The organism is Marihabitans asiaticum (assembly GCF_007828725.1).
In the GTDB taxonomy this organism is placed as follows: Bacteria; Actinomycetota; Actinomycetes; order Actinomycetales; family Dermatophilaceae; genus Marihabitans; species Marihabitans asiaticum.
In genome coordinates this window covers 679,413-733,824 of record NZ_VIUW01000002.1, presented here as the reverse complement: position 1 = coordinate 733,824, position 54,412 = coordinate 679,413, and the positions used below count along the sequence as shown (strand labels likewise).

Below are 54,412 nucleotides of genomic sequence, written 5' to 3'. Positions count from 1 at the left end.
CGGGGCCGACGTGCTGCTGCTGGACGAGCTGCTGCCCGACAGGCCCATGCGCGAGGCGGTGCTGGGGCCGACGACGCCGTCGACGGCGAGCCCGTTGCGGCGCTGGAAGGCCATGACCTTCGAGCGAGTGCCCGGCCCGAAGACGCCGTCGACGCTCGCGCCGACCTTGCGCTGGATGTTCCGCACGACGGCGCCACGGTGACCGATCCGCACCGTCCCGCTGAAGCTGGACGAGCGGCTGCTGGTCGAGCCGCTGCTGGAGGAGCCGCGACCGGAGAGGCCCATGCGCGAGGCGGTCTTGGGACCGACGACGCCGTCGACGGCGAGCCCGTTGCGGCGCTGGAAGGCCATGACCTTCGAGCGGGTGTTGGGCCCGAAGACGCCGTCGACGCTCGCGCCGACCTTGCGCTGGATGTTCTTGACGACGCTGCCGCGGTGACCGATCCGGACGATGCCGGAGAAGACCGCCGGAGCGGCGGGGGCGAGCGCGGTCGCGGTGGCCGGGGCGGCGACGGCCGCCGTCGCCGGGGCGGCGTGGGCGGTCGAGGAGATGAGGGGGAAGGCCAGGCCGACGGCCGCGGTCGCACCGAGGGTGGCGGTGCGGCGGGCGGACGTGGACTGCTGGTGGGCACGGTGGCGCCCGGCATAGAAGGTCATCGATGTCTCCAGCGCCTGCGAGGTGAGCTGTCGGGTTGGGGTGGAGCACCCCGCCCGCCGCTCAAGAGCGGCCGGCTTCACCCCAAGACCAGGCGAGCTGGTCACGAACGTGGGTTCCCCGCTCCTGCCGCAGTGATACAGGGGCGTCGTCGAGGCGGCAGGACTCGGCTCCCCGGCGACGGCCACGATGATTCGTGACAGTCGCACCATAACGAGATCACGGACAGGTCACAAGCCGCTGACCTGGACCTGTGTGCCTCCTTAGTCCGGGGCCGAGGAGTCTTGAGGGGAAACGCTCGGGCCTCGTGGTGGCTCAGGTCACCTCTCATCAGCCATGATGGGCGGACCCGCGGGGCTGCGGAAACGTCGACCGACTCGGCCCCCTTCGTCAGGAGGCGATCACATGACCGACGGAACCTCGACCCGGGCCTGGCCGGCACCGGACCCGGCCACCCGGCGCAGGGTCCCGTCCAGCTCCACTCCCCTGGATCCGAGCAAGGTCGCGTCCCTGCTCGAGCAGGAGTGGGAGCGGTTCACCAAGGACACCCCCGAGTCCGGGGAGCACAACGCCCGCGCCAGCAAGTCCCTCCCGCTCGGTGTCACCTCGTCGTTCCAGCACTGGGACCCGTACCCGATCTCGATCGAGCGGGCCCGCGGCGCCTACCTCTACGACGTCGACGGCCGGCGCGTCCTCGACATGTCGATGGGCTTCGGGGCGATGCTCGTCGGCCACCTCAACCCCACCGTCGTCGAGCGCGTCCAGCACGCCCTCGAGGAGGTCGGCACCCTCTTCGTCACCCCGTCACCCACGGCCACCCGGGTCGCCGAGCGCTACCAGGAGCGGTTCGGGCTGGACATGCTGCGCTTCACCCAGTCGGGCACCGAGTCCACGATGTATGCGATCCGCACCGCTCGCGCCTACACCCGGCGCAAGGCGATCATCAAGATCGAGGGCGGCTACCACGGCGGCTACGACGGCCTGTGCGTCTCGGTCAAGCCCGACCTGGCCGACATCGGTCCCGCCGAGGCACCGGTCCCGCAGGTCCCCTTCGATGTCGAGGCGGGCACGGTGCACGTCGTCCCCTACAACGACCTGCCGTACCTGGAGCAGATGCTTGCCGAGCACGGCGACGAGGTCGCCGCGGTCGTCATGGAGCCGGTCGTGGAGAACCTCGCGATCGTCCTGCCCGACGAGGGCTACCTCGCCGGGGTGCGGGCGGCCTGCGACAAGGCCGGCTCGCTGCTGATCTTCGACGAGGTCAAGACCGGCCTGACCGCCGGCCACGGCGGCGCCGCCCAGCGCATGGGCGTCAAGCCGGACCTCATCACCCTGGCGAAGTCGATCGGTGGCGGCCTCCCGCTCGCGGCCTTCGGCGGCACCGCCGAGGTCATGCAGTGCGTCGTCGACGGACGGATGGACCACTTCGGCACGTACAACGGCAATCCGCTGGTCATGGCGGCGGCCGAGGCGGTCGACGAGCTGTGCACCGAGGAGGCCCTGGCCGGGGCCGAGGCGATCAACACCGCCTCGCTGGACAAGATCGACGGGATCATCGACCGCTTCGAGCTGCCCGCGCACACCGTCGGCATGGGCGTCAAGGGGTGCACGACCTGGGCGACCGCTCCGGTGCGCACCTACCGCGACTACAAGGCCACCGACTTCGCCGCCGCCGAGCTGTCCTGGCTCTGGGGAGTCAACCGGGGCGTTCTCACCCCTCCCGGCCTGGACGAGCAGTGGCTGGTCTCCCTGGCGCACACCCAGGAGGACATGGACTCCCTCGTCGGCCACTTCGAGGAGCTGGCGCAGGCGTTGCGCTCGTAAGGACCGAGGTGAGGGCGAAGGGGGGGGCGGGCTCGGCCCCCCTTCGCCCCCGGTCCCTGACGGACCTCCCGGACCAGCACGCCGCGCGCTGCGTGCGACAATATTTCTACACCGGTAGAAGTTGCGCCTGAGCAATCACAGCTCTCCAGGAGGTCAAGTCGTGACCACGCAGATCGCTGACGGAGGTCCGCTGGCCCTCGAGCCGGCCGACCTTCTCCCCCTTCGCCCGTGGCGGATCGCCGTGCAGGATCCGCAGCACCACTCCTTCAGCCGACCCGAGGGCGAGGGGTGGCAGCCGATCACCGCGCGAGACCACCTGAGCCACCTCGTCGACACCGCGAAGGGGCTCATCGCCTCCGGTGTCGCGGCCGGCGACCGGGTGGCCCTGCTCAGCGACACCCGCTACGAGTGGCTCCTCCTGGACGAGTCGATCTGGTCGGCCGGTGCCGCCACGGTGCCGATCTACCCGTCCTCGTCGGCGTTGCAGGTGGAGTGGATCCTGCAGGACTCCGGCGCCAGGGTCGTCATCGTCGAGACCCCGGCGCAGGCCGAGCTGGTGGCGGGGCTCGACCTCGAGGTCGACGTGCTCGTCCTCGACGACGGGGCGGTCGCCGAGCTGCGCGGGCGCGGCCGCGACCTCGACCCCGCCGATGTCGAGAGCCGCCGGGACGAGGTCGACCTCGACACGCTCGCCTCGATCGTCTACACCTCCGGCACGACCGGGCGGCCCAAGGGCGTCGTGGTCACCCACCGGCACCTCGCAGCCGAGGTGCGCGCGCTGCTCGACCACCCGATCGGGGAGGCGGCCGGACCGGGCAAGCGGTTGCTGATGTTCCTCCCGATGGCGCACGTCCTCGCTCGGGCGGTGACCTACACGGCTGCCCAGGGCGGGGCCACGGTCGGGTTCTGGTCCGACTTCGGGTCGATCACCGATCGGCTCGGGTCGTTCTCGCCGCACCTGGTGCTCGGGGTGCCCCGCGTCTTCGAGAAGGTCCACGACGGCATCCGCAAGAAGGCGGTGCACGACGGCGGGCCGGTGATCGGCGAGGTCTTCCGCCGCGGCGAGCGGGTGGCGATCGCCTGGAGCGAGGCGAAGGGGGGTGACGGGCTCGGTGACGCGACGGAGCCGTCGCTGCGGCTGCGGGCCGAGCACGCCCTCTTCGACCGGTTGCTCTTCGCCCGGGTCCGCGCTGCCCTGGGCGGTGAGTGTCTCTACGCGATCAGTGGTGGTGGGGCGCTCGGCGAGCGGCTGGCGCACTTCTTCCGCGGGGTCGGGGTCCCGGTGTACGAGGGCTACGGCCTGACCGAGACCTGCGCGGCGATCACGGTCAACGGCCCGGGTTGCCAGCGGGTCGGCACCGTCGGGCGTCCGATCGCCGGTGCGCAGGTGCGGATCGCCGAGGGCGGGGAGGTCGAGCTGCGCGGCGAGGTCGTGCTCGACGAGTACTGGGGCAACCCGGAGGCGACCGAGCAGGCCCTGGCCGACGGCTGGTTCCGCACCGGCGACCTGGGGTCGCTCGACGATGACGGCTACCTGCGGATCACCGGGCGAGCCAAGGAGATCATCGTCACCGCCGGCGGTAAGAACGTCGTCCCCGGACCGCTCGAGGACGCCCTGCGCTCCCACGCGCTCATCGCCAACGCGATGGTCGTCGGCGAGGGGCAGCCGTACATCGGGGCGCTGCTCACCCTCGACGAGCCGGCGGTGCGGCACTGGGCCCAGGCGAAGGGGTTGGTGCCGGAGGCCGGCGGTGAGCTGGGGGAGCGTGAGCTGGCCGAGCTGTGCCGCGGCGAGGAGCTGCGAGCCGAGGTCCAGCAGGCGGTGGACGAGGCCAACGCCCAGGTGTCGCGGGCAGAGGGGATCCGCCGCTACCGGCTGCTGACCGAGGACTTCACCGAGGAGCGCGACGAGCTCACCGCGACGCACAAGCTGCGGCGGCACTCGATCGAGCGCACCCGGGCCGACGCGATCGAGCGGCTGTACCGGTCGCGCTGACCTGCTCGGGGTCAGCGTGTGCCGGTCACCCGACCTGCGCCGCTGAGCACGGCCTCACGGGCGGGGGTGAGCCGCCGGCTCGTCGCGCCGCGCATGATCGCGGCCGCGCCGATGCGCATCGCCTGGGTCGGGGCGAGCCGGCGCAGCTGCCAGCGGAGCAGCTCCTCGTCCCGAAGCGCCTCGGCGAGGGTGACCGCGTCGATGATCGCCTCGCAGGCGCCCCGGCCCAGGTTGGGCAGCATCGCGTGCCCGGCGTCGCCGATGACGACGTAGCGGCCGCGGACGTACCGGCGCAGCGGGGGAGCCGACCACAGGCGGGTGGCGACGACCCCGCGCGGAGCCTTCTCGGCCACCTCGCCGAGCCGCTCACGCAGGTGGGGGGCGGCGGTGGCAGGCAGCGCGGTGAGCGCGTCGCGCGCGACCTCGGTGGCGTCGAGCGGCTCGGGACCGATGGCGCTGGGGTGACCGGAGAACCAGTACGTCCCCCCGGCCGCCGGGACGATGCCGAAGAGGAAGCCCGGCCCCCAGTACTCGCCGTCCTGACCCTTCGGCGGCTCGCCTGGTGCCATGCCCCGCAGGGTGACGAAGGGCGAGGACCTCCGCCTGGCGGTACCTCCCGCGACGAGCGGTCGGACCCGGCTGCGCACGCCGTCGGCGCCGATGACGACGTCCTCGGTGAGGGTGGTCGGGTCGCCCACCTCGGCGCGGACGTGCTGCACCTGGCTCGGGACGTGCTCGCGGATCACGGCGAGCAGTCGTCCCCGCGGCACCAGCGTCATCCCCGGCGAGGGCAGGGTGAGCATCGTCGTCCCGGTGATGTCCCGCAGCGCACCGGTGGGATGCGGGTGGCCGGCCGATTCCACCCCTTCGCGCGCCCCGATCCGCTCCAGCGCGCGCAGCGCTGCGGGCCACACGGCGAAGGCTCCGCCGTAGACCGCCCGCTCTGGTGCCGCCTCGTACACCGTGACGGCGAATCGCTCGGGGTCGAGCGCGGCGGCGAGGGTCATGCCGGCGACCCCACCTCCGACGATCGCGACGGTGCGGGGTGGGCACTCAGCCATGCCCCCATCATCCTCCGCGGCCGTCATGCTTGGCAGAGTGGGGGCATGATCCTCATCAACGTGAAGTTCCCGGTGAAGCCCGAGCACGCCGACGACTGGCCGCAGATCGCGCGCGAGTTCACCGAGGCCACCCGTGCCGAGCCGGGCAACAAGTGGTTCCAGTGGTCGCGCAGCGTCGAGGACCCGACCGAGTACGTGCTCATCGAGGCCTTCGAGGACGACGCCGCGGAGGCGCACGTCAGCTCGGAGCACTTCGCGCGGATGCAGCGGGAGTTCCCGCAGTACCTCGCCGCGACCCCGCAGATCGTCTCGCAGCAGGTCGACGGCGACGGATGGGGGCCGATGGGCGAGCTCGAGGTCGACTGATCTCAGCCGTCGTCGGCCAGGTGCCGCTCGACGCGCTCGACCTTCGTGGTGAGCATGCCGGTGTGGCCCTCACGGATGTCGGCCTTGATGACGAGCGAGACCCGGGGGCTGCGGGCCTGGACCGCCTCGGTGGCCTGTCGGACCACCTCGAAGCACTCGGCCCACTCGCCCTCGATGGTGGTGAACATCGACTCCAGCCGGTAGGGCAGGCCTGACGCCCGGACGACCCGGATCGCCTCGGCGACGGCCTCGCTGACCGAGCCGTCGGGGTCGTCTGTGGTGGCCGGGGCGACGGAGAACGCGAGCAGCATGCCCTCACCGTAACCACCGCAGATCCCCGGGGAACCTCAGACGAACGGTCGCCCGGACTCGGCCCACCCCTTCGCAGATCCCCGGGGAACCTCAGACGAACGGTCGCCTCGACTCGGCCCACCCCTTCGCAGATCCCCGGGGAACCTCAGACGAACGGTCTCCCGGACTCGGCCGACCCCTTCGCAGATCCCCGGGGAACCTCAGACGAACGGTCGCCTCGGGAGAAGCCGCCGCTGCCAGACCGGTGGGCAGGACTACCGTGGGCGTCAAGGCGAGGGAAGGAGAGGGCATGCGGATCGAGGGCAAGGTCTTCGTGGTCACCGGGGGTGGCAACGGCATCGGCCGCGAGGTGGTCGCGGCACTCCTCGCGAAGGGGGGACGGGTCGCCGCGGTCGACATCAACGGCCTGGCGGAGACGGCCCGCCTGACGGCGGTCGGCGACCGCCTGAGCACGCACCGCTGCGACATCACCGACATCGAGGCCGTGCGCGCTCTGGCTGGGGCGGTCGAGGCGTCACACGGGCACGTCGACGGGCTGCTCAACGTCGCCGGCATCATCCAGCCGTTCGTCCCGCTGGCCGAGCTTGAGCGCTCGACTATGGAGCAGGTCATGGCGGTGAACTTCTGGGGCGTGGTCAACACGTGCACCACCTTCTTGCCGCTGCTGAGCGCGCGGCCCGAGGCGAGCGTCGTGAACGTCTCGAGCATGGGCGGCTTCACGCCGGTGCCGGGGCAGACCGTCTACGGCGCGAGCAAGGCCGCGGTCAAGCTGCTCACCGAGGGGCTGTACGCCGAGATGCGCGGTACGAACGTCGCGGTCACCGTGGTCTTCCCCGGCGGCGTCGCCACCGACATCACGACCAACTCCGGCGTCGACCTGCCCGGTCGCCCTGCGGGCCCGGAGGCTGAAGCGCCTCCGACGTCGATGACCACGGCCGCCGACGCCGCCGCGCAGATCATCGCAGCGGTCGAGGACGGCACCTACCGGGTCGTCATCGGCAAGGACGCTAGGGCGCTGGATGTCATGTCCCGCCTCACGCCGCGCCGGGCCACCGACCTCGTCGCGAAGAAGATGGCCTCGTTGCTCGATCGGTGATCTCATGGCGATCATGGAGCAGCGCCGTCGCTACTGGGAGGACACCTACCTCACCGAGGTCGACACCGAGGTGGTCGCCGCCAGGGAGGATCCCGGGCCCGCGCTGGCGGTGCGGGACGGGATCGTCCACCCGAAGGGGGGAGGTCAGCCCGACGACGTCGTGCGCGTCGACGGTCGGCTGGCCACGGTCAGCAAGGACGAGGCGGGCATCGTCTGGCTTGCACCGGAGGACGACGAGGCCCGCGCCGAGGTCGGTGGGTCGGTGCACGTCGCGATCGACCTGCAGGTGCGGCGTCAGCACGCAGCGCTGCACTCGGCCGGTCACCTGCTCGACGCCTGCGTGCTGCCGCTCGGCTTCACCAACATCGGGCTAAGCCATACTCCTGGTCAGGCCTTCCTGCTCTACGACGTCGACGGCGGGACCCTGCCGACCGACGAGGAGAGCAAGGCCGCGCTCGTCGAGGAGGTCCTCGACCGGGCCCGCCGCCTTGTGGCGGCTGACCTCCCCTACTCGGCCGAGGTGGATGGCGAAGGGGTTCGGCGGGTAACCATCGAGGGAGTCCAGACCGACCCCTGCGGCGGGACGCACGTGCGCAGCACCGCCGACCTGGCCGGGCTGGCCATCACCCGGGTGCGCACCAAGAAGGGCCAGCTCAAGCTCAGCTACACCGCGGAGCACGCCTGACCTTCGGCTGACGTCCGGGTCCGGGTTGACCGTTCGTCTGAGGTTCCCCGGGGATCTGCGAAGGGGTGGGTCGAGTTGGGGTTGACCGTTCGTCTGAGGTTCCCCGGGGATCTGCGAAGTCGCCGCGCCGACCCTCGCGCCCCCGGCCCGCCGCTGACCGACTCCCGGATGATCACGGATTTGCTCACCGCGGGGCCTGTCGGCTGGCGCACGAAGCGCGAGCGCTCGATAGTGGCAGGTGTAGTAGCGAGCGGCGTTCAGGGGGCACGTGATGGCGCAGAAGGGGTCGGGTCGTAGGGGCGGTGGTCTGAGAGCGACCGCTGCCGCCGCGCTGGTAGCGCTCGCCTGCGGTGCAGCGGGCGGGTGGGTGATCCTCGGCGGGCTCGACCAGGACGAGCCCGTGACCTCCGAGCGGCGATCCCAGGACGGCGCGGGCGAGGACGGCGGCGCCCCGGCGACCTCACCGAGCATCGAGGAACGCGAGAGCGACGCCATTGCGACCGCCCGGCTCGCGGCTGCCCAGTACGACTACGCCGGTGCGATCGAGCAGCTCGAGCAGCTGCGCTCGCCGAAGGCCCATCGGACCCTGGCTCGGGTCCGGGCCAAGAGCGCGAAGGCGCGGGCGTGGAAGGACAACGCGCAGATCTCGCACCTTTTCTACCACTCGCTCGTCATCGACCCCGAGCGTGCCTTCACCGGTCCGATGGCGCAGGGGTACCGCGACTACATGGTGACCAAGACCGAGCTGGAGGCCCAGCTGGAGCAGATGCACGAGCGGGGCTACGTGCTCGTCCACCCGCAGCAGGTCGCCGCCGAGGACGCCGACGGCACGATGGCCTACACCACGATCACGCTGCCGCCGGGCAAGAAGCCGTTCGTGCTGTCCATCGACGACGTGAGCTACTACGAGTACATGGACGGAGCCGGCTTCGCCACCGATCTGTTCGTCGACAAGGACGGCCGGGTGCGCAACCACTACACCGACGCGAAGGGGAAGACCCACGTCGGCGCGTACGACGTCTCGACCGTCGTCGACGACTTCGTGGAGGAGAACCCCGACTTCAGCTATCAGGGCGCCAAGGGCACGATCGCCCTCACCGGCTACAACGGCGTGCTCGGCTACCGCAGCTCGGTGCGGGAGTACGGCGACACCCCCGAGACCCGCGCCGCGATCAAGGAGGCGAGGACGACCGCGACCGCCATGAAGAAGGCCGGGTGGAAGTTCGCCTCGCACACGTGGGGGCACCTGAACGCCACCGAGCGCCCCGTCGGAGTGCTGCAGGCCGACAACGAGCGCTGGCAGCAGGAGATCGCACCGATCACCGGCAAGACCGACATGCTCATCTTCGCCTTCGGGGCCGACATCGGCGGCGCGTCACCGTACTCGCCGGGCAACCCGAAGTTCGACTACTTCCGCCGCAACGGATTCCGGTACTTCTTCCCTATCGACACCTCGACGCCGCACTGGACCCAGCTCGAGCCGAGCTTCTACCGCCAGGCCCGGATCAACATCGACGGCATCACGCTCAAGCGGTCCAGGGAGTCCGAGACGGTGCTCCACGAGTTCTTCGACCCGGTCAGCACGATCGACCCCGCGCGCTGACCCTGGGGTCAGGTCCCGCAGAAGGTGACGTAGCCGCTGGTGAACCCCGGGTCGGCCGGCTCGGCGTAGCGCTCGCCCCCAGGCACGGGGGCGAAGGGGGAGCGCAACCGCTCCAGGAGGTCGGCGAAGGGGGTGAGCTCGCCTGCGTGGGCGGCGGCGAGGGCTTCTTCGACGAGGTGGTTGCGGGGGATGTAGAGCGGGTTGACCCGGTCCATCCGCTGCGCTGCCGCCTGCGGGTCGCCCACCCGCGCCGACCACCGACCGCTCCAGTCGGTCAGTGTCTGGTCGCCGGCGAGCCGGTCCAAGACGGGGGTCTCCTCGCCCCGGAGCCGGGCCGCGAGGTCCCGGAAGAGGCCAGGAAGGTCCAGGCCACCTCCCTTCGCGATCTCGAGGAGGTCCTCCGCGAGGGCGCGGTCATCCTCCCGCTCACCGATCAGCCCGAGCTTGGCGCGGAACCGATCCAGCCACGCCCGCTCGTAGGCGGGGGCAAAGGCTTCGACCCGCGCCTGGGCGTCGGCGACCACCGCATCGGTGCTCGCGCCGTCCTCACCGACCGCGAGCGGGAGGAGGGTCTCGGCGAGGCGGGTCAGGTTCCACTGCGCCATCGCCGGCTGCGCGGAGTACCGGTAGCGCCCGGTGTGGTCGATGCTGCTGAAGTGGGTCTCGGGGGCGTAGGCGTCGAGGAAGGCGCACGGGCCGTAGTCGATGGTCTCGCCGGAGAGGGTCATGTTGTCGCTGTTCATCACCCCGTGGATGAAGCCGACCGACATCCATGACGCCACGAGCTCGGCCTGCCGCTGGACGATCGCAGACAGCAACGCCATCGGGTCGCGCTCAGGCAGGCTGGGGTAGTGACGGGCGCGGACGTACTCGACGACCGCCTCCAGGTGCTCGCGGCCGCCACGGGTCGCGACGAGCACGAGACTCCCAACCCGCAGGTGCGAGGACGCGACCCGGGTAAGCACCGCTCCGGGTAGCGGACGCTCGCGCAGCACGGCTTCGCCCGTGCCGACCGCTGCCAGCGCGCGAGTGGTCGGGATGCCCACGGCGTGCATGAACTCCCCGACGAGGTACTCGCGCAGCACCGGCCCGACGACCGCCCGGCCGTCGCCGCCCCGGGAGAACGGCGTGCGCCCTGACCCCTTGAGCGCGATGTCGCGACGGTGTCCGTGCTCGTCGACCACCTCCCCGAGCAGGTGCGCCCGGCCGTCACCGAGGAACGGGCTGAGCTGACCGAACTGGTGGCCGGCGTAGGCCTGGGCGATCGGCTCCGAGCCGGGGGCGATCTGGTTGCCCGCGAGCACCGCGACGCCGTCGGGGGCGCGCAGCGCCTGCGGGTCCAGCCCGAGGTCGAGGGCGAGCGGTTCGTTGAGGGCGAGGAGGGTGGGGTCAGCCACCGGCACCGGGTCGACCCGCACACCGAGCCAGGGCAGGTCGCGGGCGAATGTGTTGTCGAATCCCCACTCCATGACTCTCACCCTCGCACGGTGACCCTGTGACCGCGGTCGTCAGCGCGTCTGTCGAGGCATGGACAGTGCGGCGAGGGCGAGCGCCCCGACCGCGAAGAGGGCCAGGATGGCGACGTTGCGCAGCACGTCACCGGTCGGGTCGCCCTGCGACCCGACCGCCTGCAGCCCCTTGACCGCGTAGGTCATCGGCAGCACGTCGGAGACCCGCTGCAGCAGCTCGGGCATGCTCTCCCGGGGCGCCAGCAGGCCGCACAGGAAGATCTGCGGTCCGATGAAGAGCGGCATGAACTGCACCGCTTGGAACTCGGTGCGGGCGAAGGCGCTGGCCAGCAGCCCGGTGGCGACTCCGACGACCGAGCCGACGACGGCCACGAGCAGCACCCACGGCAGCGGCCCGGCGGTCTCCACGCCCAGACCCCAGTGCGCGACCGAGACGAGAACGAGCCCTTGCACGAGGGCGGCCACGGCGAAGGCGGTGGCATAGCCGACGACGAGATCGGCACGGTGCAGCGGGGTCGTGAGCAGCCGCTCCAGGGTCCCGCTCGTGCGTTCACGCAGCATCGCCACGCTCGTCACGAGGAACATGACGAGCATCGGCAGGATGCCGAGCATGATCAGCGCGATGGGGGAGAAGCGCTGCTCGTCGTTGAAGACGAAGTAGAGCAGGGTGAGCAGCAGCGCCGGTACGGCCACGATGAGCGCGACCGTGCGGTGGTCGGCACGCAGCTGGGCGAGGATCCGGCCGGTCGTCGCGAGGTAGATCCGCGGGCTCACCGCTCTCCCCCTTCGCGGATAAGGGTAAGGAAGGCGTCCTCGGCGTTGGTCGTCCCGGCCCGCTCGAGCAGCTCGGCGGGGGTGAGGTGGGCGAGCAGGTCCCCCTCACGCATGAGCAGCACGCTGTCGCACCGGGCGGCCTCGTCCATGACGTGGCTGGAGACGAGCAGGGTGACGCCCTGCTCGGCGAGGGAGCGCAGGTGGGTCCAGATGTCCTCCCGGGTCACCGGGTCCAGGCCGACGGTGGGCTCGTCGAGGACAAGCAGGCGTGGTAACCCGACGAGAGCGCAGGCCAGGGATGCGCGGCTGGCCTGGCCGCCGCTGAGCCGGTCGACCGGACGGTCGGCCAGATCGGCCAGCCCAACGGTCGCGATCGCCTCGTCGGCATCGGCGCGGCTGCTGCCCTGCAGCGCAGCGAAGTAGGCGGCGTTGGCCCGCACCGACAGGTCGCCGTAGACGCTGACCGCCTGGGTGACGTAGCCGATCTCGTGACGGACCGCGGGGTCGCTCGGCGAGCGGCCGAGCACCGTCAGCTCACCGGAGTCGATCCGCTGCACCCCGACGATCGATCGCATGAGAGTCGTCTTGCCGCACCCTGAGGGGCCCATCAGCCCGATGACCGACCCGGCCGCGACCTCAAGGTCCAGGCCGTGGAGGACCTCGCGCCCACCCCGGCTGACTCGCACCCCCTTCGCGCGGATCGCGGGCTCGCCGGTCCGCTCAGACATGTCCGCTCAGCTGGGCCATGCGGGACTCCAGCGCGGCGATCCGCTCCTTGGTCATCCCACCGTCGGTGCTCATCGGCAGGACGTCGACGGAGAGCCGGGCACCGCCGGCGAGCGAGCGCAGCTCTTCGATCTTCGCGGCGAAGGGGGATCCGCTGCCGGGTGAGTAGTAGCGCACCGCCTCCTCGACCTCGTCCTCGTAGAGGTCGGCCTTGGTCACGACGACGACCAGCCAGATCGGCTTGCCGCGGCGGACCGCCATCGCGGCGACCCGGTGCGCGGTGATCGACCAGTCCTCGAGCTCGGCGACGAGCAGCTCCTCGCGGGTGGCGCTCGCCCCACCGGTCGTGCCCGCGGGCCGCCGCGGGGTGGCGTGGCCGTAGGCGACGACGTGCAGCACCCCGTCGACCGGGTCGTCATGGAAGACCTCGTCGAGCGCCCCGAGCCGGGTAGCGGCGTTGTCGCCGGGCACGACCCGGAAGCGGAAACCCCTCCCCTTCGCGCTCTTGCGGGTGCGCCGCTCCATGGTCGCCGAGCCGACATCCTCGGTGCCGAGGGTCGCGCTGCGGCGGGCGAGCTTGTCAGCGAGGCGGGTCTTGCCGACCCCGGTCATGCCGGTCACCGCGACGGCGGGGAAGCGGCGGTGGAAGAGGTGGCTCAGGCGGTCGGGAGCGTGACCGAGCGCGCCGAGGGCTCCGCCGGCGATGCTCGTGCCGATCGCGGCCTTCGCCGGGCCGGTCAGCGCGCCGGAGAGGCCGGGGCGGATGCTGCGGCTGCTCATGGGTCACTCATCTCTGGTCGGGGGGCGGTGCACGGGGTTCAACCTCATCACAGGCGCCCGTTCTTCCCGCGGATGCACCGAGGGTGGACTCGTACGGTAGGTCCGTCCATCCCCCTTCGTCTTCCCGTGGAGGCAGCAGCGATGAGCTTCGAGCGCGCCCGCGACCACCTCGCCGGTCTCGGCCTGGAGGGTCGGATCCTCACCTTCGACGTGCCCTCGGCGACGGTGGATCAGGCCGCCGCGGCCGTGGGGGTGGCGCCGGAGCGGATCGCGAAGTCGTTGACCTTCCTCGTCCACGGCGCGCCGGTGCTCGTCGTGGTCGCCGGCGACGCGCGGGTGGACAACCCGGCGTTCAAGGCGACCTTCGGCGCCAAGGCATCGATGCTGGGGATCGACCAGGCCCCCGAGCTGATCGGCTACCCGGTGGGCGGGGTGTGCCCCTTCGCCGTGGCCGCCGGGGTGCGGGTCTGCCTCGATAAGTCGCTGCGCCGCTTCGAGACGGTGTACCCGGCGTGCGGCGACGCGGCGAGCGCGGTCGAGCTGACCCTGCCCGAGCTGGAGCGGGCGAGCGGGTCCACCGACTGGGTGAGCGTCACCCGGCTGCCCGGCAGCTGACCACGACGGCGAAGGGGGAGCGCCTGCCCCTATCGTGCGCCGGTGGACGCCTTCCTCACCGGCCTCGGCACCGGCCTGGCCCTCATCGTCGCGATCGGCGCGCAGAATGCCTTCGTCCTGCGCCAGGGCATCCGCCGCGAGCACATCGGCGTCGTCGTGCTCATCTGCGCCGTGAGCGATGCCCTCCTCATCGCCGCCGGGACCGCGGGCATCGGGTCGGTCGTCGAGCACGTCCCGTGGGTGCTCGAGGTGCTGCGCTGGGGTGGGGTGGCCTACCTGCTGTGGTTCGCGCTCGGCAGCTTCCGCTCGGCGGCGAAGCCCGAGGGGTTGCACGCCGGTGATGCACCGGCCGCGCGGACCCTGGGGTCGGTGGCGGTCACCACGCTGTCGCTGACCTACCTCAACCCGCACGTCTACCTCGACACCGTGCTCATGCTCGGTAACGTCGCGAACCAGCACGGCGACCAGCGGTGGGTCGTCGCCGGCGGGGCGATGCTCGGCTCGCTGCTGTGGTTCGTCGGTCTCGGGCTGGGGGCCCGGGCGCTGGCCCGTCCACTGGACCGCCCCTCGACCTGGCGGGTTCTCGACGTGCTCATCGGCGTCGTGATGGTGGCGATCGCGGTCAAGCTCGCGCTCGGCTGAGGCCTCCGGCGGTCAGCTCGCGCAGCAGCGGCGCGAGGGTGTCGTCGTCGCCGGCGTGCTCCGGGTCGACCCAGCGCGCCGAGTCGATCTCGGCGGCGGGAGTGACCTCCGGTCGGCGTGACCCGGCGAGGTGCGGGTGCCGGTAGACCGTCGCGAGCAGCGGTCGGCCAGCTTCGTTGGCGGCGGTGGTGCGCCGGACCGCTACGAGCTCGAGCCGCTGCGGGTCCAGGTCCAGCCCGAGCTCCTCACGGACCTCGCGGAGCGCGCAGGCCGCCGGGTCCTCGCCGGGCTCGGGCTTGCCGCCGGGGTTCATGTACCGGGTCGTTCCGCGCTTGCGCACGGTGAGCAGGTGGCCGCCGGCGTCGGGCAGCATCACCGCGCTGACGACGATCGCGTCGCCGTGGTCGCGTGGGTGGTCGCTCGCGAGCTCGGCGTAGCGGAGGGAGTCGGTCCACTCGCCCTTGCTCCACCAGTCCTGCCGGCTCACCCCTTCGCCGGTCATGCCGAGCCGCTCGCACACCCGCGCCGAGGCGGTGTTGCGCGCGTCCATCTGCGCGCTGACCCGGTGCATCCCGTACCGCTGGAAGCCCAGGTCCAGTACCGCCCGCGCCGCCTCCGTCGCGAAGCCCCGGCCCGAGGCGGCCGGGTCGAAGACCCAGCCGATCTCCCCCTTCGCCCCCGTCTCGTCGGTGGCCCACAGCGCGACGTCGCCGATCACCCGCCCCTCGTGCTCGACGACGAGAGAGAGGGCCCGCTCGGGCCCGTCGACGCCGGTGCGGGTCAGCCGGCGGGTCACCCGCTCGCGGGCGATGTCCTCGGTCCACGGCCCGTGCAGCAGGTACCGCGCCACCTCCGGTCTGCGGTAGAAGCCGAGGAGCGGGCCGGCGTCGTCGCTGCGGTGCGGGCGCAGGGAGAGTCGCTCGGTGCGCAGGGGGAGGAAGCTCACCGAGACAGGATGCCCCAGCCGCCTCGCCCCCCTTCGCCCGCTACCACGCAGTACTGGTCGTGATCACAGCCAGGACTGCGTGGTAGGTGGCGACTTCGAGGCGAAGGGGGTGCCGCCTGCCGCCTTGGGGAGGTCGGCGGGCTGCCAGGATCGAGCCATGAGCGACGAGCGCGACAACCAGGTCGACCCGCACGACGAGCCGTACGAGGAGAACGAGGCGGTGACCTCCCCGGAGACTCAGCCGGAGTACGTCGACCACATCAGCGAGTACACCGAGGAGGTCGAGGAGGCCCCGGACGGCTCCGGTCGGGTCGTCACCGATGCCGACCGAGGCGAAGGGGAGACCTTCGACCCGCGCGGCGGTGAGGCCGACGCGCCGGCGCCCGACCTCGAGGCCGACGGCGGTGGGGACTCCACCGCCGCCGGCCGCGCCGAGTAGCGTCGCTCAGCGAGCGGCGTTCGCGACGATCGCGTCGTGCAGCCACTGCGCGAGGCCGGGCTGACGCTCGTCGTAGTGCGCGGTGAAGCGCGGGTCGGCGAGGTACATCTGGGCCAGCCCGACCTGGAACTCGTGGCTGCAGTCGTAGAAGACCTCGATGCTCTCCCGGTGCCGCTCGGCGATCTCTCGCCCGTGCGGTGAGTCCGGGTCCACCCCTTCGCGCACCGCGGCGGCGGCCGCCTGCTCCAGCGCCTCGGTCTCGTCCTTGATCTCCTGCCACCGTCCCGGCGTGAAGTGCGCCGTGCGCTGCCGGGACTGCTCCCACTGCGGGGTGTGCCCCCAGCGCTCCTGCGCCTCGGTCTGATACTCCTCGCCGAAGCCGTCGCCGAAGATCGCCCTCAGGTCCTCCGTCGTCGCGGGTCGCTGCGTCATCTCTGCCTCCAGTGCGTGCTCGATCGCGTCGACGAGGCCGGTCATCTGTGCCAACCTCGCCCTGACCTCGTCACGTTGCCGCCGCAGCTGCTCGATCCGCGCGGCGCCGTCGGCCACCAGCAGCTCGCCCACCTGCTCCAGGCCGAAGCCCAGCCGCCGGTAGAGGACGATCGAGCTGAGACGCTGCAGGTCCTCCGCCGTGTAGAGGCGGTAGCCCGCAGCGCTGCGCCCGGAGGGGACGAGCAGCCCCAGCTCGTCGTAGTGGTGCAGCGTGCGCACCGTCACCCCGAGCTCATCGGCGACCTGCCCGACCGTCAGCGCCCCGTCCATGAGAGCAGTCTGCGCGCCTCGTGACGTGGTCATGACTCAACGGTGCCGCCTCACGTCGCGTGAGGGTCAAGCACAGATGCCGAGGATCCGGACAAGGTGCCCGGGACATTTCCTCGGTGGCTGGTAGGAACCTAGGGAAATTCGGATCTGGGGGTGGGGGCGATCGTGGGGTGGCGGGGGGCGTAGATGAGGATCGGGTCGGTGCCCGGCACCTCGACCTCGGCCCCCACCCCGAAGCCCAGGTCCGCCGGCTCGGCCGGCACCACCGCGCCCCGCTCGCGCAGCTCCGCCAGCGCCGCCGTGATGTCCTGCACCATGAGGCTGATCTGGTGGTGCCGCGGCGCGGTGAACTCCTCGCCGCCGAACTCCCCCTTCGTCGGGTGGACGCCGAGCTCGCTGGGCCCGGTGTCGAAGATCAGCCAGCCCGCCGGGTCGCCCTCGCCGGCCTGCGGGTCGTCCGAGGAGGAGGGGTCGGTGACATGCGGCAGCTGCAGCACGTCCTTGAAGAAGGCTCGGGTCGCGGCGGCGTCATCGCTGTAGATGAGGGTGTGCACTGCGGTGATCACAGCCACGAACCTAGCGCCATCGACCCCACGCCGTGCGACAGTGGCGCGCGTGGGTGAGGTGCACGAGGTCCAGATCCAGGCGCGTCTGCGTGACATCAACACCGGCGGGCACGTCGACAACGTCGAGGCGATGCGGGTCCTCGACGAGGCGCGGATCCGCTTCTTCGGCCTCGGCCGCCGGGCAGACCAGCTCGGCATCCCGCGTGAGCCTGGCCTGCTCGACGACCTGCCCGACCACGTGGGCAACCTCGTCGGCGCCCAGCGCGTCGACTACCTGGCCGAGATGCGCTTCGCGCCCATCCAGCCGTTCCGGGTGCGGATGTGGGTCGGCCACGTCGGCACCTCCTCCTTCACCGTCGAGTCCGAGATCCACACAACCGCGCAGGGCGAAGGGGGAGAGCCCGCCGTCGTCGCGGAGAGCTCGGTGATCCTCTGGGACCGCTCGAGCGACGCGACGTGGCGGATCGACGACACCGTCCGGGCGGTGCTGACCCGGTACCTCGGCGAGCCGGTCCCCCTTCGCCCCCGCCCCTCGCAGCCGATGGATGCCTAAGTGGCGCATCTCGCCTGCCGATGGGTACAGGTAGGCAGACATCGGTGAAATAGGCTCGACGGGTGAAGCTCACCCACCACTACGAGGTCGACGCCTCGCTCGAGCACATGTGGACCGCGTTCACCGACCTGAGGCGGGTCGGGCGCTGTTTCCCCGGCGCGCAGGTCACCGAGGTGACCGGCGAGGACTTCGTCGGCGCGCTCAAGGTCAAGCTCGGACCGGTCACCCTCACCTACGACGGCACCGGGTCGATGACTGGGCGCGACGAGGACACCGCGACCGCCCGGGTCGAGGCGACGGGCAAGGAGCGGCACGGCTTCGGCAAGGCCGACATCACCATCGACGTGCGCCTGGCGCGCATCGACGACGCGACGACGTCGGTCGACCTCGCGACGACCCTGGACGTCAAGGGCGCCCCGACCAACCTCGGCGGCGGCATCGCCCAGCGCGCCTCGGACCCGCTCATCGACCGCTTCGTGCACTGCCTCGCCGGCCCTGACGGCGCCTCGACCGGCGGCCCCGACGACGAGCCGCTCGACATCGGCCGCTCCGTCCTGCCCGGCCTCGTCGCCTCGTACGGCCGGTCGGTGAAGGGCCTGTTCGGGAAGAAGCGCTGATGCGCGTCCTGGTCACCGGGGCCCGCGGCTACGTCGGCTCCCGCCTCGTGCCCGCGCTGCTCGCCCGTGGCCACGAGGTGATCGCCACGAGCTCCGACGGCACCTCCCGCACCGACTACCCGTGGCGCGAGCAGGTGCAGTGGCGGGCGATGGACGTCTTCGACCCCGAGCAGGTCCGCGCCGCGGTCGACGGTGTCGACGCCCTCGCCTACCTCATCCACGGGCTCGACGACCGCGACTACCTCGCCCGCGACCGGGTGGCGGCCGAGCACGTGCGCGACGCGGTCGACGATGCCGGGGTCGAGCACGTGGTCTACCTTTCCGGGCTCATCCCTGCCGGCACCGACGACGCCGACCTCTCCGACCACCTGCGCTCCCGGCTCGAGGTCGAGGACGTGCTGAGCGGAGGGTCGGCGACGGCGCTCACGCTACGGGCGGCGATCGTGCTCGGGTCGGGCTCGGCCAGCTTCGAGGTGGTGCGCCAGGTCTCGCGGCGCATCCCCGCGATTCGTCCGGTACCACGGTGGATGGCTGCCACCCAGGTCCAGCCGATCGCCGTCGACGACGTCGTGGACTACCTCGTCCTCGGTCTTGAGGCCACCGATCTGCACGGATATCTCGACGTCGGCGGGCCCGACGTCATGACCTATCCCGAGCTCCTGCGGGTCTACGCCGACGTCATCGGCAGTCCGCGCGTGCAGATCCCGCTGCCGTGGATGCCGGCCGATCTCATGGGCGCCGTCGCCGGAGCCCTCACCGACGTCCCCGACGCCACCGTCGAGGCGCTGGTGCACTCCCTTCGCCACGACATGACCTGCAGCCACGACGCCCGGGAGGTCCTCGGCGAGCCCGGCCGCACCCTCGTCGGGGTGCGCGAGGCGATCAGCCGCGCGCTCACCCCCTTCGACCCCGCCCATGACGGCGCGAGCGAAGGGGAGGACCCGTTGCGTCCGTCCGCCGGCGACCCGGTCTGGTCCAGGTGAGGCACCCCCTTCGCCCGCTGACCCGGCGCCTGGTCTACCCGGCGCCGCCGTGGGACCCCTCGGCCACCGCGGACCGCCTCGTCGAGGTCGACGAGGGCACCCACCTGCTGCACGTCCCGGCGCCGGTCGGCGGGCCGACCGTGGTCTACCTGCACGGCAACGGTAGTGATATCGGCACCATCTCGCCGCTGGCCGATCTCGTTGCGGCACAAGGGATCGGGTTCGCCGCGCCGGAGTATCCCGGTTACGGGCCGTCGCCGGGGCGCCCGAGCGAGGAGTCGGTCCTCGCCGCCGCCCGACGGGGTCTGGACCACCTCGAGGGCGAAGGGGTGGACCCGGCGGCCACCGTCCTGGTGGGGGAGTCGCTCGGCAGCGCGGTCGCGGCCCGCCTCGCGCTCGACGGAGGCTGGGCCGGGCTGGTGCTCGTCTCGCCCTTCACGTCGATGACGGCGATGTTCCGGGCCGTGGTGCGTGGGCTGCCGGAGCGGCTCGTCCCGGACCGGTACGCGACCGAGGGGCTCGCCGCGGGGCTCGAGCTGCCGACGCTGCTGCTGCACGGGGCGGAGGACTCGCTCGTGCCGCCGGCGATGAGCGCGGCCCTCGCCGAGGTGATCCCCCAGGCGCGCCGCGTCGTCGTGCCCGGACGTGACCACAACACGCTGTGGGAGGCGCCGAGTCAGGTGCTCGAGGAGGTCGTGTCCTTCGTGCGAGAGGTGACCTGAGGGAGCCTGCCCTGGTCGGTGAGGGCGAGGGCTCGCTGCGCTCCGAGGGCGACGATCGCGATGTCGGTCGCGACGGCGATCCGGTCGATGCCCTGGGCGCGCATCGCGGGGACCCCGTCGGGGTGGCCGGCGAAGGCGGCGACCGCCTTGCGGTGGCGCTCGGCCGCCCGCCGGATGCGCGGGACCGGCGCCTCGTCCCGGGTGTCGGAGAGCAGGTCCGCGACGCTCCGGTCCAGGGCGAGCGAGAGGTCGACGGGGCCGAGGAAGAGCATGCCGACACCATCCAGGGCGGCGATCTCCTCGACCGCCTCCAGCGCGCCTGCCGTCTCGATCATCACCGCGCACTGCACCTGCGCGTCGGCCTCCTCGGTCGGCGGTGGCGCGGCGTCCCACATGGGGGAGAACGGGCCCCAGCTGCGTTCGCCCAGCGGCGGGTAGTAGGTCGCGCGCACGGCGGCGCGGGCGTCCTGGACCGAGGCCACCGAGGGCACGATGACCCCGGCCGCCCCGGCGTCCAGGCTCGCCCCGATCCACGAGTGCTCGACCCCCGGCACCCGTACCACGAAGTTGGTCCCGACGTCCGCGAGCGCGCGGCCGAGGGCCACGAGCGCTGACCTGTCGATGGCGCCGTGCTGGGCGTCCAGGGCGACCCAGTCGAAGCCGGCGCCCGCCAGGCGGCGAGCGACGTCGACGTCGTTGCCCATCAGCCAGACCCCGCGCGAGTCCGGTCCGATCGCGGCGGGGCGCCAGGGCTGCCGCGTCTGCGTGGTTGCGCTGTACATGCCTGCCTCCGTGTCGTCCGGCACCACGATAGGGACGGACCCGGTGGCCTGTCCGGGAGTCGTGCGCTGCGCGGAACGGGATCGTCCGCGACCTGCGTCGGCGGACCAACGGTCGTCGTACGCGCGCGTAACCTCTCGGGCGCCGTAACCGGCTCTCGGCGACGATCCGGCACACTGCCTGCATGGCGTACGACGAGGGGCTCGCCGCCCGGGTCCGGGAGCTGCTGCGCGGCGAGACGGACCTGACCGAACGGAAGATGTTCGGCGGGCTGGGGTTCATGCTGGAGGGGCACATGGCCGTCGCCGCCGGCAGCCGCCGCAGCCTCATGGTCCGGGTGCCGGAGGACGCCGACGTCGACCCGCTGCTGCGGCCGATGGAGATGCGCGGCCGGGTGACGAGCGGGTGGTTCGAGACCGATCCCGACCGCGAGCTCAATGACGCCGAGCTGGAGCGGCTCGTGCGCCCGAGCGTCGCCTTCGTGCGCACCCTGCCGGCGAAGGTGAGGGGCTGAGTGGCGCAGAGCACCCGCCGGGGTCGTGAGCTGGCAGCCATCGGCCCGGTCGCGCAGCTGCGCGCGGGACGCCTGGCGATCCGCCTGCCCCTGCTGCTCGCCGGCCTCGCCCTGTACGGAGCCTCCATGGCGATGGTGCTGCGCGCCACCCTCGGCCAGATCCCGTGGGACGTGCTGCACGTCGGTGTCTCCACGCACCTGCCGCTGACCTTCGGGATGATCGTCGTCCTGGTCTCCCTCCTCGTGCTGGTGGGCTGGATCCCCCTTCGCCAGCCGCCGGGGCTGGGCACCCTCGCCAACGCGCTGCTCATCGGGCCGGCCGCGGACGCCACCCTGGCCGTGCTGCCCGAGCCCGACGCTCTCGGCTGGCGGGTGCTGCTGCTCGTCGCCGGGGTCGGGCTCAACGGGGTCGCCACCGGCATGTACATCGGCTCCCAGCTCGGGCCGGGGCCACGCGACGGGTTGATGACGGGCCTGGCTCGGCGCACCGGTCGCTCCGTCCGGCTGGTGCGGACCGTGCTCGAGATCTCCGTCGTGGCAGTCGGATGGTTGCTCGGCGGTGTCGTCGGTCTGGGCACCGTCCTCTACGCCTTCGCGATCGGGCCGTTGACCCAGCTCTTCCTGCCGCTCTTCACCGTCGACCTGCCTCGTCTGCGGGAGGCGCCCGGCCGGGACCGCAAATAGTCGTTTCGTGGGTGTCAGCCCTCGGCCCTAGATTGAGCGCCGTGACTGAACTCGCGATCGAGGCCGAGGGCCTGCGCAAGAGCTATGGGGACGTCGAGGCGTTGCGGGGGGTCGACCTCGCCGCGCCCGCCGGGTCGGTCCTCGGGGTCCTCGGCCCCAACGGCGCCGGCAAGACCACGGCCGTCCGGATCCTCTCCACCCTGATCAAGCCCGACGGCGGGTCGGCCCGGGTGGCCGGCATCGACGTCGTCGCCGACCCCTTCGCCGTGCGCCGTCAGATCGGCGTGGCCGGCCAGTACGCGGCGGTGGACGAGTACCTCAGCGGCCGGGAGAACCTCGAGATGATCGGGCGCCTCTACCACCTCGGCGGCAAGCAGGCACGCGTCCGTGCCCAGGCGCTGCTGGAGGAGTTCCGGCTGGAGGACGCCGCGAACCGGCCGGCCAAGACCTACTCCGGGGGCATGCGGCGCCGTCTCGACCTTGCCGGAGCCCTCGTGGCCAGGCCGCCGGTGATCTTCCTCGACGAGCCGACCACAGGTCTGGACCCGCGCAGCCGCGGCGACATGTGGGAGGTCATCGCCGAGCTGGTCTCCGGGGGGACGACCGTGCTGCTCACCACCCAGTACCTCGAGGAGGCAGACCTGCTCGCGGACGACATCGCCGTCATCGACGACGGCCAGGTCATCGCCCGCGGCACCGCCGACGAGCTGAAGGCTCAGGTCGGTGGCGAGCGCCTTGTCGTCACCGTCGCCGAGGGTGACCGCGTCGGTGAGACCGCGGCGAGCCTGGCGCCGCTCGGCGTCGGAGAGGTCGAGACCGACGAGCACACCCGGACCGTGACCGTCCCGGTCAGCTCGGGCACCGACGCACTCGTCACCGCAGTGCAGCGTCTGGGCGAGCTCGGCGTGACCGTGCAGGACATCGGCATCCGCCGACCCACGCTCGACGACGCCTTCCTCACCCTCACCGGGCACCGCACGGAGGACGACTCCTCCGAAGACCCCACGACCACCGAGAGCGAGGTGTCAGCATGAGCGCTCTCGTGAACGACTCCCTGACGATCGTCCGGCGCAACCTCATCAAGCTCAAGCGCGTGCCGGACCTGCTCGTCTTCACGACGATGCAGCCGATCATGTTCGTGCTGCTCTTCGGCTTCGTCTTCGGCAGCATCGCCGGCGGCGACGGGTCGGGCTACCGCGAGTTCATGATGGCGGGCATCTTTGCCCAGACCGTGGTCTTCGGTGGCACCTTCACCGGCTTCGGCATGGCCGAGGACATGCAGAAGGGCGTCATCGACCGCTTCCGCACCCTGCCCATGCACCCCGGCGGCGTGCTCATCGGCCGCACCCTCTCCGACGTGGTCAACAACGTCATCTCGCTGATCGTCATGGCGCTGACCGGCTTGGTGATCGGGTGGCGGATCCGCGACGGCCTGCTCGGGGCGCTGGTCGCGTTCGGCCTGCTGCTGCTCTTCGCGTACGCGATCAGCTGGATCATGGCGTGGGTGGGGCTGAAGGTGCGCACCCCGGAGGTCGTCGGCAACGCCTCGTTCATGGTGATCTTCCCGCTTACCTTCATCGCCAACACCTTCGTGCCGAGCGAGAACCTGCCGTCGGTGCTGCGGACCTTCGCCGGGTGGAACCCGGTCTCGACCCTTACGCACGCGGCGCGGGACAACTTCGGCAACCTCGGAGCCTTGGGTGGCGGGCAGTCGGAGGAGGCGGTGCGCGCCGCCGCCGAGTACACCTGGGCGCTGGAGAACGCCGAGATCTACACCCTGGCGTGGATCGTGCTGATCCTCGTCGTCTTCGTGCCGGTCTCGGTGCGCGCGTACCAGCGTGCGGTGGCGAAGTGAGGCGCGTCTTGGCCAGGTGCTGACGCGGCTGACGGAGTCTTGACCGTTCGCGGGTAGAACGGTGGTGACTCCCGCTCCTAGCGTCGGGTCCACGAGGCGGGCGACCGCCGGCCTCCCAGCCACGCAGGAGTGATCGATGAAGCGCACGTCCAGCAGGTTCTTCTCCGCCGCCGCCGTCACCGGGGCGGTCGCCATGGCCGCCGCCACCGCGGGCAACGCGGTTGACTCCGAGGTCCCCAGCTACCAGGAGTTCAAGGCCCAGACGTTCAAGGACGTCGACGGCCAGTACGTCGTCAACGGCGACGAGGTCGTCGGGAAGGAGCGCGGCCTGCGGTCCTACTACGAGGAGATGACCGCAGCCCCGAGCACCGACGGGCTCATCATCAACCGGGTCTACGGCGGCGATGACAAGTGGAGCTCCTCCCAGGTCGCCAACCTCACCTATTGCGTCAGCACGAAGTTCGGCAGCAACTACACGGCCGTGCGCAACGTGATGGCCGCCGGCGGTAACCAGTGGGAGGCCGCCTCCTCGCGGGTCAACTTCGTGCACGTCTCGAGCCAGGACAGCTCCTGCTCGACGCGGAACCGGAACGTGGTCTTCTCGATCGAGCCGACCACCACGACCCAGTACATCGCGCGCGCGTTCTTCCCGAGCACTGCCAAGTCGGGGCGCAACGTCCTGGTCAACGCCCGCTCGCTGCTGAACAGCGGCTCGTGGAGCCCGAGCAACATCATGGCTCACGAGCTCGGCCACGTGCTCGGCTTCCGTCACGAGCACACCCGGCCCGAGGCGGGGACCTGCTTCGAGGACAACAGCTGGCGTCCGCTGACCCCGTACGACTCGGCCTCGATCATGCACTACCCGCAGTGCAACGGCTCGAGCAGCAACCTGTCGATGACCTCCGCCGACCGCTCCGGCGTCCGGTCGGTCTACGGCTCCTGACCGACCCCCCCATCACCACACTTCCCAAGGCAGGTACCCCAGATCGGGTACCTGCCTTGGCAGGTGCGAAGGGAGGGCCGGTGGGGTGGTCCCTGCCTTGGCAGGTGCGAAGGGGGTCAGAGGCGGTGGCGTAGACCGGAGGCACGGGCGGTGCGGTGGGTCACGGCGGCGCGGACCGACTCCTCGGAGCCAACGACGGTGACGTGGTGCTGGGCGCGGGTGATCGCGGTGTAGAGCAGCTCGCGGGTGAGCAGGCGGGAGTCCGCGTCGGGCAGGAGGACGGTGACGTGCCGAGCCTGGCTGCCCTGGCTCTTGTGGATGGTCATCGCATGCGCGGTCTCGGCGTCGCCGATCGACCCGATGCCGTAGCGGGCCGGGTCCGTGGGGTCGCCGAAGACGGCGACGAGACGACCTTCGTCGCCGAGGACGACGACTCCGGTGTCGCCGTTGTAGAGGCCGAGCCGGTGGTCGTTGGCGGTGACGAGCAGAGGACGCCCGGCGTACTGACGCCCGTGATAGCCGGTGGTCTCGGCGAGCCATCGGTGGACCCGGTCGTTCCAGGACGAGACTCCCCACGGGCCGTCCCGGTGGGCGCAGAGCAGTCGGTGGGCGGAGAGCTCACGCAGCGCCCCCTCGGCGTCCTCGCGCAACGCGAGCTCACGCAGCCGGCTCGCGTGACCGAGCAGGTGGCCGCGCAAGGCCTTCTCGGCCGCGCCGGGGCTGTCGACCTCGACGAAGGCGACGTCCTGCCCGCCGTCGAGACCCTCATCGCCGTCGTCGGTGCCGGCGCTGCGGAGCAGCTCGACCACCCGCTCCTCCTGCCCGTCGCGGACGGCGGCGGCGAGTGCACCGATGCGCTGCCCGAAGCGGTGCGAGGTGCGTAGCCGCACCACCGGGCTGTGGTTCGGCGGGGCGGCGGGCGGTGGCTGGTGAGGTGCCGGGTCCTGGTACCCGGCGACGAGGTCGGCGAGCACGGCCCCGGCCTCGACGGAGGCGAGCTGGTCGGGATCGCCGACGAGGACCAGCCGCGCCCCGGGTCGGACCGCGTCGAGGAGGCGGGCGGTGAGGGTGAGCGAGAGCATCGAGGCCTCGTCGACGACGATGACGTCGTGGGGCAGGGGGTTGGCACGGTCGCGCCGGAAGCGGGTGCTCGATCCGGGTCGCCACCCGAGCAGGCGGTGCACGGTCACTGCGTCGAGCGGGCCAACCCGCTCCCGGTCGGCGGGGTCGGCGAAGCCGGCGACCGACTCGGCGACCGACTCCTGCAGCCGGGCGGCGGCCTTGCCGGTGGGTGCGGCGAGGGCGATCGTGGGTCGGCGTCGACCGGTCGCCTCGGCTTGCTCGACGAGCAGGGTGAGCAGCCCGGCGACGGTGGATGTCTTGCCGGTGCCCGGCCCGCCGACGAGCACCGTGGTGCGCCGGCCCGCCGCCGCGCGGACTGCTTCGCGCTGCTCGTGCCAGCTGTCGCCGGCGAAGACCCGGGCCAGGCCCGCCTCGAGGACCGCATCGTCGACCGGCAGGTCGGGCAGCTCGCCGCGGGCGCGGAGGGTGTCGGCGACCTGCACCTCCTCGCGGTGGTAGCGATCGAGGTAGATCAGGTCATGCTCGACCTGGAGCACCTCGGCGGCGGCGAGCGCGCTGGAGCGGATCGTCGCGAGCCAGTCGTCGACATCGGTGGGCAACAGGTCGGCGAACTGGTGGTCGGGCGCGTTGTCCTCGCTCGAGCTCGCAGCCAGCACGGGCAGGACGGTCGACGGGTCGAGGCAGGCGGAGCCCTCGCGGGCCGCGCGGACGGTGAGGGCAAGGGCGACAACAGCTCGGTCGTCGGTCTCGGCGACCAAGCCCGCGACGCGAGCCGCGACGTGCACGTCGGCCGCCTCGATCCACCCGGCCTCGTTGAACGAGCGCAGCACCCCTTCGGCGTGCAGCGCGAGGCGGCAATCGCGCGGTCCGGTCGGCTCGAAGGGGGTGAGGCTCACGGCGTCCCCCCGTCGAGCAGGTCCGAGACCGCGGCGACGAGGTCGACCGGGGGCTGCCAAGAGAAGACACCGGTCGGGTGGCCGCCGAGGACGGGGGTGTCGGGGCCGGCCATGCCGCGCAGGTAGAGGTAGAGCACCCCGCCGAGGTGCTGCTCGGGGTCGTACGCGGGCAGTCGCCAGCGCAGGAAGCGGTGCAGCACGACGGCGTAGAGCAGCGCCTGGAGCGGGTAGGAGGAGTGACCCATCGCCTCGTGCAGGGCCGCCGGCGTGTAGTGCTCGGTGGTGAGTGGCTCGTCGGCGGGTCCGAGCCAGTTGGTCTTGTAGTCGACGACGAGGTAGCGCCCGCCGGTGCGCAGGACGACATCGACCGACCCGGTGAGGTAGCCACGCAGGTGCTGCTCGCCCATGGCCGGGTCGTCGAGGGCGTCGGCAAGGCCGCGCACCGGGTCGCCGACGGGCAGGTGCTCGCGCAAGATCGACGCGAGGTCACCGAGGGTGGCTCCGTCGCCTTCGGTGGCGGCGTCGCCGCCGGCCAGCGGCAGTTCGAAGGCCATCTCGCACAGCCGGTCTGCCCGCCCGATGCCGCGCAGCGTCGCCCCTGGCGCGAGCGGGCCGAGAGGGGTGTCGCAGACCGCGACCAGTGCATCGGCCAGGGCAGTCCGGTCGAGGTCGGCGACCGTCCACCGGCCGAGCTGGTCCTCGATGTGTCCCATCAGCTCGGCATGGAGGTCCGCCGCGCCTGGGTCTGCCTCCTCCAGCACGGCGTGGACGAGGTTGCCGAAGGTCGCCCCAACCGGCAGGTCAGCCATCGGCGACGGCACGTGCCCGACCCCTGACACCGCAGATCCCCGGGGATCCTCAGACGAACGGTCAGCCCCCGGCTCGTCTTCGCCCGCCGCCGTCGCAGATCCCCGGGGAACCTCAGACGAACGGTCGGAGCCCGCACCGAGCTCGGCGTCCTCCTCGTGCTCGTGGTCCTCGAGATCCGGCTCGCTCGTCACGAGCTCGCTCGCGGGCGCGGCGTCCAGGGGCCGGGTCAGCCCGGTGTAGGAGGTGCGCACCCAGCCGTGGTCGACCTGCCGGGTCCACTCGCGCGTGGTCAGTGGCGCGGTCGACGCCAGGTCGGGCACGGGCAGGCTCTCGCGGGGGTTGACGACCTCGAGGGCGAAGGCGCCCTCGACCTCCCAGGCTCGCAACCGCCCGGCGGCGCCGGACTCCGGTGGGACGAGCACCCGAGGCGGTATCTCGCCCCCGCCAGGGTCACGGCCGAAGAGCACTCGATGCAGCGGCGACGCCGGCGTGCTCGCCCCGGCGGGGAACCACCACGCCACGACCTGACTCTGCGCCCGGGTCATCGCGACGTAGAAGAGGCGCAGGGACTCACCGTCCTCCTCGGCGGCATGCCGGGCCTCCCGCTCGTCGCGGTCGGCGTCGGAGCGGATGCCGATGTCGAGGCAGCGTCGCCCGTCGGCGCGGTGGTAGTGCAGCACGTCGGGGGTCGTGCCGCGCCAGCGGTCGGCGACGAAGGGGAGGAGAACGACGGGGTACTGCAGGCCCTTGCTGCCGTGGATGGTGGCGAGGTTGACCGCGTCGGCGTCGCTGTCGAGGCGGCGGGTGCGCTCCTCCTGCCGCGCGGCCTGCCTGCGCTCGGTGAGCCAGGTGGTCAGCGCGGCCAGTCCGTCGCCCTCGACGAGGACCCGCTGGTGGAGCAGCTCGGCGACGTGACGCAGGTCGGTGAGCTGGCGCTCGCCGCCGTCGTGGCGCAGCACCCGGGCGTCGAGACCGTGAGCGGCTGCCGCCGCGAGGACGGCGGCGATGCCGCGTCGCTGCAGCACCTCGGCCCAGGAGCGCAGCATCCGCGAGGTCGACTCGACCAGCTCGTCACCGCCGTCGGCGAGCTCGGCCGCTCGGTGCCCGAAGAAGGGGCCGAGGGCAGCCGCGCGCACCCGCTCGGCTCGGTGCGACTGGGCCATTGCCTCGAGCAGCGTCAGCCAGTCCTGCGCCGCGGTGCTGGTGTAGATCGACTCCGAGGAGACGATGATCGAGGGCACCCCGGCAGCGGTGAGTGCGGTGCGCACCGCCTCGAGCTGCATCCGGGTGTGGGCGAGCACCGCGATGTCGCCCGGGCGCAGCGCTCGTCCGTCGAAGGTGGTCCCCGCGGCGAGCATCCGGGTGACCTCGGCGGCGCAGTCCGCTGCGACGAGGGGGCGCACCCGCTTGATGCTCACCGCTCCCTCCTCGTCGGCGACGAGTCGGTGCGGCACCGCCCGGAGTCGCACCGGATGCAAGCGGGTCGAGGCCTCGTCCGGCGGGTCGCCGGGAGCACCCTCGTGGCCCGGCTCACCGCCGACGCTCGGCGCGCCCCCTTCGCCCGGCTGCCGCGGCTCGGCGGATGGGTCGGAGAGCCTGGACGCGGGCAGCCGCGACGCGGAGTCGACCTCGCGCACGACGATGCCGGGCGAGCCGAGCTCGGCACCGCGCATCATCGTCGTCAGGGCGCGGACCAGGTCGCCGTCGGATCGGTGGTTCTCGGCGAGGGTGTGACGGCGCTCGGCGGTCGCGGCGGCCTCGAGGTAGGTGTCGACGTCACCGCCGCGGAAACCGTAGATCGCCTGCTTGGGGTCGCCGACGAGGACGAGGGCTGAGTGCCCCGCGAAGGCGCGCCGCAGCACGTCCCACTGGACGGGGTCGGTGTCCTGGAACTCGTCGACGAGCACGACCTGCCATCGGTCGCGCATGCGCGACCGGGCGGGGCTGTCCGGGTCCTCCAGGGCGGTGGCGAGCTCGCTGAGCAGGTCGTCGAAGCCAAGCACCCCGAGCCGGCGCTTGCGCCGGTCCAGCTCCGCGCGCACGAGGTGGGCGAAACGCAGCTTGCGGGCGTCGACCCCGTCGCCGTCGAGCCGGTCCGGGGCGAGCTCGGCGTGGGGGTTCTCGGTGACGGCGCGGGCGATCGCCCCGGCCTCGGCGCGGGTGAAGGCCGGCTCGGTAGAGGCGCCGGCGAAGCCGCGCACGTAGAGGTCGTCGGTGACCTCCTCGCGCAGGTCGGTGAGGTCCTCGACCAGTCGTGCCCGCGGGTCGGTGTCGCCGGCGACGCCCAGACCACGCAGCACGAGCTGGCAGAACTGGTGGGTGGTCGCGATGGTCGCCGCGTCGAAGTGGGTGAGTGCCTCGCGTAGTCGGCGCTCGGCCCGCTCCCGGTCGCCCGCGCGAAGCTGCTCGACCACCGGGTCACTCGCGCCCTCGGCCCCAGCATCGGGATCGGCGTCGACCAGCCCGGCGTGCACCTCCCGCAGTCGCTCACGGACCCGCTCGCGCATCTCCTGGCTGGCGGCCCGGCCGAAGGTGATGACGAGCATCCGCTCCAGCGGCATGCCGGCGGCGACGTACCGGGCGACGAGGGTGCCGATGGTCCACGTCTTGCCGGTGCCGGCGCTCGCCTCGAGCAGCACCGTCTCGCCGAGCTCGGGCAGCTCCCCGAGCGGGTCGAAGGGGGTGAGAGTGCTCATCGCCCACCCCCGAGGTTGTCCAGGATCGGGTCCCAGAACCGCGGCGCGAGGGTGGCGATGTCGGTGCCCGGGCCGGCGGCGTCGGCGCGCAGCACGGAGAGATCGGCACCGGCCCCGTAGACCGCGGCGAACCAGCGGTCGTCCTGCTCGCCGGGATAGCGCTCGCTCTGCCAGTCCCTGAGCGCGGCTCGAGCGGCGGCGCGGGTCTTCTTCGGGTCCCGATGGACGGCCTGCGCCCAGGCGTAGGAGGTCTTCGGCGGTAGCGGCAGCGGTGCGGTGCGCCCGAGCAGGTAGAGGTCGACGAGGTCGGCGAGGCGCGAGCGGGCCAGCACGGGGTCAACCGGCCCCAGCAGGCGCTGCTGCGGTCCGCGCCGGCCGCCACCGCCGATGACGCGAGCGCTCACCCCTTCGCTCTCATCGGTCGACGCCGACAGGGCGAGCAGACGCACCCAGGCGCGCAGCAACGGCTTGGCCCCGACCCGGCTGTAGGTCACGTCGAGCAGGCCATCCCCACGCACCCCGTCGACGGTGCCGGTCAGCCGCCGCCCCTGCGGCAGCGGCACGTCGACCGCGACGCTGCGGGCCTCCTCGCTCCCGGCGGCCTGGCGGTGCGCGGCGACGAGGGCGGTGACCTGCTCGGCGACGGGGCCGAGGGCGACCTGCGCCAGTCCGCCGGGGGGCAGCTCACCGCGGAGCAGCTCGGCCCGCCACACCTCGTGCGCCGGCCGCCCGGCGAGGAGCGCGGTGAGCGCCCGGTCGCCGACCTGCCACGCCTCGAGGCCGTCGAGGGAGATCGGCATGCGGTCGCTCACCTCGTCCTCGTCCCAGGTGAGCGCCACCCCCAATCGGTCGCGCAGGAAGGTCCGGGCGGGGGAGAGGACGAAGTCGAGCAGCTCGGTCAGCGAGACCTCGGCGACCACCTCGGCCGGGAGCGGGCCGTCCAGGAGCGGGGGGTGGGGCAGTCGCTCGCCGCGGATCGCCTCGGCGCCGGTGAGCGCGGCCCGGTCGAAGCTCACCGGTTGCGCGCGGGTGGTCTCGACGGCGCCGGGAGCGAAGTTGCGCGGGTCGAAGGGCTGCAGCGGATGCCGCAGGACGGGCACCTCGCCGGCGGTGGTGTCCGCGGCAGCGTCGATGAGCTCGCCGAGCGGCACGGCGGGGGGCCGGCGCTCGCCGGTGCGCTCGTCGGCTCCGGTGTAGGTGATGACGAGCCGCTCCTGCGCGGCCATGATCGCGTCGAGGAGGAGCTGGCGGTCCTCGCTGCGCGCGTCGCGCTCGCCGGTCATCGGGCGGCGGGCGAGCACGTCGTCGCCGTCGACGCTCTGCTGACGAGGGAAGCTGTCGTCGTCGAGCCCGACGAGGCAGATCACCCGGTGCGGGACGGAGCGCATCGGGGTCATCGTGCACACCGTGAGCGCGCCGGTGCGGAAGCTGGCCCGCCCCGCCCGCCCGGCGAGCCGGTCGTCGAGCAGCACCCGCACGTCAGCGAGCCGCAGCGGCAGGTCCTCGGGGGCGTGGCGCGCGGCGTCGGCGAGGACCCGGTCGAGGTGGCCGAGCTGCCAGCCGTCGTCGAGCGCGACGTCGGTGAGCGCCAGCACCCCCTCGCGCAGCGCCTGGGTCCAGTCGGTGGCGGAGCGGGCGCCCGAGAGGGCGGCGAGCGCGCCGTCGAGGCGTGAGACGAGCTCGGCGAGCCGCCCGGCGAGGTCGATGCTGCCGCTGCCGACGTCGTCGTGCGGCAGGACGCAGTCGCCGACGCTCACCGGCCCGTCGGCGGAGACGGCGACCCCGGCGAGGACCCGGTCGAGACCGAAGTCCCACGTGTTCTGCCCCTCGACGGCCAGGCCGAAGGGGGCGCGGCTGGCCTGGTCCAGCCCCCACCGCACACCGGTCGCCCGCACCCAGCCGGTGATCGTCTCGAGGTCGGAGTCGTCGAGGCGGAACCGTCGGCGTACCGGCGCGGAGGAGATGAGGTCGAGGACCTCGCTCGCGCTCATCCGTCCGCCGAGGAGGGCGACGAGCTGCTCGGCGGTCGTGAGCAGCGGGTTGGTGGCGCGCAGCGAGCGGTCGGCGAGGCTGACCCGGAGGCGGTGCGCGGGGTGGCTGTCCACCCCTTCGGCGTCGGTGCCGTGCTCGCCGAGGCCGAAGGCGGCGGCGATGAGCGGCGCGTAGGTCTCGACATCGGGGCACATCACCAGCACGTCGCGCGGCTGCAGGGTCGGGTCGTCCTGGAGCAGCCCGGTGATCTCCTCGCGGAGCACCTCGACCTGGCGGCTCGGTCCGTGGCAGGCGTGGACGGTGAGGCTGCGCTCGCCAGCGTCGCGAACCCGGGCCGCGCGGTCCTCGTCGGTGGGGGCGTGGTTGGTCGCGAGGTCGGCCTGCAGCCAGCCGAGGAGGATGGCCGGGGACTGATCGGCGAAGGGGGGTGAGCCTTGCACGAGGTCGTCCTCGGCCGTGGTGGTGGCCTGGGTGAGCACCCTGGCGAGCTCGCGACTGTCCCGGCCCAGCGAGGCGAGGAGGGGGTGGTGGGCGAGGTCGGCCGAGCGGTCCTCGTCGCGGGGCACGACCCCGACCTCGACGCTCGCGGTGTCGAGCAGCTCCTCCCACGCGGCCGGCGAGGGCTGCGGCAGCCAGAGGTGGACCTCGCGGTGGTCGGCGAGCGCGGCGAGCAGCTCCATCTCGGTGACCGCGATGCGGGTGTGACCGAAGAGGGAGACCCGCCCGGGCAGGTCGACCGCGTCGGGCGTCTCCCGCAGGAGGGTGAGCGTTGCGTCGTGGCGCACGTCCGGCGGGTCGACATCCATGACGTCGAGGAGGCGGCGGTAGAGCTCGGGCTGCCAGGTCAGGTCGGGCGGCAGCGCCTGGCCGGTGCCGTCCTCGGCGCGGCCTTCTCGCCAGGCGGTGAGGACGGCGGGACGCTGCACGGCGTAGCGGTGGGTCAGACGGGCCAGGCGAAGGGCGAGCCCGTACCGGCGGCCCTGGCGCACCTCGTCTGCGTCCTCCCCGTCGCCGTGGCCGAGGTGGCGGGCGAGCGGGGCCGCCCAGGGCTGGTCGAGGGAGTCGTCGATCACCTGCAGCAACGGCCAGACGAGGTGGCCGGGCAGCCACGGGTCGTCCTCGCCCTGGCCGGTGAGCAAGGAGACCAACGACCACGGCCGGACGAACCGCACCCCGGCGCACACACCCCCTTCGCCGCTCTCACCCGCACCCAGCCGGTGCGAGAGCCGCTGGGCCAGCCACCGCTCGATGCCGTGCTCGGGGACGACGACGACGTCCTGCGCGAAGGGGTCGTCCGCGGGCACCGAGAGCAGCTCGCCGAGGGCTTCGGCGAGCTGGTCGGTCCGGACCGCCCGGTGCAGGTGGAGAGGCACAGGGAGCAACCTAACCAGGCGTGCCGACAGGGGTCATTCGAGCGGCTTCGCGCCACGCTCCGTCAGCAGGTCGGTCATCGTCTCGGTCTCGGCTCCCTGGCTGTCGAGGATCGACTGGGCAAGACGCTTCACCTCGGGCTCGGTCGCGCTCTCGACCGCCGCCTCGGCCATCGGGATCCCGCCGACGTGGTGCCGGATCATGAGCTGGAGGAAGTACACCTCGGCCTCCGTGCCGGACAGACCCCTGAGCCTCGTCAGCTCCTCGGCCGTGGCCATGCCGGGCATGATCGCGCCGTCAGCGGTCTCCGGTATGTCACCGTGCCCGGCGTGGTTGCCGTGGTCCATCCATGCCATCGGCTCCTGCGAGCTCGTCGGTGACAGCCCCCAGCTCTGCAGCCAGCCAGCCATCTGGCCGGACTGGTGCGCCTGGGTGCGCAGCATGTCGTAGGCGATCGAGCGGATCGTCTCGTCGTCGGTGCGGTCACGGACGATGAGGCTCATCTCGACGGCCTGGTCGTGGTGCGTCTGCATGTCCCGGGCGAAGCCGGCGTCCACGCCGATATCGCTCGGGGCTCCGGCGTTGCCGGACACCCGGCCGATGAAGATCCCCGACGCCAGGCCGATCGCCGCCGCGACGAGCGCGGCGACGATCGTGCGGGGATGCATCAGGCGTCGACCCCGCCGGTGCACGCGGCGCCGGGCTCAGGGGTCTGCGGGCCCTGGCGGTACTCCTTGATGAAGGCGCCGAGCCGCGCGTCGTCCGCGGAGTCGACCTTGAGCTGGTGGCCCCACGCCGAGATCGCGATGGGGGTGTCCATGTCCTCGTAGGGCGAGAGGACTGCGTAGGTCGACGGGGTGAGGTCCCTGAGCTTGTCGACCTGATCGGCGGGCAGGTCCGGGCTGTAGGTGATCCACACGGCGCCGTGCTCGAGCGAGTGGACGGCGTACTCGTTGGGGACCGGCTTGTCGTAGACGCCGCAGTTGAGCCACGAGCCGCGGTGCTCGCCCCCGACGGGTGGGCTCTCCGCGTACTCGACGGGAGCCTCGGTGTGCTTCGCCGCCTCGTACTCGTAGGTCTGGACGCCCTCGATCGTGCCGCTGGAGGCGATCTTGCGTCCCTCGTCGTTGGCGATAGCCCAGAAGACGGCTCCCGCGATGAGGGCCACCGCGGCGGCTGCCGCGCCGTAGAGGACGAAGGCCTTCTTCTTCTCGGCGGCCTGCTGCTCCCTGCGGGCGGCCTCGAGGCGCTCCTGGCGGACGTTGGCGGACTTCTTCTTGCTCATGGGTCCTCAGGTGATGGCGAAGGGGGCGAGGCTGTGGCCCCTCATCCTTCATCCGTTGCCTGAAAGTTCTATGAGTCCTTCGGGGCGTCCTTGCCAAGCATCCCGACGCTGATCCACCCGATGGCGACAATGGCGGCTCCCAGCGCGGCGTAGACGTTGCGGCTGCCGTCTCCCACGAGGGCGAAGCCGGCGCCGTAGAGAATGGTGATGACGAGGGCGATGTACGCGAGGGTGTGTCGGTTCATGGCCCCACGATGGCGCGACGGCCGCCCCCTTCGCCATGACGACCCGCCGCACCTGACCATGACAGCTGTCATCCACTGCAGTCCCCTGACACCCGGACCCCCGGGCCTGGTTGGATGGAGCCATGGCGCAGAAGATGGGGCTGAGGGAGTTCATCGACGACCTGGTCGCGCAGGGGTACACCGTCGGCGGGACCAAGGAGGAGGACCCGGTCCTGCTCATGCCCGACGGCAAGGCCGTCGAGACGTGGCGGGAGAGCTACCCCTACGACGAGCTGCTCGACCGTGACGTCTACGACGAGGAGAAGTACAAGCTCCAGGTGGAGCTGCTGAAGTTCCAGTACTGGGCCGAGGACGTCGGGCAGAAGTACGTGATCCTCTTCGAGGGGCGCGACGCCGCCGGCAAGGGGGGCACGATCAAGCGCTTCACCGAGCACCTCAACCCTCGTGGCGCCCGCGTCGTCGCCCTGGCCAAGCCGAGCGAGCGTGAGCGCGGCCAGTGGTACTTCCAGCGCTACATCCAGCACCTGCCCACCGACGGCGAGATCGTCCTCTTCGACCGGTCCTGGTACAACCGCGCTGGCGTCGAGCGGGTCATGGGCTTCTGCAGCGACGCCGAGTACGAGACCTTCATGGACCAGGCGCCGAAGTTCGAGCGGATGCTCCAGGAGTCTGGCGTGCACGTGACCAAGCTGTGGTTCTCGGTCACCCAGCAGGAGCAGCGCACCCGATTCGCCATCCGCCAGCTCGACCCGGTCCGCCGGTGGAAGCTCTCGCCGATGGACCTGGAGTCCCTCGACAAGTGGGAGGACTACACCGCCGCGAAGGAAGCGATGTTCCTGCGCACCGACACCAAGCACGCGCAATGGACCGTCGTGCGCTCCAACGACAAGAAGCGCGGCCGGATCAACGCGATGCGCTTCTTCCTCGACCAGTTCGACTACGAGGGCAAGGACCCCTCGGTCGTCTACCCGCCGGACGAGAACATCGTCGGCCGCGGCAAGCGGATCGTCGGCGACTGATAGGAGCGAAGGGGGAACCCCCTTCGCTCTCCGGATGGGTGTCGGCGCACTCAGACCGACCCCGGGTCCGTCGTCGCCTGCGGGTAGGCGGAGCGCAGCGCCTTGTCGAAAGTAGCCAGCGTCGCCCCGTGGTGGCCTGCCAGCGCGACCAGGTAGACATCGGTCACCTGGCGGTGCCCGGTGACCGCGGTGAGGTCGACGTCGCGGTAGGAGAGGTCGTCGACGGCCGTGATCTTCGGTGACAGGTACAGCCGCGACAGGACCGCCGAGGCGACCGCACCCGTCTGCCCGAGACGGACGAGGAAGCGCACGAGGGCCCCCTCGACCACCGGGCACACCAGCACCTGATCCTGCGCGGCGAACCAGCGCTGCGCTTCTCCGTGATGCTCATGCTCGGCCACCACGAGTGCGATGAGGGTGTTGGCGTCGAGGAGAGCCCGATTCACGCGTCGTCCACAGCGTCTGCGACGTCCGCGCTCGTCACGACCTCACCGACGGAGAGCACTGGAAGGCCGGTCTCTGGGTGCGTGGCGATACTCATCGGCGCACCGAGCTGGGCCAGGCCCCGGCCGGTGAGCTCGGCCACGACCGAGGAGAGGGACCGACCGCTCTCGCGGGCGATCTCGCTGGCGCGCCGGTGCACCGCTGGAGGGAGGTCGACCGTTGTCCGCATGACTGCATCATAGGTGATGCATCTATGATGCAGTCACCCTCGGGAAGATCCACGCTCCCACCACGGTTGCCGCGAAGGTGAGTGACAGCCAGCCCCGCCCCCTTCGCCTCTCCCTGCTCGACCTAGCCATGGTCCGGTCCGGGCAACCGATCGGTGAGGCCCTCGCCGACTCCGTGCACCTCGCCCAGGTCGCCGACCGGCTCGGAGTCTTCGAGCGGCTGTGGTTCGCCGAGCACCACAACATGCGCTCGATCTCCAGCTCGGCGACGGCCGTGCTCGTCGGCCACGTCGCCTCCGCGACCAGCCAGATCCGGGTCGGCTCCGGCGGGGTCATGCTCCCCAACCACGCCCCGTTGACCGTCGCCGAGGACTTCGGCACCCTCGCCGAGCTGCACGGCGACCGCATCGACCTCGGGCTCGGCCGCGCCCCCGGCACCGACCAGGCGACCCTGCGCGCCCTTCGCCGCAGCCCCGGTGACGCCGACCGATTCCCCCAGGACGTCGCCGAGCTGCAGGGCTACCTCTCCGAGCGCTCCCTCATCGAGGGCATCAACGCCTACCCAGGCCAGGGCACCCAGGTCCCGATCTACATCCTCGGGTCCTCACTCTTCGGCGCCCAGCTCGCCGCGCAGATGGGCCTGCCCTACGCCTTCGCCTCCCACTTCGCGCCGGATCACCTGCAGGCCGCCGTCGCCGCCTACCGCGACGGCTTCACCCCCAGTGAGCAGCTCGACCAGCCGCACGTCATCGCTGCGCTCAACGTCATCGCAGCCGACACCACCGACGAGGCCGAGGCGCTGCTCGACCAGGTGCTCCGCTCCCGGGTGCGCTCCCTCGCCGGGCGGGTCCCGCAGCTCGCCGGCGCCGACCTCGACGACGAGATGGTCGAGCACCTGCTGCACGACTCCCCGCTCGGCCAGCAGGCCCGGCACATGGCGACCTACACCGTCGCCGGCGACCGGGAGCGGGTCGCGCAGGGGCTGGCCGACTTCCAGCGGCTCGCCGACGCCGACGAGCTCATGGTCGCCAACGTCGCGCCCGGTCGGGACGCCCGCGAGCGCACCCTAGGGGTCCTGGCCGACCTGACTCGCGGGTAGGACGACACGAGCGGCCGTTGATCAGACCGTCGCCCTGGATTCCCGGGGCTCGGGGAGGGAGCGGCCGGCACTCTTGTCGTCGGACCCGTGAGTCACCATGGGGCACGTGACACCAGAGCCCGACCACCGGCCGCGCATCGAGACGTCGCCGCAGCGGTCAGCCGCCCCGGGGCTGGCCGGATGAGCGCCTACGTCGCGCTCGGCGACTCCTACGCTGCCGGGATCGGCGCGGGGGAGGACCTGCCCGGGCCGCGGCGCACCGATGCCGGGTACCCCCTCGACGTGGCCCGCGCCACCGGGCTCGACCTGACCTACCAGGCGGTGCTCGGGGCGACGACCGGCGACCTGCTCCGCGACCAGGTCCAGGCGGTGACCGGCGACACCGAGCTGGTGACGATCACCATCGGCGGCAACGATGCCGGCTTCGTCCCGGTGCTGCTCGAGGTGACGCGGCCGGCGTGGTTCTCCGACAGCGACACCGCGATCGATCGCGCGGTGCGGACCATCGAGCAGGTCCTGCCAGGGCGCCTCGCCGAGGTGCTCCAGGCGGTGAGCGCGGCCGCGCCCCCCGCCCGGGTCCTGATCACCGGCTACCCCAGGCTCTTCAACGGCATCTCCGACTGCTCCTGGCTCACCTTCGTCTCACCGGAGGAGATGCGCCGGCTCGACCACGCCGCCGACGCGCTGGCCGAGGTGATCCTGACCGCCGCCGCAGACCACGACTGCGAAGGGGTCGACCTGCGTGCCCCCTTCGACGGGCACCAGATCTGCGACGAGGTGGCGTGGATCCACGGCCTGTCCTGGCCGGTGGAGGAGTCCTACCACCCCAACGCTGCGGGCCACCAGGCCTACGGCGAAGGGGTGATCGCCCGCCTTGCGGTGTCGGAGCCAGCGCCGCGTGCCGCGCCGAGGCTGCGCCTCGGCGAGTGCCGCGGCTCCGCGCCGACCCTCGCCCTGCCGGACCTGCTCTCCGCGGAGTCGCTGCTCGGGGCCCGCGCCCACGGCCTCGACCCCGACGATGTCGCCACCGCCGGGCGCGCCGTCACCGACCCGGGTCTGCCGCCCGACCTTCGCCAGGAGGCGGCCGCCGAGCTGGCCGAGCTGGACGCGCGGGTCCGCGCGAGGCGCTAGCCCGAGGACTTCGTGCCAGGCAGGTAGCCGACGTCGATGACCGCCTTGACGAAGGGGCGCGCCCGCCGCAGCGTCTCGGCCGCCTCGGGCACCCCGGCCCAGAAGCCGGCCGCGGCCGCGTCGGTCTGCTCCTCGACCCGGTCGTAGAGGGCTGCCCCGGCGGCGGTCATCCCCCCTTCGCCGTCGAGGATGCCCTTGCCGCGCAACGACTCCGAGGCCTCCTGCCACTGCTCCTCACCCCAGCCGCGGGTCGTGAGCAGCAGGTGCTTGCCGAGGGTGCGGCGACGCAGGGCCGGGTCCGGGTGCGGCGCCTCGTGCAGCACGAGCGCCTCCACCGGTGAGAGGTCCGCGAGCACGAGCGCGGCGATGTGCCCGTCGCCGCGGTGCTCGCGAGCGATGGTGATCGCGTGCCAGAGCTGCAGGTGCGGCTCGTCCGGCCACGGGCTCGCCGCCCACGCCGCCGCGAGCGGCCGGCCCACGTAGCTCGCGTCGACGATCCCGGCGCGCAGCGCGCCGACGATCCGCGGGAGCTCCGGCGAGCTCACCCCGTCGCCCAGGGCGTCGCGCAGCGAGGCATCCACCGCCTCCGACCGGCCCGCGTGCACCTCGTCCAGCCCGGTGGCCAGCGCCTCGCCCCACCCGAAGGCGATCAGCTCCGGGCTGAAGTTGTAGAAGGTCGCGGTCACCAGCGCCGAGGGGCACCGACCGAGCGGCGCCGCCCGCCCGCCGACGTACATCCCGGCCCGCGAGAGGCGCAGCCGCTCGGCCACACTCTTGTTGTGCGGGTTGAAGTAGGAGAGGACGTGGTAGGGCTCGAGGGATTCGTACCCGGCGCGGGCCAGCTCGCTGCTCATCCCGGCACGCTATCGGGCCCCACCAGGCGGCGCGGCGATCTAGCGTGGCGTGCATGGACTTTCGATACCTCGGCGACAGCGGACTGAAGATCTCCGAGATCACCTACGGCAACTGGCTCACCCATGGCTCCCAGATCGAGAACGAGCAGGCCCACGCGTGCGTTCGCGCCGCGCTCGATCATGGCGTCACCACCTTCGACACCGCCGACGCCTACGCAAACACCAAGGCCGAGGAGGTCCTCGGCGAGGCACTCAAGGGCGAGCGGCGCGAGAGCCTCGAGATCTTCACCAAGGTCTACTGGCCGACCGGGCCGCGCGGTCACAACGACTGCGGACTCTCCCGCAAGCACGTCATGGAGTCGATCGACGGGTCGCTGCGCCGGCTGCAGACCGACTACGTCGACCTCTACCAGGCGCACCGCTACGACCCCGACACCCCGCTCGAGGAGACGATGCGCGCCTTCGCCGACATCGTCCGTGCGGGCAAGGCCCTCTACATCGGGGTCTCGGAGTGGACCGCCGACCAGATCCGCGAGGGACACCGCTGGGCCAAGGAGCTCGGCTTCTCCCTCGTCAGCAGCCAGCCCCAGTACTCGATGCTGTGGCGGGTGATCGAAGGGGAGGTCGTGCCGGCCTGTCGTGAGCTCGGCATCAGCCAGATCGTGTGGAGCCCGATGGCTCAGGGCGTGCTCTCGGGGAAGTACCAGCCCGGCCAGGCCGCGCCGCAGGGCAGCCGCGCCGCCGGCGATGACAGCGGCTTCATGCGCGACCTCATGAGCGAGGAGGTCCTCACCGCCGTGCAGCGGCTGCGTCCCATCGCCGACGAGGCCGGGCTGGAGATGGCCCAGCTCGCGATCGCCTGGGTGCTGCAGAACGACAATGTCGCCAGTGCGCTCGTCGGCGCCTCCCGCCCCGAGCAGGTGGCCAGCAACGTCGCCGCCGCCGGGGTCCGCCTCGACGACGACATGATGCGCGCCATCGACGACGCCCTCGGCTCGGTCGTCGTCACCGACCCCGGCCAGACCGAGGCGCGGGCGCCGAAGGAGCGCCCCTGCTGAGGCCCCTTCACCGCACCACCTCACGGTGACTGCCGTCGAGCCGTCGGGTCCAGCCCCGCTCGTCGAGGTGCTCCAGCAGCGGGACGGCCACCCGCCGGGTCGTGCCCAGAGCCTCCCGCGCGGTCGAGACCGTGAAGGGCTGCTCGAGCCCGGCCAGCACCCGCATCGCCCGCGCCGGCCCGTCCGGGAGCAGCACCACCTCACCGGGCAGGCGAAGCAGGCGGCCCTGACGAGCGGCCGCAGCGAGCTCTCGCGGGCCGAGGGCGAGCTCGGCCAGGTCGTCGGCCTCGGGAGCGGCGAAGGGGGATGACGTCAGGCGGGTGAGCAGGGTCCGCAGACCGTCCTCGGCCGGTCCGAGGTCGTCTGCTCCGGGTCGCCGGACCGTGCCGTCGACCACCTCGAGGTCCGCGGCCTGCGCGAGCGCCGGGACCAGCCGGGCGGGGAGCCCGAGGGTCTGGGCGAGCGCCCCGGCAGGAATTCCGGCGCTGACCGGATCGCGCCGGCGGTGCTCGTCGAGCAGCCGGCCCGCCTCGCGCCGCCACCCCGCCCACCGGTCCGGGTCGACGACCAGGTCGCCGACCCGCACCTCGGCCCCGTTCGTCTGCCCGAGCCCGAGGACCTCCAGCTCGGCCACCGTCTGCACCCCGTGCTCGGCCAGGCGGACCGCACGCAGGTCACCGCCGGCCAACGCCTGTCCACGCGCCGCGGCCGCGCCGCGACGGCGCAACGGCTTCGGGTCGACGTCGACGACCGTGCCACCCCAGAGGCGACGGCTGCCCGGGTCGCGCAGCAGCAGCCGGTCACCGATGCGCCACGGCAGCGCTGTGCTCGCCTGCACGCGGGCGTGATCCGGTCCGAGCGGGCGGACGTGGGCGGGAGTGTCAGCGGTGCCGACGTGCACGACGAGGTCGGCGCCAGCAGGGGGCTCGCCCCCACCGGCGGGGGCAAGGGCCACGTCGACAGTGCCGGCGATCCGCCAGGCATCCGGGGTGAGCAGCGCGGTGCCTCGCCCGAGGTCGCCGGCGCGGGCCTGACGCAGGTTGGCCGCGACCCGCGAGACCCCCGTGACCTCGCGCCGGGGGGTGTCCTCGCTCTGCAGCCCCCGCACGACGACCTCACGCTGCCGCCCGTCGGCGCGGACCGCCACGAGCTCGTCCTCCACCAGGAGGCGCCCAGCACCGAGGGTCCCCGTGACCACCGTCCCCGCCCCGTCGATGGTGAAGGCCCGGTCGACCCACAGCCGCACCGGCGCCTCGACGTCCGGCTCGGGCAGACCCGCGACGAAGCCGGCGAGGGCCGCGCGCAGGCTGTCCACCCCTTCGCCCGTCCTCGCCGACACCACGCACGACGGGACCTCGTGCCACCCCAGCTCGGCCAGGTGGGTCAGGGCGTCCCGGCGGACCGGGTCCGGGTCGGCCAGATCGGCCCGGGTGACGGCGAGCAGCACATGATCGACCCCGATGGCGCGCATCGCCGCGACGTGCTCGCTCGTCTGCTCCTGCCAGCCCTGGTCGGCGGCGACGACGAGGAGCACCCCTGGCGCCGGGCCGAGACCGGAGAGGGTCGTCCCGATGAAACGTCGGTGGCCGGGCACGTCGACGAAGGCGACGTCGAGCGCCTCGCCAGCGGCGTGCAGGGTGGTCCAGGCGAAGCCGAGCTCGATCGTCAGGCCACGGCGGTGCTCCTCGTCGAGCCGATCCGGGTCACGGCCGGTGAGCGCCCGCACGAGGGTGGACTTGCCGTGGTCGACGTGACCGGCGGTGGCAAGCACCCGCCTCATGGCTGCAGGGCATGGCGAAGGGAGGCCAGCAGCGTCTCGTCGGCGCTCGCCGGGATGCATCGCAGGTCGACCAGACCGCGTCCGCCGTCGACCCGGGCGAGAACGACGCTGACGGCCGGGTCGGTTGGCTGGCGCAGCCGGGCCACGGCGTCCACCGGGACCTCGACCGCCCAACCGGGCAGGGCGACACCGGGGCCGCCGCCCCCGCCGACCCGGCCCTCGACCGCGACCACCTCGCGTCCGAGGTGCTCGGCCAGGGCACGGGTCCGAGGCAGGAGGTCCTCCGCCGTGGCGTGCAGAGCGGCGACCGTGGGGGTCGCCGGCCCACGGAGGGTCGCCTCGAGGGCAGCGAGGGTGAGCTTGTCGACCCGCAGCGCCCGGGCGAGGGGGTGCCGGCGCAGGCGCTGGACGAGGTCGGCTCGACCAAGGATGAGTCCGGCCTGCGGGCCGCCGAGCAGCTTGTCGCCGCTGGCGGTCACGAGGTCGGCGCCGGCGCGAAGGGAGGTGCTCGCGTCGGGCTCGCCGGGCAGGACGGGGTCGGGTGTGAGCAGGCCAGAGCCGATGTCCATGACGACGGGTACGTCGCGTTCACGGCCAAGGCGGCCGAGCTCGGCGACATCCACGCTGCTCGTGAAGCCACTGACGAGGAAGTTGCTCGGGTGCACCTTGAGGATGCACCCGGTGTCGGGGCCGATCGCCTCGGCGTAGTCGGCGAGGTGGGTGCGGTTGGTCGTGCCGACCTCGCGCAGCCTGGCGCCGGTGCTCGCGATGAGGTCGGGCAGGCGGAATCCGTCGCCGATCTCGACCATCTCGCCGCGACTGACCACGACGTCCCGGCGGGCGGCGAGAGCGGTCGTGGCGAGGACGAGGGCGGCGGCACCGTTGCCCACGACATGAGCCGCCTGCGCGTCCGGGACCGCTGCGAGCAGGGCGGCGAGCGTGTCGGTGCCACGACCGCCGCGTGCCCCGGTGGCCAGGTCGAGCTCGACGTCGACGTAGCCGGCCGCGTCGACCATCGCCTCGATCGCCATGGGCGACACGGGGGCTCGGCCGAGGTTGGTGTGGATGACGACACCGGTCGCGTTGAGCACCGGGGTCATGCTCGAGGCCCGGCGCGGCAGCGCAGCCAGCACCTCGTCGACGACCTGGTCGGGGGCGACCTCGCCGCCACGCACCCGGTCCTGGACGCCCCGGATAGCCGACTTCACCCCTTCGCGCCCGTGCCGCTCGACCGCATCCGCCAGGCGCGGGTCGTCCAGGACCGCATCGGTCCGCGGCACCCGCCGGCGTGGGTCCTGGCTCATCTCCCCGATCCTACGAACTCCCCTCACCAAGATGCTGCCAGCAGCATCTTGGTGAGCCAGCCGCATCTCGAGCTGCTGCTGGCTCACCGAAGTGCTGCCAGCAGCAGTTTGTAGGCTGGGGCGCGGAGGCGTCTGGGCACCTGGTGGTCCCCCCGGTCTTCAACACCGGTGAGGCCGAGCATCTCGGTCTGGCGGGTTCGATTCCCGTCCGCCTCCGCCAGCCTCCACGGGCGAAGGGGGATCGCGTCACCTCCTAGGCTGGCGGGATGAGTGAGACCCGGCTGACGCAGTACGCCCACGGCGGGGGGTGCGCCTGCAAGATCCCGGCGGGCGAGCTCGAGCAGGTCGTCGCCGGCCTGCATGGCGCCATCACCGAGCCGAACGCCGAGGTGCTCGTCGGTCTCGACGACGGTGACGACGCCGCAGCGGTGCGCATCCAGGGCGGGGTCGCGGTGATCTCGACCGCGGACTTCTTCACCCCGCTCATCGACGACGCCTACCTGTGGGGTCGGATCGCGGCGGCGAATGCCCTCTCGGACGTCTACGCGATGGGCGGCACCCCGGTCATGGCGATCAACCTCGTCGGCTGGCCGCGTGGCGTGCTGCCGCTGGAGCTGCTCACCGAGACGCTGCGCGGCGGACGGGACATGGCGGCCGAGGCCGGCTGCCCGGTGCTCGGAGGGCACAGCATCGACAACATCGAGCCGGTCTACGGGCTGGCGGTGACCGGGACGGGCGACCCGGAGCGGCTCATGCGCAACGACGCCGCCGAGCCCGGGCTGCCGATCAGCCTCACCAAGCCGCTGGGTGTCGGGGTGCTGAACAACCGGCACAAGACCACCGGCGAGGTCAGCGACGAGGCGGTGGCGGTGATGACCACGCTCAACCGGGACGCCTCCCAGGCGGCGGTGGCGGCCGGGGTGCGGGCGGCGACGGACGTCACCGGCTTTGGCCTCCTGGGGCACCTCTACAAGATGTGCCGCGCCAGCGCGATGGCCGCCAGAGTCGACAGCGCAGCCGTGCCGTACGTCGAAGGCGCCCGGGAGGCGCTTGCCGCGGGCCACGTGCCCGGCGGCTCGCGGCGAAACCTCGACTGGGTGCGCCCCCACCTCGCAGCCGACGGGGTGAGCGAGGACGAGCTGCTGCTGCTCGCCGACGCCCAGACGTCCGGAGGGTTGCTCGTCGTAGGTGAGGTCCCCGGCGCGCCGGTCGTCGGGGAGACCGTGGCGGCCGGGTCCCTGGGCGAAGGGGTGAGCGTCGCCGTCGCGTAGTGGCTCGGGTGTTCCCTAAGAAGCCGGGAGGGGGTGCTTACAGCTCGCGCAGACCGTCGAGCAGCCGGTCGACGTCGCTGCCGTCGGTGTACGGCGCCAGCCCGACCCGCACCCCACCGCCATCGCCCAGACCCAGGCGCCGGCTGCACTCGATCGCATAGAAGTGCGACGCGGGCGCCGCCACCCCGCGAGCAGCCAGGTGCTCCCGGATCGCTTGCGGGTCGCGCCCGTCGATCGTGAAGAGCAGCGTCGGTGTGCGCTCGGCGGCGTTCGAGTAGACGCGTACTCCCGGGACCTCGCGGAGCCCGGTGTCGAGCCGGGCCAGCAGGACCGACTCGTGATCGTGCAGCGCCGCGTAGCTCGCCCGCAGCCGCTCGCGCCTGTTCCCCTCCGCGGGAACGAGATCGGCGAGGAAATTCACCGCCGCCGTCGCCCCCGCCATCAGCTCGTAGGGCAGCGTCCCGAGCTCGAAGCGCTCCGGCACCGCGTCGCTGGAGGGCACGAGCTTGTCCATCCGCAGCGTCTCCAGCAGCGCCGGATCAGCCGACACGGTCCCGCAGTGCGGGCCGAGGAACTTGTACGGCGAGCACGACCAGAAGTCCGCTCCCACCCCTTCGCGGTCCGGCAGCCGGTGCGCGCTGGAGTGCACCCCGTCCACCCACACCAAACCGCCCACCTCGTGCGCCAGGTCCGCCACGGCCCGCACCGGCGGGATCGTGCCGATGAGGTTCGACGCCCCCGTCAGCGCGACGAGCCGCGTGCGCTCGCCGATCACCGCCGCGAAGTGCTCGAGCCCCTGCTCCCCGGTCGCCGGGTCGAAGTCGGCCCACCGCACCGTCGCGCCGGCCCGCTCGACCGCCTGGACCCAGGGCCGGACGTTGGAGTCGTGGTCGAGACGGCTGACGACCACCTCGTCACCGGCACCCCACGTCGACGCGAGCGCCCGGGAGAGGTCATAGGTCAGGGCCGTCGCGCTGCGCCCGAAGATCACCCCGCCGGGATCGGTCCCGACGAGGTCGCCGATCGCGCTCCGGCAGGCCGCGACGATCTCCTCGGCGCGCCGCTCCGAAGGGGTCACCGTGCCCCTGTTCGAGACGGCCGAGAGCAGGGTGTCGGCGACGGCCCGCCCGACGGCGAAGGGGGTCTGCGTCCCACCGGGCCCGTCGAAGTGGGCGAGCCCCTCGGCGAGGGCCGGCACCTCTGCGCGGACCCGCTGGACGTCGTACTCCGGTGTCGTCGCCATGCGCTCAGTCTGCCCGGCGAAGGGGGTGAGGTGCCGTGCGCGGCCTACGCTGGGGAGGTGAGCGCCTCGCCAGTCGTCGGCCGGCTCGGTCCGGACGGACCGACCCTGGTCGACCCGGACCAGCCTGTCGTCACGGTCGACGACCTCGGGCTGACCCGCGGCGACGGGTGCTTCGACTCGGCGCTCGTCGTGCACACCGACACCGGCAACGAGGTCCGCGACCTCGACGACCACCTGGACCGGCTCTTCGCCTCCGCTGCCGCGCTGGAGATCGAGCCGCCGGCCCGCCAGGCCTGGCACGACCTCGTCAGTCTCGTCGTGGCGGCCTGGCCCGAGCCGGTCGACGCCTCGCTCAAGCTCGTCCTCACCCGGGGACGTGAGTGGTACCCCGAGGCCGGACCGACCGCCTTCGCCGTCGTCCAGCCCCGACCTGCCGGTCGGCCGCAGCGAGGGAATGACCCGTCGAGGCTCGCCGGTGCTCGCACCTTAAGGATCGGTGAGGGCAATGGCGCTGATGCCTCGGGCGCGGTCAGCGTCGTCACGCTGAGCCGCGGCCACCCCAGCGACGCCTTCGTCGACGCGCCGTGGCTGCTCGGCGGGGTCAAGACCCTGTCCTACGTCGTCAACGTCGCCGCCCAGCGCGAGGCGAGACGACGCGGCGCCGACGACGTGATCTTCACCACGACCGACGGCTTCGCGCTCGACGCCCCCATGGCCGGTCTCGTCGTCATCCGCGACGGCCGGGTGCTCACCACCCCGACCGACGGCACCGGCATCCTCGAGTCGCTCAGCGTCGCCGCGATCCTCCACGCCGCCGCTGCAGCAGGCCGAGAGACCGCCGAAGAGCTCGTCCCCGCGGCCGACCTGCTCACCGCCGACGGCGTGTGGCTCGTCGCCTCGAGCCGCGGGCCGACCCCGGTCCGAGAGATCGACGGCGTCGCCGTCGCCCTCGACCCGCGGCTTATCGTCGAGGTGACGCGCTGGGCAGGGTTCTGAGCCCCCTTCGCCGACGCCCGCGTCCTACGCTGGCCGCCATGGAGACCCTGACCATCCCCTCGCCGCACGGCGGTGCCGAGCTGGCCACCTACGTCTGGTCGATCGACTCGCCCAAGGCCGTCGTCCAGATCGCGCACGGCATGGCCGAGCACGCCCAGCGCTACGACCGCCTGGCGCAGGCGCTGAACGCCGCCGGCTACGCCGTCGTCGCCCACGACCACCGTGGTCACGGCGCCACGGCCAGCCAGCCGCACGAGGTCGGGTACTTCGCGGACCGCCACGGCTGGGACGCCGCGATCGGTGACATCGAGGCCGTCGGCCGCTACGCCCGAGACCGGTACCGCGGGGTCCCCTACGTGCTGCTGGGGCACTCGATGGGCTCCTTCATGGCCCGTGAGGCCGCCTCGCGGCACAGCGACGACATGGACGCGCTCGTGCTCTCGGGGACCGGCGGGGACCCGGGGATCCTCGGCACGGTCGGGCAGCGGGTGGCGTCGGTCGAAGGGAGGATCCGCGGTCGGCGGCACCCGTCGAGCCTCATGGACAAGCTGACCTTCGGGGACTTCAACAAGAAGTTCAAGCCGAACCGGACCGACTTCGACTGGCTCTCGCGCGACGAGGACGAGGTCGACGCCTATGTCGCCGACCCGCGCTGCGGCAACGTCTTCACCTCGGGCTTCTTCGCCGACTTCCTCAGCGGGATCAACGCGCTCTCCTCGGACCGGAACCCCGCCCGCATCCGCTCGGACCTGCCGATCTACCTCCTCGCGGGGTCCGACGACCCCGTGGGCGGCGAGAAGGGCGTCACCGCGGTCCGCGACCAGCTCCGCTCGGTGGGCCTGCAGGACCTCACGCTGCGGCTCTACCCCCAGGGCCGTCACGAGATGTTCAACGAGATCAACCGGGACGAGGTCACCGCCGAGCTCGTCGACTGGCTGGACACGAAAGTGGGATCATGAGCGACATGACCGACGACACCCGCGACGACCAGGCTGGCGACGGCGCGCGCCAGGACGGCACCGAGCAGGAGCGGCGTGAGCAGGAGCAGCACGTCGGCCTGGCCAACGCGCCGCTGCCGGGCGGGGTCGACGACTCCCAGGCCCGGGAGGCCGAGGAGGAGTCAATCCGCAAGCGGGAGGCGAAGGGCTTCGGCGGCGGCTGACGTTGCTGCGGTCAGCGGGGCGGCGTGCTGGCGCTCGCTGCGTTGGCGGTCTTCGTGCGCCGGCGGTACCCGAGGGCAGGGGTGCTCGCCGGGGCTCTTGCGGTCCTCGGGGCACTCGCAACGGTGCTCGCCGTGACCGGCGGGGCGCCCTTCGGGGCCGTCGAGCGCGTGGCGGTCTACGCGCCGATCGTCTGGCAGATTGTCGTCGGGTCCGTACTCCTCGTCCGGGACCGTCCCGATGGCACCATGACGGCATGAGCGCTGTCGAGTTCCGCAAGAACGAGGAGAAGTCCCGCTACGAGGCCGTCGTCGACGGCCAGGTCGCCGGCTTCGTCACCTACGAGGTCAAGGGCGACGAGGTCGACCTCACCCACACCGTCGTCGAGGACGCCTACGAGGGCCAGGGCGTCGGCTCGACCCTGGCGAAGGGGGCGCTCGACGACGTCCGCGAGCAGGGCAAGGGCGTCATCCCGACGTGCCCCTTCATCAAGAGATACATCGAGAAGCACCCGGTCTACACCGCGCTGGCAGCGGGCCTGGGCGAAAAGGGCACCGACCAGGACGCCCCGAAGGGCATCGGCGGCGGCGGCTCCTTCTGAGCCGGAAGAAGCCGCCGCCCGGCGGCACGCCCGCCGTCCGGCTGCTCGAGGCGAGCGGGACCCCCTTCGTCATCCGGGCGTACGAGCACCACCCGGCCGCGCCCTCCTTCGGCGCCGAGGCCGCCGAGGCGCTCGGCGTCGACCCGGCCCGGGTCCTCAAGACCCTCCTGGCCCAGACCGACCTCCCGGCCGACCGCGGTCTCGTCGTCGCCGTCGTCCCGGTCGCGGGTCAGCTCGACCTCAAGGCTCTCGCCGCCGCCGTCGGGGCGAAGCGGGCGAGCATGGCCGACCCCGGGCTCGCCGAGCGGACCACGGGCTACGTCGTCGGGGGGATCTCCCCCCTGGGGCAGAAGCGTCCGCTGCGCACCGTCGTCGACGAGTCCGCGCTCACCCACGAGAGCGTGCTCGTCAGCGGAGGGCGTCGCGGCCTCGACGTCGAGCTCGCCCCGGCGGACCTCGTGGCGCTCACCTCGGCGTCCGTCTCGGCCGTCAAGCGGTGACGGCGTGGACCGCCCCGGAGAACGCGAGGATCGCCTCGTCGCGGGCGATCATCGGGTCGCGCTCTGCCCGACGGGCGGCGCGGCGGGCCGCCTTACGCACCCGGTTGTACATCGTGCCGCTGGCCCGCTTGACCGCGGCGATGTCGGGATGACCTGCGGGCAGCTCGTGGAGCGTCCCGAGCACGCGCAGGGTCGTCGCCAGGTCCTCGGGGTCGACGCCCGGACCCAACCCGCCCGGGGACTCAGGGTCGAGGTCTTCGCTCACGTGGCCCGAGGATATGTGCTTGCATCGGGGGGTGCGTACCTCGATCCGGCGGGCGCGCGCGGCAGACTCCTCACTCGTCGCTTTCCTCCTGCACGACTTCAACACCGAGTTCGGCGACCCAGATCCTGCCGCCGCTGCCTTCGAGTCTCGCTTCGGCACGCTGCTTGATCGAGAGGACATCGTCGTGCACCTGGCAGAGCAGGGCGGGGTTGCGGTCGGTTTCGCGATGGTCACCCTTCGACCGACCCCGTACTTCCTGGGGCCGCTCGCCCAGCTCGAAGAGCTCTACGTCGTACCCTCGCGTCGAAGTGCAGGGGTGGGGTCGGCGCTCCTCGAGTCGGCCAGGTCGTACTGCTCCGCCGCTGGCGCCGAGGAGATGCAGATCAACGTCGATGGACCCGATCTGGGGGCGCGGCGGTTCTACGAGCGGCATGGCTTCAGCCATCTCGACGACGGCGAGCCGATGTTCTGCTACGTCGGTTCGACCCGGCCGGGGAAGGGTAAGTGATGGGCTGGTGGGAGGAGCGGGTGGTCCCGCGCCTTATCGACCTCACCTGTGGTGGTGAGCTCACCGCGCCGTGGCGACGGGCCGTGTGCGCGCCGGTAACGGGGGTAGTGATCGAGCTGGGCTTCGGCAGCGGGCGCAACCTCGAGCACTACGGCGAAGGGGTGACCCGGGTCCTCGCGGTGGAGCCCTCGGACCTCGCGTGGGAGATGTCGGCGGACCGACGGGCGGCCTTCGGTCGGCCGGTCGAACGCACCGGGCTCGACGGCGCTTCCATCGACATTCCGGACAACAGCGTCGATGCCGTCGTCTCGACGTGGACCCTATGCACGATCCCCGACCTCGGGTCGGCGCTGGCCGAGACCGCGCGGGTGCTCAGGCCGGGTGGGGCGCTCCACCTAGTGGAGCACTGCCGCTCGCCCCGCCCTGCCATGGCCCGGGTGCAGTCGGCGATGCAGCCGGTGTGGGGCCCGGTCGCCGGTGGCTGCCACGTCGACCGTGACATCCCTGCCCTGCTGGCCTCGGCCGGACTGAACGCCTCGGCGCTGCGGGCCCAGGAGGCGGGGCCGGTCGCCACTCCCTGGAGCTGGTTCGTCCTCGGCCGGGCTGCGACGATGGCCGGGTGAGCCAAGCGAGCGAGCTGACCGAGCGCACCTTCGCCGCCGTGATCTTCGACAACGACGGCACCCTCGTCGACTCGACCGGGTCGGTCGAGCGGTCCTGGCTGCGCTGGGCGATGGAGCACGACATCGATCCGGACCGGCTCGCCGGTCACCACGGCATGCCGGCGAGCGCGATCATCGCCTCGGTGGCGCCCGATCTCGACCCCGAGGCCGCCCAGGCGAGGATCGACGAGCTCGAGCTCGGCGACACCGACGGGGTGGTCGCCCTGCCCGGCGCCGCCGAGGCGATCGCGACGCTGGCCGGTGAGGCTGACCGGCAGGCCGGTCGGCGTCCGCTCTGCACCATCGCCACCTCGGCGACCACCGACCTCGCCCGGGTCCGTCTGGACGCGGCCGGGATCGACGTGCCCGAGCATCTGGTCACCATCGACGACGTCGAGCGGGGCAAGCCACACCCCGACCCCTACCTGCTCGCGGCTCAGCGGCTTGGGGCGGACCCCGGCGACTGCCTCGTCGTCGAGGACGCCCCGAGCGGGGTCGCCGCAGCGCGGGCAGCGGGTTGTGCGGTGCTGGCCGTGACCACGACGACTGCCGCTGAGGACCTCTCCGATGCGGACCTCGTCGTGGACTCCCTCGCCGACGTCGCCTTCGCGATCAGCGACGGGCGGGTCCACATCACACGTCGCTGATCGCGATCGGGTGGCACGCTAGTGCGGTGGAACCTCAAGCCAGCGAGCTCGACGCCTTCTGGGAGGTCGCGCGAAGCCACGCGGACCTGCAGGGCGTGCCCACCTACACAGGAGAGAACGCGGTCGGTCTGCTTCGGCCTCCGGCGTGGTCGTTCGGCGCGAACCCGCAGCAGGCCGACCGGCTTCTCGCTCTCGTTCTCGACGGCACGAAGACCGCCACCGCCTCCGCGCGCGCCGACTACGACACGTTCGACGAGCCACTCCCCGAGCCCGGGCTGCTCGGCATCGTCCTCGACGGACGGGCCAAGCCGCGTGCGCTGGTCGTCACGACCGAGGTGCGGGTCACCCCCTTCGCCGAGGTCGACGAGGCCCACGCCGCCGCCGAAGGCGAGGGTGAGCGCACCCTGGCCCACTGGCGCCGGGTGCACGAACGCTTCTTCACCGAGCACGCGGCGGGCGGCTTCGCCCCCGACATGCCCGTGGTCCTGGAGCGGTTCCGCCGGCTCTACCCCTGATCAGGCGTCGGCGACGGGCGGAGCGGTCGGGTCGGTCTCGCCCGCGCCGAGCTCGCGCTCGACGTAGGCCTCGATGTCGTTGACGTCGTCCTCGCTGCGGCGCACCACGGCCAGCAGGTCATCCATCGTCGCGACCTCCTCGACCTGCTCCTTGATGAACCACTGCATGAACTGCTCAGCGGCGAAGTCGTCGTCCTCGCGCGCGATCTTGGTCAGCGCATAGATCTGCTCGGTGACCCGATGCTCCTGCGCAAGCGCCAGCTCCACCGGGTCGACGACCCCGTCGAAGTCGCAGCGAGGCGCGTCGACGGCCGGGATCTGCACCGCCTCGTCCGTGTCGAGGAGGTAGCGGATCATCATCATCGCGTGGTCGCGCTCCTCGCGCGCCTGGCGGAAGAAGAACCCCGCCGCCTGCGGCATGGTCAGCGCGTCGTAGTGCGCGGCGACAGCGATGTACTGCTGGTGCGCGGCGAGCTCCTCACCGATCTGGGTGTTGAGCTGGGCGGCGAAGCGTGAGGTCATGCACGGCAAGGTACGGCTCGCGGCCGGGGCTGTCATCGCAGGCTAGGCAAGCCGTACCCGGGGCGAAGGGGGGGCGGCGCCTGCGTTAAGGGGGTCAGGCGGCGTCGAGCCGCCGGGCGGCGGCCTTGGCCTTCTTCGCCTTCTTGGCGCTGACGGTCACGAGCTTGCGCTTGTGGACCGTGTACCCCTTAGGCATCCGGCCCTCGGCGAGCAGGCGGATCGGGCAGCTGCTGCACCGCTTCTTGCTCACGCAGCACTTCTGCTTGATCGTGACCTTGCCGACCCGGACCTTCTTGCTCACGGACGGGACGGTACCGCAGAGGTAAGGCTTGCCTGCCTCGGTGTCGGTCGACGTTCGCCGATGCGGAACATCTGACATTGTGTGAGCCATGACACACCCCGACACCAGGGCGGTGCACGCCGGCCGTGAGGACCTCACCGGCCTCGGCGTGCACGTCCCCCCGATCGACCTGTCCACCACCTATCCCGTGCCGGATCTCGAGGGCGGAGGGCACTCCTACGAGGTGCTGGCCCAGGGCGGCCGGCCCGACGACGGGACGAGCTCGCTGGTCTACCAGCGGCTGTGGAACCCCAACGTCGCCCGGGCCGAGGAGGCGCTGGCCGGTCTCGAGCGGGCCGAGGAGGCGGTCGCCTTCGCCTCTGGCATGGCGGCGGCCAGCGCGACCCTGCTCGCCTGCGTCGCCGCAGGCCGCCCGCACGTCGTGGCCGTCCGGCCGCTCTACGGCGGGACCGATCATCTGCTCGCCACCGGGCTGCTCGGGACCGAGGTGACCTGGGCGGAGGCCGACGAGATCGCCGACGCGATCGCTACCAGGAGAGAGGCGAAGGGAGATGACACCGGCCTGGTCGTCCTGGAGACCCCGGCCAACCCGTCGCTGGAGCTGGTGGACATCGCTGAGGTGGTCGGGGCCGCAGGTGATGTGCCGGTGCTGGTGGACAACACCTTCGCCACGCCGGTGCTGCAGCGGCCGCTCGAGCACGGCGCGGCGCTGTCGCTGCACTCGGCGACGAAGTACCTCGGCGGGCACGGCGACTTGATGGGCGGAGTGGTCGCCACGAGCGGGGAGTGGGCGACGCGCCTGCGGCAGGTGCGAGCCGTGACCGGGGCGCTGCTCCACCCGATGGCCGCCTACCAGCTGCACCGTGGTCTGCAGACCCTCCCGGTGCGGGTGCGTGCGCAGCAGGCCACCGCGGGCGAGATCGCGACGTGGCTCAGCGAGCACGAGCTGGTCGAGACGG

General features: G+C 72.3%; 59 protein-coding genes, 1 tRNA gene, 1 pseudogene and 1 riboswitch (2 of these 62 only partly in view). Of the genes and pseudogenes, 35 read left to right on the top strand and 26 right to left on the bottom strand.

All coding sequences use genetic code 11. The features are described from left to right. Positions 1-657, bottom strand: the 5' portion of a protein-coding gene (locus FB557_RS08060; protein WP_170236239.1) for a C40 family peptidase. It extends 360 nt beyond the left edge of the window; only the first 657 of its 1,017 coding nucleotides appear in the window; it begins with the start codon at positions 655-657; its stop codon lies beyond the left edge, outside the window. After that, positions 655-813, bottom strand: a riboswitch (cyclic di-AMP (ydaO/yuaA leader). Its footprint overlaps the gene before it by 3 nt. 247 nt (positions 814-1,060) lie before the next feature. On the opposite strand from FB557_RS08060, the gene FB557_RS08055 reads away from it, so the two are divergent. Then, positions 1,061-2,479, top strand: coding sequence for an aspartate aminotransferase family protein (locus tag FB557_RS08055; protein ID WP_144857069.1), 1,419 nt, complete (start codon positions 1,061-1,063; stop codon positions 2,477-2,479). Between the two features lie 160 nt (positions 2,480-2,639). Further along, positions 2,640-4,475, top strand: a complete 1,836-nt coding sequence (locus FB557_RS08050) for an AMP-dependent synthetase/ligase (RefSeq protein ID WP_144857068.1) — start codon at positions 2,640-2,642, stop codon at positions 4,473-4,475. An 11-nt stretch (positions 4,476-4,486) separates the two neighbouring features. Here FB557_RS08050 and FB557_RS08045 read toward each other — a convergent pair whose 3' ends face one another. Beyond that, positions 4,487-5,536, bottom strand: coding sequence for an FAD-dependent monooxygenase (locus FB557_RS08045; RefSeq protein ID WP_170236238.1), 1,050 nt, complete (start codon positions 5,534-5,536; stop codon positions 4,487-4,489). Between the two features lie 45 nt (positions 5,537-5,581). Between FB557_RS08045 and FB557_RS08040 the strand changes: the two genes are divergently transcribed. Continuing rightward, the gene (locus FB557_RS08040) at positions 5,582-5,902 is read left to right on the top strand and encodes a putative quinol monooxygenase (protein WP_144857066.1); all 321 of its coding nucleotides are present in this window, start codon (positions 5,582-5,584) and stop codon (positions 5,900-5,902) included. Between the two features lie 2 nt (positions 5,903-5,904). Here the strand turns inward: FB557_RS08040 and FB557_RS08035 are convergent, their stop codons facing one another. Next, positions 5,905-6,213 carry a thiamine-binding protein gene (locus FB557_RS08035; protein WP_144857065.1) on the bottom strand — a complete coding sequence of 103 codons (309 nt, stop codon included), beginning with the start codon at positions 6,211-6,213 and terminating at the stop codon, positions 5,905-5,907. Between the two features lie 290 nt (positions 6,214-6,503). Between FB557_RS08035 and FB557_RS08030 the strand changes: the two genes are divergently transcribed. The 3 genes from FB557_RS08030 (at position 6,504) to FB557_RS08020 (ending at position 9,598) form a co-directional block, all read left to right on the top strand. Then, the gene (locus tag FB557_RS08030) at positions 6,504-7,310 is read left to right on the top strand and encodes an SDR family NAD(P)-dependent oxidoreductase (protein ID WP_144857064.1); all 807 of its coding nucleotides are present in this window, start codon (positions 6,504-6,506) and stop codon (positions 7,308-7,310) included. A 13-nt stretch (positions 7,311-7,323) separates the two neighbouring features. Further along, on the top strand, positions 7,324-7,995 hold the full coding sequence (locus FB557_RS08025; protein WP_170236237.1) for an alanyl-tRNA editing protein: 672 nt from the start codon (positions 7,324-7,326) through the stop codon (positions 7,993-7,995). 271 nt (positions 7,996-8,266) lie between these two features. After that, entirely contained in the window at positions 8,267-9,598 is a 1,332-nt protein-coding gene (locus tag FB557_RS08020; RefSeq protein ID WP_144857062.1) for a polysaccharide deacetylase family protein, read from the top strand. Positions 9,599-9,606: 8 nt separating this feature from the next. Here FB557_RS08020 and FB557_RS08015 read toward each other — a convergent pair whose 3' ends face one another. From FB557_RS08015 to FB557_RS08000, 4 genes are read right to left on the bottom strand one after another with little or no spacing between them, the layout of a single operon-like run. Beyond that, entirely contained in the window at positions 9,607-11,067 is a 1,461-nt protein-coding gene (locus FB557_RS08015) for a protein adenylyltransferase SelO (RefSeq protein ID WP_144857061.1), read from the bottom strand. Positions 11,068-11,106: 39 nt separating this feature from the next. Continuing rightward, positions 11,107-11,841: an ABC transporter permease gene (locus tag FB557_RS08010; RefSeq protein ID WP_144857060.1), complete on the bottom strand. Its 735-nt coding sequence runs from the start codon at positions 11,839-11,841 to the stop codon at positions 11,107-11,109. Then, positions 11,838-12,569 carry an ABC transporter ATP-binding protein gene (locus tag FB557_RS08005; RefSeq protein ID WP_144857059.1) on the bottom strand — a complete coding sequence of 244 codons (732 nt, stop codon included), beginning with the start codon at positions 12,567-12,569 and terminating at the stop codon, positions 11,838-11,840. Before FB557_RS08005 ends, FB557_RS08010 begins: the two co-directional genes overlap by 4 nt. Beyond that, complete coding sequence (locus FB557_RS08000) at positions 12,562-13,347, bottom strand: GTPase domain-containing protein (RefSeq protein WP_144857058.1); 786 nt, start codon at positions 13,345-13,347, stop codon at positions 12,562-12,564. Before FB557_RS08000 ends, FB557_RS08005 begins: the two co-directional genes overlap by 8 nt. A gap of 141 nt (positions 13,348-13,488) precedes the next feature. Here FB557_RS08000 and FB557_RS07995 point away from each other — a divergent pair, with 141 nt between their 5' ends. Both FB557_RS07995 and FB557_RS07990 read left to right on the top strand, forming a co-directional pair. Next, positions 13,489-13,962, top strand: coding sequence for a YbaK/EbsC family protein (locus tag FB557_RS07995; RefSeq protein ID WP_144857057.1), 474 nt, complete (start codon positions 13,489-13,491; stop codon positions 13,960-13,962). A gap of 42 nt (positions 13,963-14,004) precedes the next feature. Next, the gene (locus FB557_RS07990) at positions 14,005-14,604 is read left to right on the top strand and encodes a LysE/ArgO family amino acid transporter (protein WP_144857056.1); all 600 of its coding nucleotides are present in this window, start codon (positions 14,005-14,007) and stop codon (positions 14,602-14,604) included. Here the strand turns inward: FB557_RS07990 and FB557_RS14565 are convergent. After that, the gene (locus FB557_RS14565; RefSeq protein ID WP_170236236.1) at positions 14,585-15,550 is read right to left on the bottom strand and encodes a GNAT family N-acetyltransferase; all 966 of its coding nucleotides are present in this window, start codon (positions 15,548-15,550) and stop codon (positions 14,585-14,587) included. The two genes, FB557_RS07990 and FB557_RS14565, sit on opposite strands and share 20 nt — an antisense overlap. 157 nt (positions 15,551-15,707) lie before the next feature. Here FB557_RS14565 and FB557_RS07980 point away from each other — a divergent pair, with 157 nt between their 5' ends. After that, positions 15,708-15,989: a hypothetical protein gene (locus FB557_RS07980; RefSeq protein ID WP_144857055.1), complete on the top strand. Its 282-nt coding sequence runs from the start codon at positions 15,708-15,710 to the stop codon at positions 15,987-15,989. A gap of 6 nt (positions 15,990-15,995) precedes the next feature. On the opposite strand, the gene FB557_RS07975 is transcribed toward FB557_RS07980, so the two are convergent. Together FB557_RS07975 and FB557_RS07970 are read right to left on the bottom strand one after the other, a co-directional pair. After that, positions 15,996-16,784: a MerR family transcriptional regulator gene (locus FB557_RS07975; RefSeq protein ID WP_144857054.1), complete on the bottom strand. Its 789-nt coding sequence runs from the start codon at positions 16,782-16,784 to the stop codon at positions 15,996-15,998. Between the two features lie 98 nt (positions 16,785-16,882). Continuing rightward, positions 16,883-17,317, bottom strand: coding sequence for a VOC family protein (locus tag FB557_RS07970; RefSeq protein WP_144857053.1), 435 nt, complete (start codon positions 17,315-17,317; stop codon positions 16,883-16,885). Positions 17,318-17,366: 49 nt separating this feature from the next. Between FB557_RS07970 and FB557_RS07965 the strand changes: the two genes are divergently transcribed. From FB557_RS07965 to FB557_RS07950, 4 genes are all read left to right on the top strand, one after another. Continuing rightward, positions 17,367-17,870 carry an acyl-CoA thioesterase gene (locus tag FB557_RS07965; RefSeq protein WP_170236235.1) on the top strand — a complete coding sequence of 168 codons (504 nt, stop codon included), beginning with the start codon at positions 17,367-17,369 and terminating at the stop codon, positions 17,868-17,870. Between the two features lie 62 nt (positions 17,871-17,932). Next, complete coding sequence (locus FB557_RS07960; protein WP_144857051.1) at positions 17,933-18,487, top strand: SRPBCC family protein; 555 nt, start codon at positions 17,933-17,935, stop codon at positions 18,485-18,487. Beyond that, entirely contained in the window at positions 18,487-19,470 is a 984-nt protein-coding gene (locus tag FB557_RS07955; protein ID WP_144857050.1) for an NAD(P)H-binding protein, read from the top strand. The genes FB557_RS07960 and FB557_RS07955 overlap by 1 nt, the downstream gene beginning before the upstream one ends. Beyond that, complete coding sequence (locus FB557_RS07950) at positions 19,467-20,192, top strand: alpha/beta hydrolase (RefSeq protein ID WP_144857049.1); 726 nt, start codon at positions 19,467-19,469, stop codon at positions 20,190-20,192. Before FB557_RS07955 ends, FB557_RS07950 begins: the two co-directional genes overlap by 4 nt. Here FB557_RS07950 and FB557_RS07945 read toward each other — a convergent pair. Continuing rightward, on the bottom strand, positions 20,147-20,974 hold the full coding sequence (locus FB557_RS07945; protein WP_144857048.1) for an HpcH/HpaI aldolase family protein: 828 nt from the start codon (positions 20,972-20,974) through the stop codon (positions 20,147-20,149). The two genes, FB557_RS07950 and FB557_RS07945, sit on opposite strands and share 46 nt — an antisense overlap. Positions 20,975-21,156: 182 nt before the next feature. Here FB557_RS07945 and FB557_RS07940 point away from each other — a divergent pair, with 182 nt between their 5' ends. The 5 genes and pseudogenes from FB557_RS07940 (at position 21,157) to FB557_RS07920 (ending at position 24,968) form a co-directional block, all read left to right on the top strand. After that, on the top strand, positions 21,157-21,486 hold the full coding sequence (locus FB557_RS07940) for a TfoX/Sxy family protein (RefSeq protein ID WP_144857047.1): 330 nt from the start codon (positions 21,157-21,159) through the stop codon (positions 21,484-21,486). Continuing rightward, positions 21,487-22,170 carry a membrane protein YczE gene (gene yczE, locus FB557_RS07935; RefSeq protein ID WP_144857046.1) on the top strand — a complete coding sequence of 228 codons (684 nt, stop codon included), beginning with the start codon at positions 21,487-21,489 and terminating at the stop codon, positions 22,168-22,170. It begins immediately after the preceding gene. Positions 22,171-22,301: 131 nt separating this feature from the next. Beyond that, positions 22,302-23,204: pseudogene (locus FB557_RS07930) on the top strand (ATP-binding cassette domain-containing protein); the annotation flags it as partial. Then, on the top strand, positions 23,201-24,025 hold the full coding sequence (locus FB557_RS07925; RefSeq protein ID WP_144857044.1) for an ABC transporter permease: 825 nt from the start codon (positions 23,201-23,203) through the stop codon (positions 24,023-24,025). The pseudogene FB557_RS07930 and the gene FB557_RS07925, both read left to right, overlap by 4 nt. A 136-nt stretch (positions 24,026-24,161) precedes the next feature. Then, positions 24,162-24,968 carry a matrixin family metalloprotease gene (locus FB557_RS07920; protein WP_144857043.1) on the top strand — a complete coding sequence of 269 codons (807 nt, stop codon included), beginning with the start codon at positions 24,162-24,164 and terminating at the stop codon, positions 24,966-24,968. Between the two features lie 116 nt (positions 24,969-25,084). Here FB557_RS07920 and recD read toward each other — a convergent pair whose 3' ends face one another. The 6 genes from recD to FB557_RS14170 all read right to left on the bottom strand — a co-directional run bounded on the left by recD (position 25,085) and on the right by FB557_RS14170 (position 35,346). Continuing rightward, the gene (gene recD, locus FB557_RS07915) at positions 25,085-26,947 is read right to left on the bottom strand and encodes an exodeoxyribonuclease V subunit alpha (protein WP_170236234.1); all 1,863 of its coding nucleotides are present in this window, start codon (positions 26,945-26,947) and stop codon (positions 25,085-25,087) included. Continuing rightward, a complete protein-coding gene (locus FB557_RS07910; RefSeq protein ID WP_144857041.1) occupies positions 26,944-30,453 on the bottom strand; it encodes a UvrD-helicase domain-containing protein in 3,510 nt (1,169 codons plus the stop codon). Before FB557_RS07910 ends, recD begins: the two co-directional genes overlap by 4 nt. Continuing rightward, the gene (gene recC, locus FB557_RS07905) at positions 30,450-33,818 is read right to left on the bottom strand and encodes an exodeoxyribonuclease V subunit gamma (protein WP_211356511.1); all 3,369 of its coding nucleotides are present in this window, start codon (positions 33,816-33,818) and stop codon (positions 30,450-30,452) included. The genes FB557_RS07910 and recC overlap by 4 nt, the downstream gene beginning before the upstream one ends. 33 nt (positions 33,819-33,851) lie before the next feature. Further along, positions 33,852-34,484 carry a DUF305 domain-containing protein gene (locus tag FB557_RS07900; protein WP_144857039.1) on the bottom strand — a complete coding sequence of 211 codons (633 nt, stop codon included), beginning with the start codon at positions 34,482-34,484 and terminating at the stop codon, positions 33,852-33,854. After that, complete coding sequence (locus FB557_RS07895) at positions 34,484-35,101, bottom strand: thioredoxin-like domain-containing protein (protein WP_144857038.1); 618 nt, start codon at positions 35,099-35,101, stop codon at positions 34,484-34,486. The genes FB557_RS07900 and FB557_RS07895 overlap by 1 nt, the downstream gene beginning before the upstream one ends. A gap of 68 nt (positions 35,102-35,169) precedes the next feature. Next, positions 35,170-35,346: a hypothetical protein gene (locus FB557_RS14170; RefSeq protein ID WP_170236233.1), complete on the bottom strand. Its 177-nt coding sequence runs from the start codon at positions 35,344-35,346 to the stop codon at positions 35,170-35,172. A 122-nt stretch (positions 35,347-35,468) separates the two neighbouring features. Between FB557_RS14170 and ppk2 the strand changes: the two genes are divergently transcribed. Continuing rightward, positions 35,469-36,365, top strand: a complete 897-nt coding sequence (gene ppk2 / locus FB557_RS07890) for a polyphosphate kinase 2 (RefSeq protein WP_144857037.1) — start codon at positions 35,469-35,471, stop codon at positions 36,363-36,365. Between the two features lie 50 nt (positions 36,366-36,415). On the opposite strand, the gene FB557_RS07885 is transcribed toward ppk2, so the two are convergent. After that, positions 36,416-36,811 carry a TA system VapC family ribonuclease toxin gene (locus FB557_RS07885; RefSeq protein ID WP_144857036.1) on the bottom strand — a complete coding sequence of 132 codons (396 nt, stop codon included), beginning with the start codon at positions 36,809-36,811 and terminating at the stop codon, positions 36,416-36,418. Then, positions 36,808-37,038 carry a hypothetical protein gene (locus FB557_RS07880; RefSeq protein WP_144857035.1) on the bottom strand — a complete coding sequence of 77 codons (231 nt, stop codon included), beginning with the start codon at positions 37,036-37,038 and terminating at the stop codon, positions 36,808-36,810. Before FB557_RS07880 ends, FB557_RS07885 begins: the two co-directional genes overlap by 4 nt. Before the next feature lie 77 nt (positions 37,039-37,115). On the opposite strand from FB557_RS07880, the gene FB557_RS07875 reads away from it, so the two are divergent. Both FB557_RS07875 and FB557_RS07870 read left to right on the top strand, forming a co-directional pair. Next, on the top strand, positions 37,116-38,135 hold the full coding sequence (locus tag FB557_RS07875; RefSeq protein WP_281290048.1) for an LLM class flavin-dependent oxidoreductase: 1,020 nt from the start codon (positions 37,116-37,118) through the stop codon (positions 38,133-38,135). 180 nt (positions 38,136-38,315) lie between these two features. Next, positions 38,316-39,266, top strand: coding sequence for an SGNH/GDSL hydrolase family protein (locus tag FB557_RS07870; RefSeq protein ID WP_144857034.1), 951 nt, complete (start codon positions 38,316-38,318; stop codon positions 39,264-39,266). Here FB557_RS07870 and FB557_RS07865 read toward each other — a convergent pair. Next, positions 39,263-40,120 carry an SCO6745 family protein gene (locus FB557_RS07865; protein WP_144857033.1) on the bottom strand — a complete coding sequence of 286 codons (858 nt, stop codon included), beginning with the start codon at positions 40,118-40,120 and terminating at the stop codon, positions 39,263-39,265. The two genes, FB557_RS07870 and FB557_RS07865, sit on opposite strands and share 4 nt — an antisense overlap. A 53-nt stretch (positions 40,121-40,173) precedes the next feature. Here FB557_RS07865 and FB557_RS07860 point away from each other — a divergent pair, with 53 nt between their 5' ends. Further along, positions 40,174-41,178, top strand: coding sequence for an aldo/keto reductase family protein (locus FB557_RS07860; RefSeq protein WP_144857032.1), 1,005 nt, complete (start codon positions 40,174-40,176; stop codon positions 41,176-41,178). 7 nt (positions 41,179-41,185) lie between these two features. Here the strand turns inward: FB557_RS07860 and FB557_RS07855 are convergent, their stop codons facing one another. Both FB557_RS07855 and selA read right to left on the bottom strand, forming a co-directional pair. After that, positions 41,186-42,958 carry a selenocysteine-specific translation elongation factor gene (locus FB557_RS07855; protein ID WP_144857031.1) on the bottom strand — a complete coding sequence of 591 codons (1,773 nt, stop codon included), beginning with the start codon at positions 42,956-42,958 and terminating at the stop codon, positions 41,186-41,188. Continuing rightward, the gene (gene selA, locus FB557_RS07850) at positions 42,955-44,262 is read right to left on the bottom strand and encodes an L-seryl-tRNA(Sec) selenium transferase (protein WP_144857030.1); all 1,308 of its coding nucleotides are present in this window, start codon (positions 44,260-44,262) and stop codon (positions 42,955-42,957) included. The genes FB557_RS07855 and selA overlap by 4 nt, the downstream gene beginning before the upstream one ends. 124 nt (positions 44,263-44,386) lie before the next feature. On the opposite strand from selA, the gene FB557_RS07845 reads away from it, so the two are divergent. Further along, positions 44,387-44,482: transfer RNA gene (locus tag FB557_RS07845), tRNA-Sec, on the top strand. 46 nt (positions 44,483-44,528) lie between these two features. Beyond that, positions 44,529-45,533 carry a selenide, water dikinase SelD gene (gene selD / locus FB557_RS07840; protein WP_144857029.1) on the top strand — a complete coding sequence of 335 codons (1,005 nt, stop codon included), beginning with the start codon at positions 44,529-44,531 and terminating at the stop codon, positions 45,531-45,533. Between the two features lie 37 nt (positions 45,534-45,570). Here the strand turns inward: selD and FB557_RS07835 are convergent, their stop codons facing one another. Then, positions 45,571-46,776 carry a cysteine desulfurase-like protein gene (locus tag FB557_RS07835; RefSeq protein ID WP_144857028.1) on the bottom strand — a complete coding sequence of 402 codons (1,206 nt, stop codon included), beginning with the start codon at positions 46,774-46,776 and terminating at the stop codon, positions 45,571-45,573. Positions 46,777-46,833: 57 nt separating this feature from the next. Here FB557_RS07835 and FB557_RS07830 point away from each other — a divergent pair, with 57 nt between their 5' ends. Genes FB557_RS07830 through ybaK form a run of 6 tightly spaced genes read left to right on the top strand, consistent with a single transcriptional unit; the run spans position 46,834 to position 50,033 of the window. After that, the gene (locus tag FB557_RS07830) at positions 46,834-47,772 is read left to right on the top strand and encodes an aminotransferase class IV (RefSeq protein WP_144857027.1); all 939 of its coding nucleotides are present in this window, start codon (positions 46,834-46,836) and stop codon (positions 47,770-47,772) included. Between the two features lie 38 nt (positions 47,773-47,810). Continuing rightward, positions 47,811-48,731: an alpha/beta hydrolase gene (locus FB557_RS07825; RefSeq protein ID WP_144857026.1), complete on the top strand. Its 921-nt coding sequence runs from the start codon at positions 47,811-47,813 to the stop codon at positions 48,729-48,731. After that, positions 48,728-48,934 carry a hypothetical protein gene (locus tag FB557_RS07820; protein WP_144857025.1) on the top strand — a complete coding sequence of 69 codons (207 nt, stop codon included), beginning with the start codon at positions 48,728-48,730 and terminating at the stop codon, positions 48,932-48,934. Before FB557_RS07825 ends, FB557_RS07820 begins: the two co-directional genes overlap by 4 nt. Positions 48,935-48,958: 24 nt before the next feature. After that, positions 48,959-49,192, top strand: coding sequence for a hypothetical protein (locus tag FB557_RS07815; protein ID WP_144857024.1), 234 nt, complete (start codon positions 48,959-48,961; stop codon positions 49,190-49,192). Next, a complete protein-coding gene (locus tag FB557_RS07810) occupies positions 49,189-49,533 on the top strand; it encodes a GNAT family N-acetyltransferase (protein ID WP_144857023.1) in 345 nt (114 codons plus the stop codon). Before FB557_RS07815 ends, FB557_RS07810 begins: the two co-directional genes overlap by 4 nt. Continuing rightward, positions 49,530-50,033: a Cys-tRNA(Pro) deacylase gene (ybaK, locus tag FB557_RS07805; protein ID WP_144857141.1), complete on the top strand. Its 504-nt coding sequence runs from the start codon at positions 49,530-49,532 to the stop codon at positions 50,031-50,033. Before FB557_RS07810 ends, ybaK begins: the two co-directional genes overlap by 4 nt. Here ybaK and FB557_RS07800 read toward each other — a convergent pair. Next, entirely contained in the window at positions 50,023-50,298 is a 276-nt protein-coding gene (locus FB557_RS07800; protein ID WP_246074565.1) for a hypothetical protein, read from the bottom strand. The two genes, ybaK and FB557_RS07800, sit on opposite strands and share 11 nt — an antisense overlap. A gap of 31 nt (positions 50,299-50,329) precedes the next feature. Between FB557_RS07800 and FB557_RS07795 the strand changes: the two genes are divergently transcribed. The 4 genes from FB557_RS07795 to FB557_RS07780 are packed head-to-tail and all read left to right on the top strand — an operon-like array spanning position 50,330 to position 52,630. Then, a complete protein-coding gene (locus FB557_RS07795; protein ID WP_246074563.1) occupies positions 50,330-50,806 on the top strand; it encodes a GNAT family N-acetyltransferase in 477 nt (158 codons plus the stop codon). Next, positions 50,806-51,429, top strand: a complete 624-nt coding sequence (locus FB557_RS07790; RefSeq protein ID WP_144857021.1) for a class I SAM-dependent methyltransferase — start codon at positions 50,806-50,808, stop codon at positions 51,427-51,429. Before FB557_RS07795 ends, FB557_RS07790 begins: the two co-directional genes overlap by 1 nt. Beyond that, positions 51,426-52,115, top strand: a complete 690-nt coding sequence (locus tag FB557_RS07785) for an HAD-IA family hydrolase (protein ID WP_170236232.1) — start codon at positions 51,426-51,428, stop codon at positions 52,113-52,115. Before FB557_RS07790 ends, FB557_RS07785 begins: the two co-directional genes overlap by 4 nt. Before the next feature lie 26 nt (positions 52,116-52,141). Beyond that, positions 52,142-52,630, top strand: coding sequence for an ASCH domain-containing protein (locus FB557_RS07780; RefSeq protein WP_144857020.1), 489 nt, complete (start codon positions 52,142-52,144; stop codon positions 52,628-52,630). Here FB557_RS07780 and FB557_RS07775 read toward each other — a convergent pair whose 3' ends face one another. After that, entirely contained in the window at positions 52,631-53,152 is a 522-nt protein-coding gene (locus tag FB557_RS07775) for a ferritin (RefSeq protein WP_144857019.1), read from the bottom strand. It lies immediately after the preceding gene. 94 nt (positions 53,153-53,246) lie between these two features. Next, positions 53,247-53,453: a hypothetical protein gene (locus FB557_RS07770; protein WP_144857018.1), complete on the bottom strand. Its 207-nt coding sequence runs from the start codon at positions 53,451-53,453 to the stop codon at positions 53,247-53,249. A gap of 88 nt (positions 53,454-53,541) precedes the next feature. Between FB557_RS07770 and FB557_RS07765 the strand changes: the two genes are divergently transcribed. Next, positions 53,542-54,412, top strand: partial view of a trans-sulfuration enzyme family protein gene (locus FB557_RS07765; RefSeq protein WP_144857017.1) — the 5' portion only. 329 nt of this gene lie beyond the right edge of the window; only the first 871 of its 1,200 coding nucleotides appear in the window; it begins with the start codon at positions 53,542-53,544; the stop codon falls past the right edge of the window.

Excerpts from the sequence above, each read along its gene's own strand:
- FB557_RS07855 (WP_144857031.1), bottom strand. The coding sequence starts at position 42,958 with ATGAGGCGGGTGCTTGCCACCGCCGGTCACGTCGACCACGGCAAGTCC.
- FB557_RS08025 (WP_170236237.1), top strand. The coding sequence starts at position 7,324 with ATGGAGCAGCGCCGTCGCTACTGGGAGGACACCTACCTCACCGAGGTC.
- FB557_RS07820 (WP_144857025.1), top strand. The coding sequence starts at position 48,728 with ATGAGCGACATGACCGACGACACCCGCGACGACCAGGCTGGCGACGGC.
- FB557_RS07835 (WP_144857028.1), bottom strand. The coding sequence starts at position 46,776 with ATGGCGACGACACCGGAGTACGACGTCCAGCGGGTCCGCGCAGAGGTG.
- FB557_RS08015 (WP_144857061.1), bottom strand. The coding sequence starts at position 11,067 with ATGGAGTGGGGATTCGACAACACATTCGCCCGCGACCTGCCCTGGCTC.
- FB557_RS08005 (WP_144857059.1), bottom strand. The coding sequence starts at position 12,569 with ATGTCTGAGCGGACCGGCGAGCCCGCGATCCGCGCGAAGGGGGTGCGA.
- FB557_RS08040 (WP_144857066.1), top strand. The coding sequence starts at position 5,582 with ATGATCCTCATCAACGTGAAGTTCCCGGTGAAGCCCGAGCACGCCGAC.
- FB557_RS07870 (WP_144857034.1), top strand. The coding sequence starts at position 38,316 with ATGAGCGCCTACGTCGCGCTCGGCGACTCCTACGCTGCCGGGATCGGC.
- FB557_RS07880 (WP_144857035.1), bottom strand. The coding sequence starts at position 37,038 with ATGCGGACAACGGTCGACCTCCCTCCAGCGGTGCACCGGCGCGCCAGC.
- FB557_RS07775 (WP_144857019.1), bottom strand. The coding sequence starts at position 53,152 with ATGACCTCACGCTTCGCCGCCCAGCTCAACACCCAGATCGGTGAGGAG.
- FB557_RS07860 (WP_144857032.1), top strand. The coding sequence starts at position 40,174 with ATGGACTTTCGATACCTCGGCGACAGCGGACTGAAGATCTCCGAGATC.
- FB557_RS07825 (WP_144857026.1), top strand. The coding sequence starts at position 47,811 with ATGGAGACCCTGACCATCCCCTCGCCGCACGGCGGTGCCGAGCTGGCC.
- FB557_RS08030 (WP_144857064.1), top strand. The coding sequence starts at position 6,504 with ATGCGGATCGAGGGCAAGGTCTTCGTGGTCACCGGGGGTGGCAACGGC.
- FB557_RS07865 (WP_144857033.1), bottom strand. The coding sequence starts at position 40,120 with ATGAGCAGCGAGCTGGCCCGCGCCGGGTACGAATCCCTCGAGCCCTAC.
- FB557_RS07790 (WP_144857021.1), top strand. The coding sequence starts at position 50,806 with ATGGGCTGGTGGGAGGAGCGGGTGGTCCCGCGCCTTATCGACCTCACC.
- FB557_RS08055 (WP_144857069.1), top strand. The coding sequence starts at position 1,061 with ATGACCGACGGAACCTCGACCCGGGCCTGGCCGGCACCGGACCCGGCC.
- FB557_RS07925 (WP_144857044.1), top strand. The coding sequence starts at position 23,201 with ATGAGCGCTCTCGTGAACGACTCCCTGACGATCGTCCGGCGCAACCTC.
- FB557_RS07920 (WP_144857043.1), top strand. The coding sequence starts at position 24,162 with ATGAAGCGCACGTCCAGCAGGTTCTTCTCCGCCGCCGCCGTCACCGGG.
- FB557_RS07895 (WP_144857038.1), bottom strand. The coding sequence starts at position 35,101 with ATGAGCAAGAAGAAGTCCGCCAACGTCCGCCAGGAGCGCCTCGAGGCC.
- FB557_RS07975 (WP_144857054.1), bottom strand. The coding sequence starts at position 16,784 with ATGACCACGTCACGAGGCGCGCAGACTGCTCTCATGGACGGGGCGCTG.
- FB557_RS07900 (WP_144857039.1), bottom strand. The coding sequence starts at position 34,484 with ATGCATCCCCGCACGATCGTCGCCGCGCTCGTCGCGGCGGCGATCGGC.
- selA (WP_144857030.1), bottom strand. The coding sequence starts at position 44,262 with ATGAGCCAGGACCCACGCCGGCGGGTGCCGCGGACCGATGCGGTCCTG.
- FB557_RS07940 (WP_144857047.1), top strand. The coding sequence starts at position 21,157 with ATGGCGTACGACGAGGGGCTCGCCGCCCGGGTCCGGGAGCTGCTGCGC.
- FB557_RS07995 (WP_144857057.1), top strand. The coding sequence starts at position 13,489 with ATGAGCTTCGAGCGCGCCCGCGACCACCTCGCCGGTCTCGGCCTGGAG.
- FB557_RS07980 (WP_144857055.1), top strand. The coding sequence starts at position 15,708 with ATGAGCGACGAGCGCGACAACCAGGTCGACCCGCACGACGAGCCGTAC.
- FB557_RS08000 (WP_144857058.1), bottom strand. The coding sequence starts at position 13,347 with ATGAGCAGCCGCAGCATCCGCCCCGGCCTCTCCGGCGCGCTGACCGGC.
- FB557_RS07810 (WP_144857023.1), top strand. The coding sequence starts at position 49,189 with ATGAGCGCTGTCGAGTTCCGCAAGAACGAGGAGAAGTCCCGCTACGAG.
- FB557_RS08035 (WP_144857065.1), bottom strand. The coding sequence starts at position 6,213 with ATGCTGCTCGCGTTCTCCGTCGCCCCGGCCACCACAGACGACCCCGAC.
- FB557_RS14170 (WP_170236233.1), bottom strand. The coding sequence starts at position 35,346 with ATGAACCGACACACCCTCGCGTACATCGCCCTCGTCATCACCATTCTC.
- FB557_RS08045 (WP_170236238.1), bottom strand. The coding sequence starts at position 5,536 with ATGGCTGAGTGCCCACCCCGCACCGTCGCGATCGTCGGAGGTGGGGTC.
- ppk2 (WP_144857037.1), top strand. The coding sequence starts at position 35,469 with ATGGCGCAGAAGATGGGGCTGAGGGAGTTCATCGACGACCTGGTCGCG.
- FB557_RS08020 (WP_144857062.1), top strand. The coding sequence starts at position 8,267 with ATGGCGCAGAAGGGGTCGGGTCGTAGGGGCGGTGGTCTGAGAGCGACC.
- FB557_RS07955 (WP_144857050.1), top strand. The coding sequence starts at position 18,487 with ATGCGCGTCCTGGTCACCGGGGCCCGCGGCTACGTCGGCTCCCGCCTC.
- FB557_RS07910 (WP_144857041.1), bottom strand. The coding sequence starts at position 30,453 with ATGAGCACTCTCACCCCCTTCGACCCGCTCGGGGAGCTGCCCGAGCTC.
- selD (WP_144857029.1), top strand. The coding sequence starts at position 44,529 with ATGAGTGAGACCCGGCTGACGCAGTACGCCCACGGCGGGGGGTGCGCC.
- FB557_RS07945 (WP_144857048.1), bottom strand. The coding sequence starts at position 20,974 with ATGTACAGCGCAACCACGCAGACGCGGCAGCCCTGGCGCCCCGCCGCG.